This window comes from Dyella kyungheensis (genome assembly GCF_016905005.1).
Lineage (GTDB): Bacteria > Pseudomonadota > Gammaproteobacteria > Xanthomonadales > Rhodanobacteraceae > Dyella > Dyella kyungheensis.
Window position 1 is genome coordinate 56,264 of record NZ_JADIKC010000010.1, and the last position, 57,404, is coordinate 113,667.

51 protein-coding genes and 5 pseudogenes (2 of these 56 running past the window's edge) are annotated in these 57,404 nt (G+C 65.8%); 18 read left to right on the forward strand and 38 right to left on the reverse strand.

Going from position 1 to position 57,404, the window contains the following annotated elements; all coding sequences use genetic code 11:
• The 3 genes from ISP20_RS18920 to ISP20_RS18930 all read right to left on the reverse strand — a co-directional run.
• On the reverse strand, nt 1–1,566 hold the 5' portion of the coding sequence (locus tag ISP20_RS18920; RefSeq protein ID WP_204637694.1) for a chemotaxis protein CheA. Its footprint begins 414 nt before the window's first position; 1,566 of the gene's 1,980 nt are visible here — the first part of the coding sequence; its start codon is at nt 1,564–1,566; its stop codon lies off the left edge, out of view.
• A gap of 77 nt (nt 1,567–1,643) precedes the next feature.
• Nucleotides 1,644–2,006 carry a response regulator gene (locus tag ISP20_RS18925; RefSeq protein WP_204637695.1) on the reverse strand — a complete coding sequence of 121 codons (363 nt, stop codon included), beginning with the start codon at nt 2,004–2,006 and terminating at the stop codon, nt 1,644–1,646.
• Nucleotides 2,007–2,020: 14 nt separating this feature from the next.
• Entirely contained in the window at nt 2,021–2,335 is a 315-nt protein-coding gene (locus ISP20_RS18930) for an STAS domain-containing protein (RefSeq protein WP_204637696.1), read from the reverse strand.
• Between the two features lie 192 nt (nt 2,336–2,527).
• On the opposite strand from ISP20_RS18930, the gene fliK reads away from it, so the two are divergent.
• The 3 genes from fliK (at nt 2,528) to ISP20_RS18945 (ending at nt 5,256) form a co-directional block, all read left to right on the forward strand.
• On the forward strand, nt 2,528–3,670 hold the full coding sequence (gene fliK / locus ISP20_RS18935; RefSeq protein WP_204637697.1) for a flagellar hook-length control protein FliK: 1,143 nt from the start codon (nt 2,528–2,530) through the stop codon (nt 3,668–3,670).
• Entirely contained in the window at nt 3,667–3,942 is a 276-nt protein-coding gene (locus ISP20_RS18940; protein WP_204637698.1) for an EscU/YscU/HrcU family type III secretion system export apparatus switch protein, read from the forward strand. Before fliK ends, ISP20_RS18940 begins: the two co-directional genes overlap by 4 nt.
• A 105-nt stretch (nt 3,943–4,047) precedes the next feature.
• On the forward strand, nt 4,048–5,256 hold the full coding sequence (locus ISP20_RS18945; protein ID WP_204637699.1) for a DUF2252 family protein: 1,209 nt from the start codon (nt 4,048–4,050) through the stop codon (nt 5,254–5,256).
• A gap of 9 nt (nt 5,257–5,265) precedes the next feature.
• On the opposite strand, the gene ISP20_RS18950 is transcribed toward ISP20_RS18945, so the two are convergent.
• From ISP20_RS18950 to ISP20_RS19075, 28 genes and pseudogenes are all read right to left on the reverse strand, one after another.
• Nucleotides 5,266–6,210 carry a SphA family protein gene (locus ISP20_RS18950; protein ID WP_204637700.1) on the reverse strand — a complete coding sequence of 315 codons (945 nt, stop codon included), beginning with the start codon at nt 6,208–6,210 and terminating at the stop codon, nt 5,266–5,268.
• A gap of 215 nt (nt 6,211–6,425) precedes the next feature.
• Nucleotides 6,426–8,381: an AI-2E family transporter gene (locus tag ISP20_RS18955; RefSeq protein WP_204637701.1), complete on the reverse strand. Its 1,956-nt coding sequence runs from the start codon at nt 8,379–8,381 to the stop codon at nt 6,426–6,428.
• Nucleotides 8,382–8,464: 83 nt separating this feature from the next.
• Nucleotides 8,465–8,926, reverse strand: a complete 462-nt coding sequence (locus tag ISP20_RS18960) for a chemotaxis protein CheW (RefSeq protein WP_204637702.1) — start codon at nt 8,924–8,926, stop codon at nt 8,465–8,467.
• A gap of 49 nt (nt 8,927–8,975) precedes the next feature.
• Nucleotides 8,976–10,118, reverse strand: a complete 1,143-nt coding sequence (gene motD, locus ISP20_RS18965; protein ID WP_204637703.1) for a flagellar motor protein MotD — start codon at nt 10,116–10,118, stop codon at nt 8,976–8,978.
• 14 nt (nt 10,119–10,132) lie between these two features.
• The gene (locus ISP20_RS18970) at nt 10,133–10,873 is read right to left on the reverse strand and encodes a flagellar motor protein (protein WP_204637704.1); all 741 of its coding nucleotides are present in this window, start codon (nt 10,871–10,873) and stop codon (nt 10,133–10,135) included.
• A 1-nt stretch (nt 10,874) separates the two neighbouring features.
• A complete protein-coding gene (locus ISP20_RS18975) occupies nt 10,875–12,830 on the reverse strand; it encodes a chemotaxis protein CheA (protein ID WP_204637705.1) in 1,956 nt (651 codons plus the stop codon).
• 15 nt (nt 12,831–12,845) lie between these two features.
• Nucleotides 12,846–13,484 (reverse strand): protein phosphatase CheZ, encoded by a 639-nt coding sequence (locus tag ISP20_RS18980; RefSeq protein WP_204637706.1) that lies wholly within the window; start codon nt 13,482–13,484, stop codon nt 12,846–12,848.
• 265 nt (nt 13,485–13,749) lie between these two features.
• Nucleotides 13,750–14,157 carry a chemotaxis response regulator CheY gene (gene cheY / locus ISP20_RS18985; RefSeq protein ID WP_204637707.1) on the reverse strand — a complete coding sequence of 136 codons (408 nt, stop codon included), beginning with the start codon at nt 14,155–14,157 and terminating at the stop codon, nt 13,750–13,752.
• A gap of 111 nt (nt 14,158–14,268) precedes the next feature.
• Nucleotides 14,269–15,042: an RNA polymerase sigma factor FliA gene (locus ISP20_RS18990; protein WP_204637708.1), complete on the reverse strand. Its 774-nt coding sequence runs from the start codon at nt 15,040–15,042 to the stop codon at nt 14,269–14,271.
• A 1-nt stretch (nt 15,043) separates the two neighbouring features.
• Nucleotides 15,044–15,967, reverse strand: a complete 924-nt coding sequence (locus ISP20_RS18995; protein ID WP_204637807.1) for a nucleotide-binding protein — start codon at nt 15,965–15,967, stop codon at nt 15,044–15,046.
• Between the two features lie 14 nt (nt 15,968–15,981).
• Complete coding sequence (gene flhF, locus ISP20_RS19000) at nt 15,982–17,397, reverse strand: flagellar biosynthesis GTPase FlhF (protein WP_204637709.1); 1,416 nt, start codon at nt 17,395–17,397, stop codon at nt 15,982–15,984.
• A 221-nt stretch (nt 17,398–17,618) separates the two neighbouring features.
• On the reverse strand, nt 17,619–19,709 hold the full coding sequence (gene flhA / locus ISP20_RS19005) for a flagellar biosynthesis protein FlhA (RefSeq protein ID WP_204637710.1): 2,091 nt from the start codon (nt 19,707–19,709) through the stop codon (nt 17,619–17,621).
• A gap of 10 nt (nt 19,710–19,719) precedes the next feature.
• A complete protein-coding gene (gene flhB / locus ISP20_RS19010) occupies nt 19,720–20,856 on the reverse strand; it encodes a flagellar biosynthesis protein FlhB (protein ID WP_204637711.1) in 1,137 nt (378 codons plus the stop codon).
• Nucleotides 20,857–20,866: 10 nt separating this feature from the next.
• Nucleotides 20,867–21,637, reverse strand: a complete 771-nt coding sequence (gene fliR, locus ISP20_RS19015; protein WP_204637712.1) for a flagellar biosynthetic protein FliR — start codon at nt 21,635–21,637, stop codon at nt 20,867–20,869.
• On the reverse strand, nt 21,634–21,903 hold the full coding sequence (gene fliQ, locus ISP20_RS19020; protein ID WP_204637713.1) for a flagellar biosynthesis protein FliQ: 270 nt from the start codon (nt 21,901–21,903) through the stop codon (nt 21,634–21,636). Before fliQ ends, fliR begins: the two co-directional genes overlap by 4 nt.
• Nucleotides 21,900–22,691 (reverse strand): flagellar type III secretion system pore protein FliP, encoded by a 792-nt coding sequence (gene fliP, locus ISP20_RS19025; RefSeq protein WP_275586825.1) that lies wholly within the window; start codon nt 22,689–22,691, stop codon nt 21,900–21,902. Before fliP ends, fliQ begins: the two co-directional genes overlap by 4 nt.
• On the reverse strand, nt 22,691–23,062 hold the full coding sequence (gene fliO, locus ISP20_RS19030; RefSeq protein ID WP_239536160.1) for a flagellar biosynthetic protein FliO: 372 nt from the start codon (nt 23,060–23,062) through the stop codon (nt 22,691–22,693). The genes fliP and fliO overlap by 1 nt, the downstream gene beginning before the upstream one ends.
• Nucleotides 23,063–23,067: 5 nt before the next feature.
• Entirely contained in the window at nt 23,068–23,409 is a 342-nt protein-coding gene (gene fliN / locus ISP20_RS19035) for a flagellar motor switch protein FliN (RefSeq protein WP_204637714.1), read from the reverse strand.
• Nucleotides 23,406–24,422, reverse strand: coding sequence for a flagellar motor switch protein FliM (fliM, locus tag ISP20_RS19040; protein ID WP_204637715.1), 1,017 nt, complete (start codon nt 24,420–24,422; stop codon nt 23,406–23,408). Before fliM ends, fliN begins: the two co-directional genes overlap by 4 nt.
• 13 nt (nt 24,423–24,435) lie before the next feature.
• Entirely contained in the window at nt 24,436–24,939 is a 504-nt protein-coding gene (locus tag ISP20_RS19045) for a flagellar basal body-associated FliL family protein (RefSeq protein ID WP_204637716.1), read from the reverse strand.
• A 572-nt stretch (nt 24,940–25,511) separates the two neighbouring features.
• Nucleotides 25,512–25,811, reverse strand: a pseudogene (locus ISP20_RS19050) (IS30 family transposase); the annotation flags it as partial.
• A gap of 56 nt (nt 25,812–25,867) precedes the next feature.
• A pseudogene (locus ISP20_RS21660) lies at nt 25,868–26,212 on the reverse strand (IS30 family transposase); the annotation flags it as partial.
• Nucleotides 26,112–26,564, reverse strand: a pseudogene (locus tag ISP20_RS19055) (IS30 family transposase); the annotation flags it as partial. The pseudogenes ISP20_RS21660 and ISP20_RS19055, both read right to left, overlap by 101 nt.
• Before the next feature lie 74 nt (nt 26,565–26,638).
• Nucleotides 26,639–27,094: pseudogene (locus ISP20_RS21665) on the reverse strand (IS30 family transposase); the annotation flags it as partial.
• Nucleotides 27,079–27,696 (reverse strand): annotated as a pseudogene (locus ISP20_RS21865) (IS30 family transposase); the annotation flags it as partial. The pseudogenes ISP20_RS21865 and ISP20_RS21665, both read right to left, overlap by 16 nt.
• Nucleotides 27,697–27,954: 258 nt before the next feature.
• The gene (locus ISP20_RS19065; RefSeq protein WP_239536164.1) at nt 27,955–28,401 is read right to left on the reverse strand and encodes a DUF6491 family protein; all 447 of its coding nucleotides are present in this window, start codon (nt 28,399–28,401) and stop codon (nt 27,955–27,957) included.
• Nucleotides 28,402–28,459: 58 nt separating this feature from the next.
• Nucleotides 28,460–29,188, reverse strand: coding sequence for a hypothetical protein (locus tag ISP20_RS19070; protein WP_204637719.1), 729 nt, complete (start codon nt 29,186–29,188; stop codon nt 28,460–28,462).
• 118 nt (nt 29,189–29,306) lie between these two features.
• On the reverse strand, nt 29,307–30,197 hold the full coding sequence (locus tag ISP20_RS19075) for a LytTR family DNA-binding domain-containing protein (protein WP_204637720.1): 891 nt from the start codon (nt 30,195–30,197) through the stop codon (nt 29,307–29,309).
• Nucleotides 30,198–30,352: 155 nt separating this feature from the next.
• Between ISP20_RS19075 and ISP20_RS19080 the strand changes: the two genes are divergently transcribed.
• From ISP20_RS19080 to ISP20_RS19100, 5 genes are all read left to right on the forward strand, one after another.
• Nucleotides 30,353–31,570, forward strand: a complete 1,218-nt coding sequence (locus ISP20_RS19080) for an acyltransferase family protein (protein WP_204637721.1) — start codon at nt 30,353–30,355, stop codon at nt 31,568–31,570.
• A 149-nt stretch (nt 31,571–31,719) separates the two neighbouring features.
• Entirely contained in the window at nt 31,720–32,988 is a 1,269-nt protein-coding gene (locus ISP20_RS19085; RefSeq protein WP_204637722.1) for an MFS transporter, read from the forward strand.
• A 103-nt stretch (nt 32,989–33,091) separates the two neighbouring features.
• Complete coding sequence (locus tag ISP20_RS19090) at nt 33,092–33,670, forward strand: hypothetical protein (RefSeq protein ID WP_204637723.1); 579 nt, start codon at nt 33,092–33,094, stop codon at nt 33,668–33,670.
• A gap of 95 nt (nt 33,671–33,765) precedes the next feature.
• Nucleotides 33,766–34,968 (forward strand): 5-demethoxyubiquinol-8 5-hydroxylase UbiM, encoded by a 1,203-nt coding sequence (ubiM, locus tag ISP20_RS19095; RefSeq protein WP_204637724.1) that lies wholly within the window; start codon nt 33,766–33,768, stop codon nt 34,966–34,968.
• Between the two features lie 75 nt (nt 34,969–35,043).
• Entirely contained in the window at nt 35,044–35,364 is a 321-nt protein-coding gene (locus tag ISP20_RS19100; RefSeq protein WP_204637725.1) for a hypothetical protein, read from the forward strand.
• A 201-nt stretch (nt 35,365–35,565) separates the two neighbouring features.
• On the opposite strand, the gene aceE is transcribed toward ISP20_RS19100, so the two are convergent.
• The 4 genes from aceE to rsgA form a co-directional block, all read right to left on the reverse strand.
• Nucleotides 35,566–38,259 (reverse strand): pyruvate dehydrogenase (acetyl-transferring), homodimeric type, encoded by a 2,694-nt coding sequence (aceE, locus tag ISP20_RS19105; RefSeq protein WP_204637726.1) that lies wholly within the window; start codon nt 38,257–38,259, stop codon nt 35,566–35,568.
• 1,123 nt (nt 38,260–39,382) lie between these two features.
• Nucleotides 39,383–41,674, reverse strand: a complete 2,292-nt coding sequence (locus ISP20_RS19110; protein ID WP_204637727.1) for an NADP-dependent malic enzyme — start codon at nt 41,672–41,674, stop codon at nt 39,383–39,385.
• A 221-nt stretch (nt 41,675–41,895) separates the two neighbouring features.
• On the reverse strand, nt 41,896–43,170 hold the full coding sequence (locus ISP20_RS19115; protein WP_204637728.1) for a peptidase MATCAP family protein: 1,275 nt from the start codon (nt 43,168–43,170) through the stop codon (nt 41,896–41,898).
• Between the two features lie 184 nt (nt 43,171–43,354).
• The gene (rsgA, locus tag ISP20_RS19120) at nt 43,355–44,410 is read right to left on the reverse strand and encodes a ribosome small subunit-dependent GTPase A (protein WP_204637729.1); all 1,056 of its coding nucleotides are present in this window, start codon (nt 44,408–44,410) and stop codon (nt 43,355–43,357) included.
• A gap of 208 nt (nt 44,411–44,618) precedes the next feature.
• Here rsgA and ISP20_RS19125 point away from each other — a divergent pair, with 208 nt between their 5' ends.
• The 7 genes from ISP20_RS19125 to ISP20_RS19155 all read left to right on the forward strand — a co-directional run bounded on the left by ISP20_RS19125 (nt 44,619) and on the right by ISP20_RS19155 (nt 52,405).
• On the forward strand, nt 44,619–45,863 hold the full coding sequence (locus tag ISP20_RS19125) for an aminotransferase class I/II-fold pyridoxal phosphate-dependent enzyme (RefSeq protein ID WP_204637730.1): 1,245 nt from the start codon (nt 44,619–44,621) through the stop codon (nt 45,861–45,863).
• A gap of 2 nt (nt 45,864–45,865) precedes the next feature.
• Entirely contained in the window at nt 45,866–46,462 is a 597-nt protein-coding gene (locus tag ISP20_RS19130; protein WP_204637731.1) for an SGNH/GDSL hydrolase family protein, read from the forward strand.
• Nucleotides 46,463–46,714: 252 nt separating this feature from the next.
• Nucleotides 46,715–47,572 (forward strand): UDP-2,3-diacylglucosamine diphosphatase, encoded by an 858-nt coding sequence (locus ISP20_RS19135; RefSeq protein WP_204637732.1) that lies wholly within the window; start codon nt 46,715–46,717, stop codon nt 47,570–47,572.
• Nucleotides 47,573–47,651: 79 nt separating this feature from the next.
• Nucleotides 47,652–48,575, forward strand: a complete 924-nt coding sequence (grxD, locus tag ISP20_RS19140; RefSeq protein WP_204637733.1) for a Grx4 family monothiol glutaredoxin — start codon at nt 47,652–47,654, stop codon at nt 48,573–48,575.
• Between the two features lie 153 nt (nt 48,576–48,728).
• Entirely contained in the window at nt 48,729–49,394 is a 666-nt protein-coding gene (locus ISP20_RS19145; protein WP_204637734.1) for a response regulator, read from the forward strand.
• A gap of 131 nt (nt 49,395–49,525) precedes the next feature.
• A complete protein-coding gene (locus ISP20_RS19150; protein WP_204637735.1) occupies nt 49,526–50,926 on the forward strand; it encodes an ATP-binding protein in 1,401 nt (466 codons plus the stop codon).
• A gap of 111 nt (nt 50,927–51,037) precedes the next feature.
• Nucleotides 51,038–52,405, forward strand: coding sequence for a glutamate--cysteine ligase (locus ISP20_RS19155; protein ID WP_204637736.1), 1,368 nt, complete (start codon nt 51,038–51,040; stop codon nt 52,403–52,405).
• Between the two features lie 70 nt (nt 52,406–52,475).
• Here the strand turns inward: ISP20_RS19155 and ISP20_RS19160 are convergent, their stop codons facing one another.
• Nucleotides 52,476–52,889 carry a hypothetical protein gene (locus tag ISP20_RS19160; RefSeq protein ID WP_204637737.1) on the reverse strand — a complete coding sequence of 138 codons (414 nt, stop codon included), beginning with the start codon at nt 52,887–52,889 and terminating at the stop codon, nt 52,476–52,478.
• A 204-nt stretch (nt 52,890–53,093) separates the two neighbouring features.
• Here ISP20_RS19160 and ISP20_RS19165 point away from each other — a divergent pair, with 204 nt between their 5' ends.
• Entirely contained in the window at nt 53,094–54,209 is a 1,116-nt protein-coding gene (locus ISP20_RS19165) for a sensor histidine kinase (protein ID WP_204637738.1), read from the forward strand.
• Nucleotides 54,206–54,994, forward strand: a complete 789-nt coding sequence (locus ISP20_RS19170) for a LytR/AlgR family response regulator transcription factor (protein WP_204637739.1) — start codon at nt 54,206–54,208, stop codon at nt 54,992–54,994. The genes ISP20_RS19165 and ISP20_RS19170 overlap by 4 nt, the downstream gene beginning before the upstream one ends.
• 6 nt (nt 54,995–55,000) lie before the next feature.
• Here ISP20_RS19170 and ISP20_RS19175 read toward each other — a convergent pair whose 3' ends face one another.
• The gene (locus tag ISP20_RS19175) at nt 55,001–55,660 is read right to left on the reverse strand and encodes a hypothetical protein (RefSeq protein WP_204637740.1); all 660 of its coding nucleotides are present in this window, start codon (nt 55,658–55,660) and stop codon (nt 55,001–55,003) included.
• A 157-nt stretch (nt 55,661–55,817) separates the two neighbouring features.
• Nucleotides 55,818–56,876: a hypothetical protein gene (locus ISP20_RS19180; RefSeq protein ID WP_204637741.1), complete on the reverse strand. Its 1,059-nt coding sequence runs from the start codon at nt 56,874–56,876 to the stop codon at nt 55,818–55,820.
• Here ISP20_RS19180 and ISP20_RS19185 point away from each other — a divergent pair.
• Nucleotides 56,875–57,404, forward strand: the 5' portion of a protein-coding gene (locus tag ISP20_RS19185; RefSeq protein ID WP_204637742.1) for a TolB-like translocation protein. It continues 457 nt past the right edge of the window; the window shows 530 of its 987 coding nt (coding positions 1–530); its start codon is at nt 56,875–56,877; its stop codon lies beyond the right edge, outside the window. The two genes, ISP20_RS19180 and ISP20_RS19185, sit on opposite strands and share 2 nt — an antisense overlap.

Consider the following 57,404-nt stretch of genomic DNA (forward strand, 5'->3'; position numbering starts at 1 on the left):
GTCGATGATCGCCAGGGTCAGCGGCAAGGTGATGGTGAACACGCTGCCCTTGCCCTGGGTGCTGCGGATGGTGACGGTGCCGCCGAGATCGGAGACGTTGCGGCGAACCACGTCCATGCCCACGCCACGGCCGGACAGATCGGTGGTGACGGCGGCGGTGGAGAAGCCCGGCTGGAAGATCAGTTCCGCCACGGCGTCGTCGCTCATGCCTTCGCCGCTGCTGATGATGCCGCGCTGGATCGCCTTGGCCACGATGGCATCGCGGTTGAGGCCGGCGCCGTCGTCGGACACTTCCACCACCACGTTGCCGCCGCGATGCGAGGCCTGCAGGGTGAGCGTGCCGGTGTCGCCCTTGCCCGAGGCGCGGCGCTTGTCCGGTGTTTCGAGGCCATGGTCGATGGCGTTGCGCACCAGGTGCACCATCGGATCGCCGATCTTCTCCAGCACCGTCTTGTCCAGCTCGGTCTGTTCGCCGACCAGCTCCAGCTTGACCTGCTTGCCCAGCTTCTGGCTGATGTCGCGCACCATGCGCGGAAAGCGGTTGAACACCGAGGCGATCGGCAGCATGCGAATGCCCATCACGCTTTCCTGCAGCTCGCGCGTGTGGCGCGCCAGCTGGCCCAGCCCGTGTTCGAGCATGGCCAGCCGCTCGGCATCGATATCGCCTTCGCGGAAGGTGTCGAGCATCGACTGGGTAATCACCAGCTCGCCCACCAGGTTGATCAGTCCGTCGATCTTGTCGATCGACACGCGCACCGAGCTGGACTCGGTGCTGGCCTCACGCTGCGCACGCGCGGCGCCCGCATCGGCAACGGCCGGTGCTGCAACCGGCGTTGGCGCCGGCGCGGCGACTTCGGCGACGACGTGCTTCGCTTCAATGGTGAGATCGCATTCGTCTTCGACCCAATCGAACACGCCGGTGATATCGGCGCGCTTGACCGGACCGCTCAGTTCGATGGTCCAGCCGACGTGGCACTCGGTCGGTTCCAGCGCGGCGAATGCCGGCAGGCGGTCGAATTCGGGCGTGACCTGCAGCTTGCCGAGGGCGGCCAGCTCGCGGATCAGGCGCAGCGGTTCGTTGCCGCTGGCGAGCATGCCGGCATGCGGGCGGAAGCGGATGCTCCAGGCATCGGCCTGGTCCGCATCGCGTCGCGCCTGCAAGGCAGTGGCCGGCACGCCGCGTCTCATCGCTGCGGCCAGCTCGTTGCGCAGCCCTTCGGCCACCGCATCGTTGAGCGGCTCGCCGGCCTGGGCGCGGGCAAACATGCCGCGCAGGCAATCCACCGTGCGCAGCAGCAGTTCGATGATGGCGCCGTCGATGGCGCGCTTGCCGCTGCGCACTTCATCGAGCAGCGACTCGGCTTCGTGGGTGAACGAGGACATCTCCGGAAAACCGAAGGTGGCCGCACCGCCCTTGATCGAGTGCGCCGCGCGGAAGATGGTGTGCACCAGCTCCCCGTCGCCGCCTTCGTCCAGCGCAAGCAGCGACGACTCCATCGTGTCGAGTCCTTCCAGACTCTCTTCGATGAACACCTGTTGGAACTGCGCCAGACCAGCCTTGCTCATGGGGACACTTCTCTAAGAGATTACGGACGCACGTTCACCGCCGTCATGCCGGCGTTGCCGGCACGACGCAGTTGTCTTCAACCCAGCACGCGCTTGACGGTGGCCAGCAGCTGTTCGGGATCGAACGGCTTGACCAGCCAACCGGTGGCGCCGGCGGCCTTGCCTTCCATCTTCTTGTCGGTGTGCGACTCGGTGGTCAGCATCAGGATCGGCACGCCCTTGTATGCCGGCAGCGTGCGCAGCTCGCGCACCATGCTGAGGCCGTCCATCACCGGCATGTTCACGTCCGCCAGCACCAGGTCGAAGCTGCTGCCCTTGGCCGCGTCGAGCGCCAGCTGGCCGTTTTCCGCCTCGCTCACATCGTGGCCGGCGTTGCGCAGGGTGAAGGCCACCATGCCGCGCATCGAAGCCGAATCGTCAACTGCAAGAATCTTCGCCATCTTCCACCTCAGTTTCAGGCCGGCATCGGTGCCGGCAGTTCCAAAGCCTGTGCGAGGCCGAGCACGCCGGCCGCGTCACGCATCACTTCGCTCACACCCAGCCACGCGGGCGACTGGCCACGCGCCGTCGCCTCGCGGCGGAACGCCACCAGCAGCTGCAGCGCGGCGGTATCCACGCGCTCCACGCCGGCGCCGTCCAACTGGGCGGCGGCGGCATCGAACGCTTCGATCAGTTCGGCCTTTACCTGCGCCACGCTGCCGAGGCGGAAATCGGCGGGCAGCGCGATCACGCGCGCCGCAGCCTTTGCCTCACCCGTCGTCTTGCCCATGGTGTGATCCTGTGCCTGCCCTTAGGGCGTCTACGGGTGGTTTATCGGCCATGCCGTTGTTCGCTTTAGCGATCTTTGTCCCGATCGAGTGCCGCCGATCCGCGCAAAATGGCCTCTCAAGTTTTTCCGAAGGCCGCCGATGCCTAGGGCACGGACGGGCGCGCATGCCGCTTCGTTCGCAAGGAGCTACGATTGATCATCCAACCCACCAGTCTCGCAGCCCTCGCCTGGGCCGGCGCTGCCTCCGGCAGTGCCGCCGAGAGTTGGCGTATCGGCACCGTGCTGTCGGCGCGACCGCTGGGGATCAATCAGGACGGCATGATGGTGCTGCAGATTGGCGCGCTGGCGGTGGAAACCGAGGCGCCGAGCGGCCAGCAGCTGCCTTCGCAATTCCAGGTGCGCGTGCTGACGCTGGGCGCGCAGCCGCAGCTGGAAGTGATCATGCCGCACATGCCCGAGCCGACCGTGCAGCTGGCCATGCGCGAGCGCCTGCCGCAGCAGAACGGCTACGCGCCATTGCTTGCCACGCTCGATGCGCTCGCCCAGCGCCCGGCGCTGCGCCAATTGCCGGCGTATCTGCGGCCCGCGCTGGCATTGCTGGAACACGTGGTGCGCACGCCGGCCGAGATCACCCGCGGCGAGGGACTGGAAGAAGCGATCAAGCGCAGCGGCCTTTTCCTGGAGGCCCAACTGGCCGAACCCAATCTCGATATGGCCGGCGTGAGCCAGGAAGACTGGAAGGCCGCCTTGCTGCGCCTGGCCAGCCTGCTCGACGACTACCTGCCCGCGCGTCGCTCCACCAGTGCTTCCAGCGAGACGCCTCCGCCGCTGCAACAGCGTGGCCTGCAGGCGCAACCGCGCGCCATGCTGCCGCTGTCGCTGCTCGACGACGATGTCGACGCCCTGCTCAGCCAGTTGCATGGCGAAGTGCGCGCTGCGTTGGCCCGGGTGGAAGTGGCGCAGTTGGAAGCGACCACCGCTTCCGCGTGGATGATCGAGATTCCGCTGCAAGGCGAGGACGGCCGCGACATCCTGCAGGTGCAGTTGCAGCAGAACACCGAGAGCGACACCGGTTCGTCGTGGACGTTCGGCTTCGCCATCGACCTGCCCGCGCTGGGACCGATCCAGGGCGAACTGCAACTGCGCGATCTGCGCCTGGCCGTGCGCCTGTGGGCGGAACGCGCCGATACCGTGCATCGCCTGGAGCAACAGTTCGGCCCGTTGCGGCAAACGCTGTCGGCGGCAGGTCTGATCCTTGATCAGCTGTCGTGCCAGCAGGGTCTGCCGCAATCGAGCCACGCGCACAGTGCGATCCTGCTGAGGACCACGGCATGAGCAACGCACTGCCTCCCGCGCGCCGCCGCGTCACCCTGCGTCTCTCCGGCGGCTCGAACCATGCTGCCGCGACGCCGGTCAGCCTGCCGCCCGAATCGCTGGAAACACTGCTGGCCCGCGCTCGCGCACTGGGCATTCCGTTGCACCAGGATCCGCAGATGGCCGCACTGCTCGCCTCGCTGCGCCTGCGCCAGGAAGTGCCCGCCACGCTGTACGCAGCCGCCGCTGCAGTGATGGCCTGCATCTACGACGCGGCCGACGCGCAGCACTGAGCGCACGTTCTTGCGAAGCGTGCGTGCGCACGCGATGTGCGTGGAAACACGACACACCCTTCATGTTTTGTCCGCAACAGTGATCCTGCACACACAGGATCGCTCATGGCCCGTTCCGGAAACTCCGCCGTTCCACCTGCAAAACGACAACGCGCACTGATCGAACGCCGCAACACCAAGATGGCGCGTTCCGCCCACGCCTACGTGCGTGGCAACACGGCGCAGTTCTACGAATGGCTGGACTCGTCGGCGGCACCGCCTCTTCCCGCCGGTCCGGCGATCTGGATCTGCGGCGACTGCCACATCGGCAACATCGGCCCGGTCGCGGACGACCAGGGCAAGCTGCACATCCAGATTCGCGATTTCGATCAGAGCGTGATCGGCAATCCCGCGCACGACCTGGTGCGGTTGGCGCTTTCGCTCGCCATGGCAGCGCGCGGCTCGGACCTGCCCGGCATCACCACCGCCAACATGATGGAGGCGATGCTCGACGGCTACGAATCCGCGTTTCCGGAAACCGACGATCCGGAACCGTGCATGCCCGGCACCATCAAACTGGTGATGCGGCAAGCCGCACGGCGCAGCTGGAAATCGCTCGCTGACGAACGCACGAACGGTGATGGGCTCGAGCTGCCGCTGGGCAAGCAGTTCTGGCCCATCCTCGCGAAGGAGCGCAAGGCCATCCAGGCGATCTTCCGCCAGCCCGAACTGGATGCGCTGGCCAAGCAGTTGCGGCGCCGCGATCCCAAGGGCGAGGTGAACGTGCTGGATGCCGCGTACTGGCGCAAAGGGTGCAGTTCGCTGGGCAAGCTGCGCTACGCCGCACTGCTGGACGTGGATGGCGAAGCGGTGGAAGGCGACGACCTCTGCCTGATCGACATCAAGCAGGCGGCCGCATCCATCGCACCGCACGCAAGCCGCGCCCGCATGCCGCGCGACCCGGCGCAGCGCGCGGTGCTAGCCGCGCAACACCTGTCGCCTGCGTTGGGCAACCGCATGCGTCCCACCCAGCTGCTGGACAAGCCCGTGTTCGTTCGCGAGCTGATGCCGCAGGACCTGAAGATCGACATCGCACGATTGCGGCGCAAGCAGGCGCGCCGCGTTGCCGCCTTTCTCGCCCATGTGGTCGGGCATGCGCACGCTCGCCAGATGGACGCCGCCACACGTCGATCGTGGTGCCGTGAATTGCGGCGCAATCATTCGCGCACGCTCGATGCGCCGTCGTGGTTGTGGACGGCGGTGACCGGCTTGCTGTCGATGCACGAGCGCGATTATCTCGACCACTGCCGGCGCTACGTGGGCGGCAAGGCGTGAAGCATTCGATCAAAGCGTGATGGTCGCCGACAGCATCGCCGGATTGCCCTTCAGGCGATTGGTGACGTCGAACTCGTGCAGCCAGCGGAACGAGAATTCGGCCTGGCCGCCCTGCCACTTCTTGAGGTAGTTGACCATCGGGCCGACGCCCAGGGAATGGCCCTTGAAGCCATTGAGTTGATCGGCGATCGGACCGGTGTCGTCTTCCAGCTGATAGATCCAGCCACCGACTGCGCCAAGGCCCCAACCCGAAGGAAAGCGCTTCATCAACAAGGTATCCAAGCGATAGACCGCACCGTTCTGGTAATCGGTCGCCTTGTCCTTGGTGTAGAAGTCCACGGCCGTGGTGGCACTCCATTCCAGCGAGCCTTGGTCGAACAACGCGGTGTAGCCCACGGTAGGCGAGAAGGTCCAGGTGTTGAGGCTCGCATTGGCCAGGCGGCCATCCTTGTAGTCGCCCGTCGGTGCGTAGAGATACAGCGAGAACGAGATGTGCTGCGTCTGACTGAAATGATGACTGGCGATGACCGGTGCAAAGAACAAGTCGTACGGGGCCAGCACGTGGGACGAGCGACTGGTATTGAAACTGCCCAGCCGCGCGTTCACGTTGGCGTCGACGTAAGCGAACGGCAGCGTCATCATCGAAGCGAAATTCCACGACGAGGGTTGCGTCTTCCAGATGTACAGGCCGGTGAAGGTGGCCAGTTGGAACTCCGCCTTGAGTCCAAGCGCCGCGCCGCCACCCGCAATCGGCACCTGTTTGGAGGCGCTGATCGAGCCGTCGTAATAGGCGTAGCCGTACTGCCAGGTGAGGCCGGGCGTCGGCGGGATCAATCCCGAGTACGAACTCGCCTGCAGGCCGGTGATGGAGCGTCCCACACCGGTTTCCGTGGCATGCAGCGGCAAGGCAAGCAGCGTAGCCAGCAGGGCGGAATACAGCGCAACTCGTTTCATGGCAGCTCCGGACCCCTGGGCAGATACGCAACGGCATGCGCCTTCCGCGTGGCAAACGAATTCCCGCGCACCGCCTCAGCCTCTACGGATCAGGGGCGTCAAACAAGCGAAAATCCACCTATGGGTTCTAGGTAGAACTACGGAATAAACGGCGTAGCCGGCGCATCAGGAAATGGCCTGGCGCGCTGCGCTCCATGCGCCGACGGCGTGCCGCTTCAGATCGCGGCGTTGTGCTGCGCGGGTTTCGCGCCGCCATCCGGAAAACGTGCGATCGCCTGCTGCGCCGCCTGCTCCAGCGAGGTCACGAATTCGTTGACGTCGGTGTTCGGCGGTGGCGCCACCTCGGCCGCCGCCAGCGGCTCGGGGAACATCACGCCCACGATGCAGGCGTGCGCGATGCGGGCGTGCACCAGCGACACGGTATCGTCGAAGGTGTCGCGCTCCTTGATCGGGCTGGTGCTGACGATGTAGACCATCGACACCGCGTTGGGCGTCAGCTCCGGATGCGCCTGCGCGTCGAAGGCCTGGAAATCCGGGATGGAGATATGCCGCGCGTCGATATGCAGGTCGCGCAGGATGCGCGTCAGCAACTCGGTGGACAGGTCGTCCGCCATCGAACCCAGGCCCATGCACAGCACCAACGATCCGGGCGGCACGGCCAGCGGCCCCTGGAACCGGCCCATGGCATCTTCGCGATGCTGGCGCAGGCTCTGCCCGATGGTCATGCTTTCCAGCACCGAGGTGCGGCGACGCCAGCGCGTCCAGCGACTTTCCTGGCTGTCGAGCGACTCGACCACCGTGACGATGGCCTGCTTCACGGACAGCTGCTGCGATCCGCTGATCGCCCCGTTGGCCAGGTCGATGCGCGCCAGTTGCAACGCCGGCAGCAGCACGGCATCGCAGTAGGCGGCGAAACTCTTGCGCTTGAGGAAGTCGCGCGCCTCGCTGATGATCTCGCCTGCGTCGCCGGACAGGGCACGCTGGTACACGCGTTGCGGCAAGGTGAGCGCCGGCGTGTCGCCGAGCAGGATATTGAGCAGGTCCAGGGCCTGCACGTGACGCCCCGCCACCACCAGGCACAGCGTCAGCGGCGTCGACATCAGCAGGCCTACCGGACCCCACAGGCCGCTCCAGAAAATCGCCGCGACCACCACGGCCAACGGAGTAAGACCGGTGGTATGGCCGTAGAGGAACGGCTCGATCAGCTGCGACACGATGATCTCGACCGCCAGGTAGAGCAGCAAGGTCATCAACAACACCGACCAGCCCGGCGCCACCGCCGCGGCGAACAGCGCCACCAGCGCCGCCACCAGCCATACGCCGATATAGGGCACGAAGCGCAGCGCCGCCGTCAGCAGTCCCCACAGCAGCGCGCTGGGCACGCCGATCAGCGTCAGACCGAGCCAGATCGCCACGCCCACGCCGAGGTTCACCGAAAACGTCGAGATGAAGAATCGCGACAAACGTTCGCCCGCGTCGTTGATCGCGGCCGTGGTGGCACGCAGATCCGCACCGCCGGCCAGGCGGATGAAGCGATCGCGCAAGGATTCGTGTTCCAGCAGCACGAAGATCAACACCACCAGCACGATACCTGCCGTTTCCACCGGCACCCATGCCGTGGTCAACACGCGAGTGAGCAGCCCCACCGGCTCGGACGGCGGCTTGGTCGCTTGTGGCGAAGGCTTCGCCGACGGAGCGGTGTTGGTGAGATAAGGCGGCGCCAGGAACGACGGCGCCGTGCTTCCACTCGCCGCGGGCGCGCTGCCCTGGCCTGAATCGTCGATCACCTTGCCCAGTTCGCCGCGCACCACGTCAAGCCGGCCGAGCGTTTCCTCGCGCAGCGACTTCACCTTGCTGCGGATGGTCACCTCGTACTGCGGCAGACTGCGCGCCACGTGCACTACCTGCGTGCCCATGATGGCGGTCACGCCGGTCACGATGACCACCAGCGCGACCACCGCGATCAGCACCGATGCCGTGTGGCCGAATCCGATGCGCCGGTAGATGCGCACCCAGGGCGCCATCAGCAGGCTGAGGAACAGCGCCAGGATGATCGGCACCAGCACTTCGCGCCCGAAATACAACAGCGCCAGCACGCAGGCCAGCGCGATGATGACCACGGCACGCTGACTCGCCGTCGCGGCGGTTGGCACGGGCACTGGCGACGACATGGGCTTCTCCTTTCCACTGCGGTTCGCCGGGATCGGTGTCCCGGCGTGCCGCAAGGATAGCCGTGCTCAGCGTATCGAGTACGTCAGGCCGCTTCGTGCTCCAACGGCAGGCGGCAAAGGCGGCGCACATCGAGCAAGGCCACGAAGCCGCCCTGCGAGGGCAATACACCGTGCACGGGATCGTCGTCTCGATCCGTGCCGCCGGGCAGCGGCGGTGCGATGTCGGCGGCGCTGGCTTCCAGCAAATCGCCGATGGCGTCCACCCGGATGCCGACCAGATGCGGACCGTGCGAGAGCATCACCTGGCGTACCTGGAAGGGGTCCATGCGTTTTTCGTCGGACAGCCCCAGCCGACGGCGGCCGTCGAGCACCGGCACGATGCGGCCGCGCAGGTGGCGGATGCCCAATACCTCGGGCGCCGAGCCCGGCACGGGGGTCAACTCGCCATCGCGAAGCACTTCGCTCACCTGCGTCAGCGGCGCGGCGTAGGACTGCCCGCCGATGCGGAACGACAGCCAGTGCTCGGTGTTCTTCACGTGTTTCATGGCAGCGACTCCCCTGCGTTGACTTTGCCTGGTACGACGGTCTTGCAAATCACGGGCCATGCTCCGGAGCGGCTACATGGGCCGATCCCACGGTGATGGCGCCCGCGGCGACGTTGGGCAGGCTGGCGCGCGGCGTCACTTCCGGCCCGGATTCGCCCTCCTTCGGCTCCGCGCGCTGCGGCCTGGCGAGGATGACCTTGTTCACCGGCACGTCGTCGGCCTGCCGGGATGCCACCACTTCCATGGTGGGCAGGGCTGTCGCGGGCTTGTTGGCAACCACGGGGGCTGCGGGCGCAACGCTAGTGGCAGGTGCCGGCGCTCCCTGGGTGCCCGCGGTGAGCTGGCCGGTGCCCGGCGCCACGTTCTCGATGCGCTGGGGCTCGCCCTCTTCGCTGAGCACCACGATCAGCACGCGGCGGTTGCGGTTGCGTCCGTCCTCCGTCGCATTGTCGGCATTGGGGTGGTATTCGCCCCAGCCCATGATGCCCAGCCGCGTGGGGTCCACGCCCTGCTCGGTGAACAGGCGCGCCACGCTGGCCGCACGGGCGGCAGACAGCTCCCAGTTGGAGGGATACAGCGCGGTGTTGATCGGACGATCGTCGGTGTAGCCCTCGATGCGCACCGTATTCGGGAACGGCTTGAGGATCGAGGCCATGCTGTTGAGCACTTCGTTGGCTTCCGGCGAGAGTTTCGCCACGCCACTGGGGAACAGGATGTCGGTGCGCAGCTCCACTTCCAGCCAGGAGGTGGTCTTGCGCACGATCACCATCTGCTTGTCGATCAAGGGCTGCAGCGCGCGCACCACCTGGTCGCGGATCATGTCCAGGTTGCGCTTCTCGCTCGCCGGCGCAGCGGCGCGCGAGTCCACCGCGCGCACCATCTGCGGACGCCCGGGAATGGGCACGCTCACCGGAATGGTCGCCGCGCCCGGCTGGCTCGCCGGCGAGGCGATCGCCGGATCGACGTTGTGCGGCTGCGCACGCGTCTGCGGCATCGGCGCAATCACATGGCTGGAGCCGTTGAATGCCTCGATGATCGAATTGGACATCACGCGGTACTTGCCTTCGTTCACCACCGACACCGCGTACATCACCACGAAGAAGGCGAGCAGCAACGTCATCAGGTCGGCATAGGGGATCGCCCATGCTTCGTGGTTGACGTGATCCTCGTGGTGTTTTTTCTTCCTGGCCACAACGCTGCGCTCCGTTACCCCAGGTAGCCCTGGAGCTTCGATTCGATCTGGCGCGGATTGGCGCCCTCGGCAATGGCGACGAGTCCTTCGATCAGGATTTCGCGCATCTGCGTCTGCTTGTGGATCAGCGCCTTCAGCCGGGCCGACATCGGCAGCATCCACAGGTTGGCCAGCGCCACGCCGTAGATGGTGGCGACGAACGCCGCGGCGATGCCGTGGCCGAGCTTGCTGGGGTCGGCGAGGTTCTGCATCACCGCCATCAGGCCCATCACGGCACCGATGATGCCCATGGTCGGCGAGAAGATGCCGGCCTGCTCGAACACTTTCGCGCCGGCCAGATCGTGGTGTTCGCGCGCGCCCACCTCCACTTCCAGCACGCCGCGGATCGCTTCGGGCTCGCTGCCGTCCACCAGCAGCTGCAGGCCCTTGCGCACGAAGGTGTCGCTTTCCGAATCGATCTGCGGTTCCAGACCCAGCAGGCCCTGGCGGCGCGAAATTTCGCTCCAGCCCACGATGCGGCTGATCAGGTCGGAGGGTTGGTGCTGCGGCGGCTTGTACACCAGCGGGAACAGCGCCATCGCGTGCTTGAGCACCTTGCCGGAGTTCTGCACCAGCAGCGCCGCAATGGTGCCCATGAACACGATCACGAACGCGGCCGGATTCCACAGCGCTTCCACGCTGGAACCCTTGAGGATGGTCCCGACGATCACGACCACGAAGGCCAGGATCGTGCCGATGAGACTTACCAGATCCATGTCAGCCGCTCATCCTGATGGAGGAAAGAAGTTGGCCGTCGTGGTCGGACAGGCCGGCCAGATCCATCACCAACGCCAGGCGGCCGTCGCCGGTGACGGTGGCGCCCGCCACCGCAGGCACGCCCTGGAACAAGGGACCGAGCGGTTTCACCATCACGTCTTCGCGCCCGAGCACTTCGTGCACCAGGCAGCCCAGCCGCATGTGGCCGATGTGCAGCACCACCACGTGGCGACCCGCCAGTCCATCCACGCCGACCCAGCCGCCGAGATCGGCCAGCACCAGTGCACGGCCGCGATGCGATGCCACCACGCGACCGTCGAGCTGTTGCTGCTGTCCCGGTGCCAGTTCGAATACTTCATCCACATTGCTCAGCGGCAGCGCGAGCAGACGCGCGCCCACGCGCACCATCAGCACGCGCTGGATCGCCATCGTCAGCGGCACCGCCAGCTCCAGCGTGCTGCCCTTGCCCAGCTGCGAGCGCACCGACAAGGTGCCGCCCAGTTCCACCACGCGCGTCTTCACCACGTCCATGCCCACGCCGCGACCGGAGATGTCGGAGACGGTGGCGGCGGTGCTGAAGCCGGGGCGGAAAATGATTTCGTAGCATTCGTTTTCGGTGAGTCGCGATGCCTGCGCCTCGTCCATCAAACCCTTCTCCACCGCCTTGCGGCGCAGGACTTCAGGGTTCATGCCGCGCCCGTCGTCGGACACGGTGATCACGATGCGCTCGCCGCGCTGGCTTGCGCCCAGCGTGACCTTGCCCTTGCGCGGCTTGCCGGCGCGTTCGCGTTCGTCCGGCATTTCCAGGCCGTGGTCGAGCGCGTTGCGAATCAGGTGCACCATCGGATCGGCGAGTGCCTCGACCAGGCTGCGGTCGAGATCGGTGCCCTCGCCTTCCTGCACCAGTTCCACTTCCTTGCCTAGCTGGCGCGAGAGATCGCGCACGATGCGCGGGAAGCGCTGGAACAGACGGCCCACCGGCTGCATGCGCATGCCCAGCACGGCGTTCTGCAGCGCGTCGGCCACGCGATCGAGTTCGGTGGCGGCCAGCTCGAGCGTTTCATCGCCCGTCTTCGCCGCGAGGCTCAGCAGGCGATTGCGTACCAGCACCAGTTCACCGGCGCGATGCACCAGCGCGTCGAGGCGGGCGGTGTCCACGCGCACGGTGTTTTCCGGTGCGGGCGCCGCTTGTTTGGCCGGCGCGGCGACGGATGCAGATGCAGCGACAGGTGGGGGGGCCGGCGCGTTCGCGCCTGGCAGGCCGCCCTTGCCGTGAAGATTGTCGAGCAGCGATTCGAACTCGTCGTCGGAGATCGTGCCTGCCGTCGACGATGCGACGGGCGCGGTCGTCGTGGCGCCAGGCTGGCCGCCCTTGCCATGCAGGTTGTCCAGCAGGGCTTCGAATTCGTCGTCGGAAATGCTGCCCGAGTCGGCCGCCGCTAAGGGCGCACCCGGTGCGCCGCTGCTGCCATAGAGGCTGTCGAGCAGGGCTTCGAATTCGGAATCGTCGATCGTGCCGTCGCTCGGCGGCGGCGCCACCGGCTTGGGCGCCGGTGCGGGTGCAGGCGCGGCGGCCTTGCCCGGCGTCAGGCGTTGCAGCAGGCCGGCGGGCGGCATCGCCATCGCGCTGCCGCTGGCCAGTGCCGCCATCATGTCGTTGAGTAGGTCCAGCGCTTCCAGCAGCGCATCCATGCGGCTGGCATCGAGCAGCAACTGCCCGTTGCGCGCCACGTTGAGCAAGTCCTCGGCGTGATGGCACAGCTGCACCATCGGCTCGATGGCGAGGAAGCCCGCGCCGCCCTTGACCGTGTGGAACGCGCGGAACACCGCGTTCAACAGTTCGGCATCGCGCGGCGAGGCCTCCAGCCCGATCAGCTGATCGCCCAGGCGCTGCACCAGTTCCCCGGCTTCCACCAGGAAATCATTGCGCAGCTCGCTGTCCAACGTGGGATCCATGCGGCGGTCCGTCCTTTAGAAACCGAATTCGCTGAGCAGGCGATCCGCTTCGTCCTGACTGGTGACCTTGACCGGACCGGTGGCGGCTTCGCCCGAGGCCAGCGCGCCGGTGAGGCTCACCAGTTCCAGCAGCGAGTTCTCCACGCTGCCGATGAAGTTCACCACTTTCTTGATGCGCTGGCCCGAGAGGTCCTGCCACGACTGGGCGACCACGAAATCGGCGAGGCCGTCGCGGCATGCGTTGGCGAACGCCTGCGACTGCTTCGCCAGCACGTGCGCGACATCGCCTTCGGCGGTGCCGTCGATCACCGCGTCGGCGTTTTCGGCGAGCGCTTCGGCCTGCGGACGCATGCGCTCGACGAAATCGAGCGAGCGATGGGCCGCCTGCGAGCTCATCTCGAGCACATCTTCCAGGTGCTGGCGCGCATCGGCGACGCTGCCCGGCACGCCTTCCTGCGCCAGGTCGCCGCCGAGGCGGCGCACGGCATCGTGCAGGTCGCGGGCAAGCAGGCCCAGCGCGCGGAACACACGCTGTTCGCGCTCGCGGACCAGCACATCGAGGGCCTGCTCGAAGGCGGCGCCATCGGCGCTGTTCAGCAGGTCGTGGAGTTCCTTCGGCATCGACTCGCCGGCCATCAGGGAGCCTGCATTCATACGCCAAGTACCTCGCGCCGGGAGCTGTTTGCCCGCAGGGCAAGGAAGAACGAAGAAGTGTATGTCGATACACGACTGAGTGATGACGCAGCCTTGCGGGCAAACAGACCCGGCCCGAAGGGTTGCGCTTGAGCGGCCGCCAGGCGGCAGCGCGCGGCTTGACCTGCCAGCCAGGCAGGCGCAGCGCCACGCGCTACCACCTGACAGCCGCTCAAGCGCAACGCGAGGTACTTGGCGTATGAATGCAGGCTCCGAACTTGTGCGTTCATGCGCCGGCTCCCGCTGCAGCAAGGCGTTCGAAGATCTTGCTCAGCTTTTCCTGCAGGGTGACGGCGGTGAACGGCTTGACGATGTAGCCGTTCACGCCGGCCTGGGCGGCGGCAATGATCTGGTCGCGGTTGTTCTCGGCGGTGACCATGAGCACCGGCAGGCCTTTCAGCGCGGGCTCGGCGCGGATCGCGCGCAGCAGGTCGATGCCCGTCATGTTGGGCATGTTCCAGTCGGTCACGACCATGTCGAAGGCGTTGTTGCGCAACATGGTAAGCGCGTTCTCGCCATCGTCGGCTTCCTGGATCAGGCCGTTGCTGAAACCCAGCTCGACCAGCAGGTTGCGCACGATACGCCGCATGGTGGAGAAGTCGTCCACCACGAGGATCTTCATATTCTTGTCCAAACGCTTTCTCCGCTGCGCGTGTTACTTGGAAACCCAGGGGATGGGCGATGGGTCATGGGCGCGCGACGATCACACTCCACAGCACACGTGGGCCATTGGACTCGCGCCCCACTACCTGCCCCTCGATCCCTTACGTTGCTTGCCTTCCTTCTCCTGCCCCTCGTGCCAACCCGACATCCGCGCTCGCAAGCGCACGATGGCCTGGCCGTGGATCTGGCACACGCGCGATTCCGTCACGCCGAGCACCGCACCAATCTCCTTGAGGTTCAGTTCTTCCTCGTAGTACAGGGACATCACCAGCTGCTCGCGTTCGGGCAGGCCGCCGATGGCTTCCACCAGGGCTTCGCGCATGCCTTCGTGCTCGACGCTGTCCGCCGGGCTCAGGCTGTCGCCGTCGGCCACGTCGAACGCTGCGCCGCCGTCCGCGTCATCCGGTGCGGAGAGGCTGAGCAGGCGAGCACTCGCCGCGTCGGCCAGCACCTGGTGATATTCCTCGGCACCCATGCCCAGTCGCCGCATCACTTCGGCGTCATCGGCATCGGAACCGGTTTCTATTTCAATCTGACGAACGACCTCCGCCATTTCGCGCACTTTTCGATGCACCGACCGTGGGGTCCAGTCGGTGCGCCGCAATTCGTCGAGCATCGCGCCACGGATGCGGATACCCGCAAACGTCTCGAAGCTCGCATTCTTGCCGGTGGTGAAATTGCGCGAGGCCTCCAGCAAACCGATCATGCCGGCCTGAATCAGGTCGCTCACGTCCACGCTGGGCGGCAATCGGCCCATCAGGTGATAGGCGATACGTCGCACCAGGGGAGCGTGCTGGCGAACCAGTTCGTCGGCACTCTGCCGCTGCAGCTGCAGATATTCGGAAGCCACACTCATGTCACCACCCCGTTGCTACTGCGGCCTGCCTGCTGAAAAAGGCGATGCGATCCAGGCCCAGTCGCTCGGGTTCACCCCATGTATCGACCGCACCCGCCAATTGCTTGAATGCCAATCCCGACCGGCTCGACGGCCACAGATCCACCACCGCGCTCTGGCGGCGGATGGCCTGCTTGAGTCGTTCGTCATGCGGGACATGGCCCATGAATTCCAACGCCACATCGAGGAAGCGATCGCAAACTCGTGCGAGTTTCTGATGCAGCTGCCTGGCTTCGCCCACGTTGCGCACCATGTTCGCCACCATGCGGAAGCGGCGCACGCCGAAGTCGCGGCTGAGCACCTTGAGCAGGGCGTAGGCATCGGTGAGCGAGGCGGGCTCGTCGCAGACCACCACCACCACGTCGTCCGCAGCCGCGGCGAACATCGCCACGTTGTCGGAAAGTCCTGCGGCGGTATCCACCACCAGGTAATCCGGCGGCGCCACCAGATCGTCGAACGCGCGGATCACCGCCGCGTGCTCGCCGGCGCCCAGCTGCGAGAGGCGGCGCGTGCCCGAACCGGCCGGCACCACCTTGAGGCCGTGCGGCGCGGTCATCAGCAAGTCTTCGATCGAGCAGACGCCGTCGAGCAGGTGGCCGATGTGGCGCGTGGGCGTGAGGCCGAGCAGCACGTCGATGTTGGCCAGGCTCATGTCCGCATCGAGCAGGATCACCTGATGGCCCTCGATGGCCAGCGCCATGCCGAGGTTCACGGAGACGGTGGTCTTGCCCACGCCGCCTTTGCCGCCAGCCACCGCAATGGCACGGCAACGTTTGCGCGGCGCGGTGCCGCTCAAGCCATAGGCCTGGTCCTGCACCGGCGCCTGCCGGGTATGTCGTTCGGTCAGCGCACGCAGCATGCTTTCCAATCCCATCGCCTGATTCATTGCGAAGACGCCACTCATGCGCTTGCCACCGCTAGTCCAAAGCGATCCGCCATCACCACGTCGTCGGCCGGCGCGCTGCCCTTGAGCACCTGCGCGGCGCGGCATACCAGCACCCGCGCATCGGCTGTGGCGATGTCCTCGGGCACGCGCTGTCCATCGGTGACGTAGTCGAGCGCGAGCCGGTGACGGATCAGCACCGACAGCGCGCCGCCGAGGCTGGGAGCCTCGTCGAGTTTGGTGAGAATGCAGGCGTGCGGCTTGACCGGCAGGTAGGCGCGCACGGCTTCGTCCAGCGACGACGCATGCGCGTTCGCCGCCATCACCAGGCAGGCGCGCAGGTCGCCGCCGTTGCCCAGCACTTCCAGTTGTTCGGCCAGCCGCGGATCGCCGCCGGCCAGCCCCGCGGTGTCCACCAGCACGGTGTGGTGGCCGCGCAGCAGTTCAAGCACATGGCGCAGGCTGTCGGCGTCGTAGGCGGGATACACGCGCACGCCGAGCAGGCGACCGTAGTGTTCCAGCTGCGCCGCGGCGCCGATGCGGTAATGATCGGTGCTGACCAGCGCGACCTGCGATGCGCCGTTGCGCATCACTGCACGGGCCGCCAGCTTGGCGATGGTGGTGGTCTTGCCCACGCCGGTGGGACCGACCAGTGCGGTGACGCCACGACGCTCCGAGTGATCGCGCGGGCTGATCGACAGGCTCCGGCTGAGCACGCCCAGCGGCAGATAACGGGCCTGTTCGGCGTTGATTTCCACCGGCAGCTCGCCGACCAGCTGGCGCGCGACATCCGGTTCGATACCGAGCCGGGTCATTTCGCGCAGTACGCGGGCACGCATCGGCTGACGGCGTTCCAGGTCGTTCCAGATCAGGCTCGACAGCTGCGTTTCCAACAGGTCGCGCAGGCTGCCCAGTTCGGCACGCACGCGCGCGGTGTCCTGCATGGCGCGTTCGAGCAATGGATGGAGGGACGCAGCTTCGGCGGAGGCACCGTTCGGCGCGGTTTCCAGCGGCGCCGTAATTTCTTCCAGCGCCTTGGCCAGCGTGGCGGCCTGCGCCTGCGGCATGCGCGCGGCGGGCGCCTCGATCACCGGCTCCACGCGCGGCGACGTGGCACGACGCGAGAGCGACACGGAGACGCCGTCGTCATCGCGACGGTTCGTCGGCGGCAGCGGCGGCGGCGCGGCCTCGCTGCGACGCGCGGCAGCGTTCGGCGCGGAGGCGGCAGCCGGTGCGCGGTTTTCCACTTCCAGCGGCGCACCGTGGCGCGCGGCTTCGCGTACCAGCGCTTCGTCGAAATCGACCGCGGCGATGATCTCGATGCCGTCGTCCATCCGGCGCGTGGACAGGATCACCGCATCCGGCCCCTGGTCCTCGCGCACTTCACGCATGGCCTGACGCATATCCGGGGCCACGAAACGCTTGATCTTCACTTGCTCGCTCCGCTCGCGTGAATGGTGAATGGTGAATGGTGAATAGGAACAGCCCACGCTGATGCAGGGTTCCGTTGAATGGTTTGTGCGTGGCGCATGTCTGATCTTTCCCGACTCATTCGTTCCATTAGAAATGGTGAGCAAGCAACAGCGCGCATCGTCAAAACCTCTCGCGCCCGGCTCTCCCTATTCACCATTCACCACTTACCCTTTACCGCCTCTCAGCGACCCAATGCCTGCACCAAACGCACTCGGCGGTTGTCCGGCACCTCGTTGTAAGCGAGTACGTGCAGGTTCTGTGCCACATGGCGAGTGAAGCGCGCGAGCCACGGACGGAGCTGCGGCGCGACCAGCAAGACGGCCGGTTCGCCGCTCATTTCCTGCTTGCGCGCGGCGTCGGCGACGCCTTGTTGCAGGCGGTCGGCAAGGCCCGGTTCCACCGCGGCGCCCGCTACGCCGCCATTTGCCAGCGATCCCAGCAGGATCTGCTCCAGTTCCGGCGCCAGCGTGATGACGGGGATCTCGGTACCGAGGCCGGAGATCTCCTGCACGATCTGGCGACCCAGCGCCACGCGCACGGCGGCACTGAGGGCGCCGGGATCCTGACTCTGGTTGGCGTGCTCCGCCAAGGATTCGACGATGGAACGCATGTTGCGGATCGGCACCCGCTCGGCCAGCAGGTTTTGCATGACCTTGACCACCACGCCCAGCGACAGGCGCTTGGGCACCAGGTCTTCCACCAGCTTGGGCGTGGTCTGGGCGAGGCGATCGAGCAGCTGCTGCACGTCCTGGTGGCCGAGCAGTTCGTGCGCATGGCTCTGCAGGATGTGCGACAGATGCGTGGCGACCACGGTGGCCGGATCGACCACGGTGTAGCCAAGACTCTGCGCCATTTCGCGCTGGCCCGGTTCGATCCACAGCGCTTCCAACCCGAATGCCGGATCGCGCGTGGCGATGCCCTGCAGGCCTTCCTGCACGCGGCCGGGATTGATCGCCAGCAGGCGATCGTTGTGCACTTCCGATTCGCCCATCGGCACGCCCATCAGGCTGATGCGATAGGTGTTGGGGCCCAGATCCAGGTTGTCGCGGATGTGCACCGGCGGCACCAGGAAGCCCAGCTCCTGCGAGAGCTTGCGGCGCACCGACTTGATCCGGCCCATCAGCTCGCCGCCCTGATGCGTATCCACCAACGGAATCAGCCGGTAGCCGACTTCCAGGCCCAGCGGATCGACGCTGGCGACGTCTTCCCAACCCAGTTCGAGACGTTCCGCCGGCGCGGCCGGCGGCGGTACCTCGGCAGCCGCTTTGGCCACCCGCTCGACCGCCTCGCGGTCGCGCTTGATCATCAGCCACGCCGCGCCGCCACAGGTGCCGCCCAGCAGCAGGAACGCGATGTTCGGCATGCCCGGGATCAACCCCATTACGCCCAGCACCACGCCCGCTACGGCGAGCGCGCGCGGCTGGCCGAACAGCTGGCCGACCAGCTGCTTGCCCATGTCGGTGGACTTGGACACGCGTGTCACGATCACGGCGGTGGCGATCGACAGCATCAGCGAGGGCACCTGCGCCACCAGGCCGTCGCCGATGGTGAGCAGCGTATAGGTCTTGGCGGCTTCGCCGGCGGAAAGCCCGTGCTGGAAGATGCCGACGAAGAAGCCGCCGACGATGTTGATGATCAGGATCAAGATGCCGGCGGTGGCATCGCCGCGCACGAACTTGGAGGCACCGTCCATCGAGCCGTAGAAGTCCGCTTCCTCGCGCACTTCCTGGCGGCGGTCGCGCGCCTGTTCCTGGTTGAGCAGGCCGGCGTTGAGATCGGCGTCGATCGCCATCTGCTTGCCGGGCATGGCATCGAGGGTGAAGCGCGCGGTCACTTCGGACACGCGCGTGGCGCCCTTGGTCACCACCACGAAGTTGATGATGGTAAGGATGGCGAACACCACCAGGCCCACCGCGAAATTGCCGCCGATGACGAATTCGCCGAACGCTTCGATCACCTTGCCGGCGGCGCCGGGGCCGTCATGGCCGTGCAGCAACACCACGCGGGTGGAAGCAATGTTCAAGGCCAGGCGCAGCAGCGTGGCCATCAGCACCACGGTCGGAAACGCGGCGAATTCCAGCGGCCGCATCACGTAGATCACCGCCAGCAGGATCACCAGCGACAGCGCGATGTTGAAGCTGAACAACATGTCCAGCAGGAACGGCGGCAGCGGCAACATCATCATCGCCAGCGCGGCGAGCATGATCACCGGCGCGCCGAGGCCGCGGCGGCCGAGCGTCTTCAGATTGCCTAGGGCGGTAGCGTTGGCCATCACTGTTCCATCAGAACTGGTAGGGACCCATCAGGTCCGGATCGACGTCGGGTTGCGGTGCCTTCGGCGGCGCATCGCCGCGCGACACCGCCTGCTTGAGCTGGAACACATACGCGAGCACCTGCGCCACGGCGACGTACAGCGCCGAGGGGATCTCGCGATCGATCTGGGTGGTGGCGTAGAGCGCACGCGCCAGCGGCGGCGCCTCCACGGTGGGAATGCGATGACTGGAAGCGACCATGCGTATCTGCAGCGCCAGTTCGTCCATACCCTTGGCGATCACGCGCGGCGCGCCCATGCGGCCTTCGTCGTAGCGCAAGGCCACGGCGAAGTGCGACGGGTTGGTGATCAGCACGTCCGCCTTGGGCAGCTCCTGCATCATGCGCTTGCGCGCCATCTGGAACTGCAGCTGGCGAATGCGTCCCTTGAGTTCCGGGTTGCCGTCGCTTTCCTTCGATTCGTCCTTCAGCTCCTGCCGCGTCATGCGCAGGCGCTTGGTGTGGTCGAACTTCTGGTACAGCGCATCGGCGCCACCGATCAGGGCGAGAATCGAGCCGAACAGCAGCGCGCCGTGGCCAAGCAGGCTCATCGCCTTGAAGGTGCCGGCACCCACTTCGCCGTGGCCGGTGGCCATCAGGTCGTCCTGCCAGTTCTTCAGCACCATCACCAGCACGGCGCCGATCAGCAGCAGCTTGAGCAGCGACTTGCCCAGTTCCACTAGGCCGCGCATGGCGAAGATGCGACCGAGGCCCGCGATGGGATCGAGCCGTTCGAACTTCGGCTGCAGCGCCTCGGCGCTGAAATTGAGCCCGCCCAGCAGCAACGGCCCTGCCAGCGCAGCCAGCATCGTGGCCAGCGCGACCGGGGCGAACAGCGACATCGCCTCGTGCATGGCCAGCGAGAGCACGCGACTGGGCAGCTGATCGGAAAACAATGCGTCGCGGCCATAGCTCAGGCCAAAGCCGTAGATGTGGCGCACATGCATCATCGCCGCCTGGCCGCCGCTCATCAGCGCGGATACGCCGGCCAGCACCACCACCGCGCCCGACAGGTCGCGCGAACGGGGAACGTCGCCTTTCTCGCGCGATTCGCGCAGGCGTTTTTCGGAAGGTTGTTCTGTGCGTTCCTGGTCGTCGTTCTCGGCCATCGTACGCTCCTCAACCGCCGGCCAGTTCGCGCATCAGCGTCCATGCGCTGTTCTGCAACGATTCGAAGGCACCCGGCACGCTGCGCAGCGACAGCCACAGCGCGACGAAACCCAGGGTCACCGTGATCGGAAACCCCACCGCGAACAGATTCATCGACGGTGCCGCGCGGCTGATCGCGGCGAAGCCGATGTTCACCATCAGCAGCGAGGTCATCGCCGGCAAGGCCACGCGCACGGCGCCGCCGAACAGATGCGTGGCGAAGCCCACCACGGCGTACAGGCCATTGAGGCCGATCACCGGTTGACCGGGCGGCAAGTTGCGGAAGCTGTCGGCCAGCAACGAAATCAATTGCAGATGGCCGTTCATGGCCAGGAACAGCAGGGTCACCATCAGCAGATAGAACTGGCTGAGCACCGGCGAACTGCCGCCACCGCGCGGGTCCACCGTTTCGGCAAAACCCAGGCTCATGCTCTGCCCCACCAACTGGCCGCCCAGCGACACGGCCTCGAACGCAAGCTTGAGCACGAAGCCGATGGCAGCGCCCATCAGCACCTGGCTGACCATGGTGGCGATGCCTTCAGCCGACATCAGGTTGATGGTGGTCGGCGCCAACGGTGCCAGCACGAACGCGAGCATCAGCATCAGCCCGAGGCGAACGCGCTGCGGCACCACCGCATCGCCGAACACCGGCGCGGTCAGACACAAGCCGCCGACGCGGGCCATCGCCCACAGCAGCGAGCCGATCAGACCCTGCACCTGGGCGAGCTGCACGACGGTCATTTCACCGCACCGGGCAGGCTCTCGATCAACTGGCGCGTGAACTGCACCAGCGTGCGCAGCATCCACGGGCCGGCGACCAGGGCCACCACCGCCATGGCGATCACTTTCGGGATGAAGCTCAGGGTCATTTCGTTGATCTGCGTGGCCGCCTGCACCACGCCAATGACCAGGCCCACCAGCAGCGCGGTGAGCAGCAGCGGCGCAGCCACCATCATGGCGACGTAGAGCGCGTGCTGGCCGAATTCGATGACCGATTCAGGCGTCATGTGTAGAAGCTCCCGGCCAGCGTGCCGAGCAGCAACGTCCAGCCATCCACCAGCACGAACAACATGATCTTGAACGGCAGCGAGATGATGGTGGGCGACACCATCATCATGCCCATCGACATCAACACGCTGGCGACCACCAGGTCGATGATGAGAAAAGGAATGAACAGCAGGAAGCCCATCTGGAAGGCGGTCTTCAGCTCGCTGGTGACGAAGGCCGGCATCGCCACGCGGAACGGCACGTCGTCCTTGCTCGCATACGGCTGTTCATTGGCCAGGCGCGTGAACAGCTGCAGATCCGCGTCGCGCGTCTGGTCCAGCATGAAACGCTTGAATGGCGCAGCGGCAGCGGGAACGGCCTGCTCGGCGCTCATCTGGCCGTCCATATAAGGCTTCACGCCATCGGCATAGGCGTGGTTGAGCACCGGCGACATCACGAACAGCGTGAGGAACAGCGAAAGGCCCAGCAGGATCTGGTTCGACGGCGTGGAGGACGTGCCCAGCGCCTGACGCAGGAAGCTCAGCACGATCATGATGCGCGTGAACGACGTCATCATCAGCAGCACGGCCGGCAGCACAGTCAGCACCGTCATCAGCGCCAGCAGTTGCAGCGACAGCGTCCAGTTCTGTGCGCCGCCCGGCGCGTTCTGCACGGTCAGCACGGGAATGCCGGCCGGCGAGGCGGGCATCTGCGGCATGGCGGGCATCGCCGGCATGGCTGCCGCGGCCCACGTCAGCATCGGGCAGGCCAGCAGCAGGATCAGCAGCATCCAACGGAACGACTTCATCACTTGCGCTTCCAGCGGGCCAGCACATCGCCGAACGGCGCGACCGGCAATGACGGACCGGGTTCGGGCGCAGGCGCTGTCCCTTCGTAGACGTGCAGCGTGCGCATGCCGCCCTGCCCCATGCCGATCAACAGGCGCTTGCCGTCCGCATCGACCAGCATCAGGCGATCGCGCGCACCCACCGCCATGGTTTCCACGCAGCGCAGGCGGCGGCCGCCGGGCGTGGTGCGCGCCTGCAAGCGGCGACTGAGCCAGCCGGCGACGAAGATCAGCGCCACGATGGCGATCAGGCTCAGCAACACACGCACCAGTTCGCCGCCCACGTTGATCTCGGGCGCAGCAGCGACGGGAAGGGCAAGTGCAAACATCATCGAACTCACCGCAGCTTGCGCACGCGTTCGGCCGGGCTGATCACGTCGGTCAGGCGGATACCGAAGCGCTCGTTGATCACCACCACTTCGCCGTGCGCAACCAGCGTGCCGTTGACGAACACATCCAGCGGTTCGCCGGCGGAACGGTCGAGTTCCACCACGGAACCCTGGTTGAGCTGGAGCAGATTGCGGATGCTGATGCGCGTACGGCCCACTTCCATGGCAAGCGTGACCGGTACATCGAGGATCATGTCGAGATTGACTTCGGAGCCGTCGCCCACCGGGGCGCCGAGCTGATCGAACTCGACGCGCTGGGTGGCGCTGGCGGTGTCATTGGGCGGGGTCATGCGAGGTCAATCTCCAGGGTGGTTTCGGTCGACAGGCGGATTTCGCGGCGACCTGTCTGGGCATGGAAGCGGACGGCGTTGCGGCCGTTGTTCTGGCCGTAGCGGCCGCGGAACACGGGCACGTCTTCGGCAAACACGGTGCTGAATTCGGGCAACTGGATCGGAATCACGTCGCCGGGACGCAGGCGCAGGAATTCGCCGATGCTCAGGCGCGTTTCCAGCAGCAGCGAGCTGAGTTCCACTTCGGCGTCCAGCACTTCGTCCTGCAGCGTTTCGGCCCAGCGGTGATCGCGGTCGACGCGGTCGCTCTGCACGCCCGCATCGAGCAGGGTGCGGATCGGCTCGACCATCGCGTACGGCAAGGTCAGGTGCACTTCGCCGCCACCGCCATCGAGTTCGATGTGGAACTTGGACACCACCACCGTTTCGGTGGGACTCACGATGTTGGCGAACTGCGGATTGATTTCGGAATTGAGGTATTCGAAGTTCAACGGCAGCACCGGCGCCCACGCTTCCACCATCGAGGCGAACAGCTCGGTCAGCATGATCTGGATGACGCGGTTCTCGGTGGGCGTGAAATCGCGTCCTTCGATGCGCGCGTGAAAGCGGCCATCGCCACCGAAGAAGTTGTCGATCACGGTGAACACCAGGCGCGGCTCCATCACCACCAGCGCGGTGCCGCGCAACGGCTTGATGCGCACCAGGTTGAGGTTGCTCGGCACCGCCAGCCCGTGCACGTACTCGGCGAACTTGATCATTTTCACACCCAGCACCGACACCTCGCAGGTCTTGCGCAGCACGCCGAACACGGCGGTGCGGAAGAAACGCGCGAAGCGGTCGTTGACCATTTCCAGGGTCGGCAGGCGGCCGCGCACGATGCGGTCCTGCTGGGTGAAGTCATAGGAGATCACCGCATCGGGCGGCAGCGGTTCGTCGTTGCCCGTTTCGACCGCGCCGCCTTCCACGCCGTCGAGCAGGGCGTCGATTTCTTCCTGTGAAAGCAGGTCGCTCATCGCTGCCGTCCCGTCACTGCATCACGAAACTGGTGAAGTACAGCGCTTCCACGCCCGGGCGGCCCAGGCGCTTCTCGATGATCTTGCGCACGGCGTCCAGCGCCTGCGCCTGCAGCTTCTGCTTGCCGGCGGCGTCGCTGAGGATGGAGTAATCCTGGCTGCTGAACAGCATGACCAGCGCGTTGCGGATCACCGGATCGGCATCCTTGGCGGTGGCCAACGCGGCGGCATCGTGCGACATCAGGCTCACGCCCACCTGCAGGAAGCGCATCGACTGGTCGTCCTTGAAATTGACCACGAACGGCGGATCCAGCGTGAGGTACTGCTCCTGCTTGGACATCGCCACCTTGGGCTCTTCCGTTGCATCGACGCCATGCGCACTGCTGCGCGCGCCCATCACCAGATAGCCGGTCACACCCGCCATGGCGAGCAAGGCCACGCCCATGATCATCACGACTTTGTTGGAGCCCTTCTTCGGCGCCGCTGCCGCGCTTTCTGCTTGCTCGTTCTGAGCCATGCGAATTTCAATCCCTATGGTGTCTAGTCATCGGCCACCCGCCCACGGGCAGCACATGCCCGTTGTTTGCAAACGGCATGCCATCGATGGAAGACGTTGGTATGACTGGGTTTGACAGGTGTCGCGACGGAACCGCGGCGCTTTCTTGACGCGTGTCGGGGATTGCGCGTGACGGGGCGGTGGCGGTTGTCGGAAGGTTGTCGCGGGTTTGGTTGGTGCGATCCCACAAGCTGACCGCCTGCGCGGATTCCCCGCTTTTCTGTGGGAGCGCACTTGTGCGCGACAGGCACGCTGGGGTGTACCGCTCCGTCGGCTTGTCGCGCACAAGTGCGCTCCCACAGTAGATCTGCAGCTCTTGGCTCTTGGCTCCGGCTCCTGGCTCTCAGGGGACCCCGTATGACGCGGCGGGTGGGTGGAGGAAAGCCCGCAGGGTGGCCCGCATGGATGCGGGCCAGTTTTTCGCCAGGGCGGGATGCCCTGTCGAAAAACCCCGCAACCCACCCGCGCACCTGGAGGGCCAAAGGCCCGGAAGGCGCGTCATCCGGGGGGCCCTTTCTTTTGGTTAGGCGGTGTCAATCTAGAAGTGCATCATCGATCGCTTGGGCGAGGTCATCGCGCCCCAGCGCACGCATGAACATCTCCGCCGGACAGTGGTAGTCCAGGGTAGCCCGCGGCCTCAGGTTCATCTCCCGCGCGATCGCATCGAGTTTGCGTTGGCTATGCACCGACAGGTCGGTGCCTTTGGGGAGGTACTGACGCAGCAAACCGTTGGTGTTCTCGCAGATGCCGCGCTGCCAGGGACTGTGTGGATCGGCGAAGTAAATCGCCAGCCCCGTGCGTTTGGAGAGGGTCTTGTACAGCGCCATCNATCTAGAAGTGCATCATCGATCGCTTGGGCGAGGTCATCGCGCCCCAGCGCACGCATGAACATCTCCGCCGGACAGTGGTAGTCGAGGGTGGCCCGCGGTCGCAGATTCATCTCCCGCGCAATCGCATCGAGTTTGCGTTGGCTATGCACCGACAGGTCGGTGCCTTTGGGTAGGTACTGACGCAGCAAACCGTTGGTGTTCTCGCAGATGCCGCGCTGCCAGGGACTGTGTGGATCGGCGAAGTAAATCGCCAGCCCCGTGCGTTTGGAGAGGGTCTTGTACAGCGCCATCTCCTTGCCCTGGTCATAGGTCAGCGTTTGACGCAGCGTCGCCGGTAACGGACCGAACGCCCGGCTGAAGCCCTTGAGCGCATCCTCGGCCGCGCACCCTTCCATCTTCACCAGNCTCCGCCGGACAGTGGTAGTCGAGGGTGGCCCGCGGTCGCAGATTCATCTCCCGCGCAATCGCATCGAGTTTGCGTTGGCTATGCACCGACAGGTCGGTGCCTTTGGGGAGGTACTGACGCAGCAAACCGTTGGTGTTCTCGCAGATGCCGCGCTGCCAGGGACTGTGTGGATCGGCGAAGTAAATCGCCAGCCCCGTGCGTCTGGAGAGGGTCTTGTACAGCGCCATCTCCTTGCCCTGGTCATAGGTCAGCGTTTGACGCAGCGTCGCCGGTAACGGACCGAACGCCCGGCTGAAGCCCTTGAGCGCATCCTCGGCCGCGCACCCTTCCATCTTCACCAGTTTCAGGAACAACGTGCGCCGATCCACCAGTACGCCCACCGACGACTGATTGCGCGCGCCTTTGAGGAAGTCGCCTTCCCANCCGTGCGTTTGGAGAGGGTCTTGTACAGCGCCATCTCCTTGCCCTGGTCATAGGTCAGCGTTTGACGCAGCGTCGCCGGTAACGGACCGAACGCCCGGCTGAAGCCCTTGAGCGCATCCTCGGCCGCGCACCCTTCCATCTTCACCAGCTTCAGAAACAACGTGCGTCGATCCACCAGCACGCCTACCGACGACTGATTGCGCGCGCCTTTGAGGAAGTCGCCTTCCCAATGGCCCGGCAACAAGCGTTCATTGGCCTCCGGCGGTCGATCATGAATACTCGGCAGATCGTGCATGCGGCCGCGCCGATTGGCGCCTTGGCCGCGCGGGCGGCGCGCGCACTTGTGCTGGCGCAACAGTGCCACCAGCCCTCGCCGCAGCTCCCCGCGGGGAGCTGCATAGATCGCGGTGTAAATCGTCTCGTGAGACACGTGCTTGGCCGGCTCGTCGGGANGCGCGCGCCTTTGAGGAAGTCGCCTTCCCAATGGCCCGGCAACAAGCGTTCATTGGCCTCCGGCGGGCGATCATGAATACTCGGCAGATCGTGCATGCGGCCACGCCGATTGGCGCCTTGGCCGCGTGGGCGACGCGCGCACTTGTGCTGGCGCAACAGCGCCACCAGCCCTCGCCGCAGTTCGCCGCGCGGAGCGGCATAGATCGCGGTGTAAATCGTCTCGTGGGACACGTGCTTGGCCGGTTCCTCAGGATGCTGTCGGCGCAGTGTGCGGCTCACCTCTTGCGGTGACCAGCGGCGAGCCAACAGGTAGCGCACCAGACGCCACAAGGCACTCTCACGATGCAACTTACTCGGCCGACGCGCCTGATGGGCCAAGCGTCGGGCCCGATGGCCGGCGCGACGCGCGTCATAGCCGAGCGTCGGGCGCCCCAGACGAGGGCTGCCCGACGGCTCGCGGTGCCCGTTACGCGCCAGCTCCCGTGAGATCGTACTGGGCGACCGGCCCAGCAGCATCGCCAGCTGCCGGGCGCTGTCCCCGCGTGCCTTGCCCACCATGATCGCGCCTCGCTCTTCGGCGCTTAGATGGTTGTAGTGCTGACCCATGCATCACCTCCAGAGGGGTGTTGCACTTGATATTAGAGACCGCCGTTACTTTCTCTTGGGCAAGCAAGAGAAAGTAACCCGGCCTCCGGCAGGAGGACGGAAGCCCGCGGCAGGCGAGCCAGGTCGCGTCAACGCGACAACCGAAGACTGACGAAACTGGATCCCGGCCTGCGCCGGGATGACGAGCAAAAAACGTCTGCGGCTACTTGAACGCTTCCGCTTCACGCATCCAAATGCATCAACCAAACCACAACAACCTCACTTCGCCGGCCGCGCCGCCTCCTCAATCTCCCGCGGCTTCCCCTCCTGCGGCGAGTTGAGCTTCTTGATGTCCACCGGCCGAATCTGCTTGATGAAGCAAGGCGCATCCGCGCCGCCAGTAATCACACGGTCGAACTTCGCCGACACTTCGCTGGCGCTCGAGGTCAATGCGATGTGGTTGGTGAATTCCAGGTTGCGGCACTTGCCGTCGAGGTCGAGCAGCCACGCCTCGTTCGCCCGCGTATAGATGGCCAGCTCGCTGTCGCTCAGCGGCTCCCACGACCACAGGCTGAAGTAGCGGAAGCTGCTCACCGGTTCGCCCGCCGCAGCGGCATAGGCTTGCTGGCGCGCTTCCATGCGGGAGGTGTAATCCTTGCCGACGCGGGTGCAGGCGCTCAGCGCAGCGACCACGGCGAGTGCGGTAAGTAGGGTTTTGGCTGCCATGACTTTCATCTCCATCAATGCTGGCCATGCAAACGCATGAGGTCCATGTGGGTGGACGTTACTTCTTCTTGGCCGAAGACTTGCTGACCGTCTGCCACTTGGCCGGATCGAAGCCGCCCGTCTCGAACACCAGCGTCACTTTCTTCTCGCCGTCCTGCAGGGTCACGTCCATGGTGATCTTCTTGGCCTTTTCCAGCTGGGCGATGAAGCCCTTGTCGTCCTTGAACAGCAGGGCCGGCTCGCCGGTGGTCGGGGCGAACGCGCTGATGCTGCCGGGCTTGCCGTCGAAGGTGGCCTTGATCGAGCACACGCCCTTGCAGACGAAGCCGTGCGGACCGCCGTTGAACAGGAACGCGTTCTGCCCCCACTCGGTGTGACGGCGCAGCACCAGCCGCACGCGGTCTTCGCCGGCGGGCTGGCTGGTGTAGATGGTGGCGGTGGACTGCGTGCCACCCTGCATCGGCGAGACCTGGTACAGCCACAAGCCGGCGAGACGATTCTTCTCGCTGTTTTCCTTGTAGCGCTGTTCGATCGCCGGCAGGCTCTGCTGCACTTCCTTGGCAGCCTCGGTGTTGGGATAGCGCTTGAGGATCTCGTTGCCCATCGTCACGGCCATCTCGTCGTTGCCGATCCGCTGCAGCTGGCGATAGGTATCGAGCTTGCCCGCGGAATCGTCGGCCGGTGCCTGCGCTTGCGGCGCCGGTGCCTGGTCGCCCGACTGGGAGCAGCCGGCAAGCAGGAGCACGGTGCCGAAGGCGGTGGCGGCAAAACGGAGGCGCTGGTTCATGGGCGAGGTCCTGTTGCGGGTAGGCGCTTAGAGTGGAACGAGGCTGAGTGGCGGTGCAAGCGTGGTGGCATTGGCATTGTGAGTCGCGCTCAGGGTGCGCTCCCACAGGTGTGGGGTCTCAGGCACCGACCGGCGTGTCGCCGAAGCGCTCGCGCAGCTGGGTGCGGAAGCGGCGGCTGCACGGCACGGTGGCGCCATCGCGCATGGTCAGGCGGGCGTCGCCGGTTTCCAGCGGTTCCATCTCGGTCAGGTAGTCGAGGTTCACCAGGTAGCTGCGATGCACGCGCACGAAGCGCGTGGGATCGAGTCTTTCCTCGATGCCGGCCATGGTGGCGCGCAACGGATAGTCGCGGCCGCGCACATGCAGGTTCACGTAGTTGCCCGAGGCCTGCAGCCATTCGATCTCACGGGCGGCCACCAGGAATTCCCTGCCGAGCTTGCGCACCAGGAAACGTTCGGGCCGATCCACCGGCTCGACCGGCGGACCTTCGTCCGGCTCGGCCAGCAACGAGGCCTCGCCCTGCAGGCGGCGCACGATGAAGCCGTAGCCGGTGATCAGCGCCACGAACAGGAAATAGGTGCGGATGTCCTTGAGGTATTCGTAGCCCAGCTCCAACGGCCAGTCGTCGCCGAAGTGGTAGCGCGAACCCATGGCGGCATAGGCCAGCATGCGCAGCACGATCATCAGCCCCACGTGCACCAGGCAGAACGGCACGCTCAGCGCCAGATGCACCTTCAGGTTGCGGGCCCAGGTATCGAAGCGCATCGGCCATTGACGCGTGGCCAGCACCACCAGCGGCACCATCGCCAGGATCACCAGGCTGCTGCTGGCCTCCCAGATCCACGGCTCGATGCTGCTGGCCCGATGGGTGCGATAGACCGCGTCGAACCAGGCAACCGTGCCATTGAAGATCGTATTGGCCATCACGGTGACGACCCAGAAGCCGACCTCGAACGGCCGGCGCCAGCGCTGGAAACGGGAGTAGTCGAAGGCCGGCGTCGTGGTCATGCCCGGGATTCTACGTGGACCGGCGCGTTCGCCGGCTCATTTCGTCCCTCAGCGGGCACCGCTCGTCCCCACGGGCGGTCGATCAATCACTTAGCGGGGGACGGGAGCCGTCGCCGCGCGGAGCATGCGGGCATCCCGACCATGGAGTTGCGCTCATGAACCGCCGCCACGACATCGACGCCCTGCGCGTTCTGGCTTTCGGCCTGCTGATCCTCTACCACCTGGGCATGCTGTATGTCGGCCCGGCCGACGACTGGAAGTTCCATCTCAAGAGCAGCTACATCGCCGACTGGCTGGAACAGCCCATGCTGGCGTCCAGCTTCTGGCGCATGGACCTGCTGTTCCTGATCTCCGGGATGGCGGTGCACTTCCTGCGCGGTCGGCTGAGCCTGCCGCGGCTGGCCTGGAAGCGCACGGTGCGCCTGCTGGTGCCCCTGTTGTTCGGCATGGCCGTGGCGATCCCGATCCAGCCCTATGTGCAGGGCGTGGACAACGGGCTGGTGGCGCCGGGCTTCGGCCATTTCCTGCTGCGTTACTGGAGCGGCGGTCCGTGGCCGGCGGGCGCCTTCGATGGCTGGCAGTTCGGCGTGACCTGGAACCATTTGTGGTACCTGCCGTACGTCTGGGTCTACACCCTGCTCTTGCTGGCCTTGCTGCCCGCGCTGGAATCGCCAGTGGGACAGCGCGCCATCGCTGCGGTGCATCGCCTGCGCGGCTGGCCGCTGCTGGTGCTGCCAGCCCTGCCGCTGTTCGCCTATAACCTGCTGCTGGCCGCGCGCTTTCCGCAGAACCATGCCTTGATCGGCGACTGGTATGCCCATGCGGGCTACGCCACGATGTTCTTCTACGGCTATGCCATCGGTACGCATCCGGCCCTGTGGAGCGAACTGGCGCGGCTGCGTCACCGTTCGCTCGGTCTGGCGGTGTGCTTGTTCACCGCTCATCTGCTGCTGGGCCGGATGGAGGTCTTCGCCGGCACGTGGCCTGCATCGGCCTTCGCCATCGAACGGCTGGGCATGCGCGCCCTGCATGTCTTCTACGCCTGGAGCGCCATCGCCGCCGTGCTGGGCTGGGGACATCAGTACCTCAACCGCCCGTTCCGCTGGCTGCCGTATGCGCGTGAAGCGGTGTTCCCCTGGTACATCCTGCATCAGAGCGTGCTGCTGGCGATGGCGTACTGGCTGATCCCGCTGAAGCTCGGCGCGGTGTGGGAACCCACGCTGGTGTTGCTGGGCACGGTGGGCGGTTGCGCCGCCCTGCACGAGCTGGTGATACGCCGCACGCGCTGGCTGCGCCCGCTGTTCGGCCTGGATGCCAAGCCGCGCGCTGTGCGGATCGAGACCGCAGCCGTCGCACAGACGCAGGCTGCGTGATGGCAGGGGCAGCGGGACCCATGTCCTGCTGCCCTGTCCGAATCGCTGCGTGGACACCAACCGGCCACGCAGCGCGGATCCATGCGTCACAGCGCTTTGCCTCAGCGCGTCAGCTACTGATAATAGCCGCGCTCCCGCAAGGATCCCCCATGCCCCCTTCTCCCGCGCAAGCTTCGACGGAATCGTTGCGCTCGCATCCCGCATTCGTGCAGTTCTGGTTCGCCCGCATCTGTTCGGGCTTTGGTTTTCAGATGTTGTCGGTGGCCGTGGGTTGGCAGATCTATGCCATCACCGGCCGCGCGCTGGATCTGGGCCTGATCGGCCTGGTGCAGTTCTTTCCCTCGGTGATGCTGGCGCTGCCGGCGGGCCATGTCGCCGACCAGTTCGAGCGACGCCGCATCGTGATGCTGGGACAGATCGTGGACATGCTGGCGATCGTCGCGCTCGCCGTGATCAGCCTGATGCATCTGGCGCACGAGGCGACGATCCTCGTGCTGGTGTTCGTCATCGGCGTCGCAAAAGCCTTCGAATTTCCCGCGCTGCAATCGATGCTGCCGGCGCTGGTGCCGTCGAGCGTGCTGTCCCGCGCCATGGCGGCAAGCCAGTCGGCGGGACAGGCCGCGATGATCATGGGGCCCGCGGTAGGCGGCCTGCTCTATGTGGCGGGTGCCGGCGTGGTCTACAGCGTCTGCGCGGTGCTCTATCTGATTGCCGTACTGTTGATGGCGCGCATGCGCTACGAGCAGGCGCAACCCAAACGCGAGCCGGCCACGCTGAAGACGCTGTTTGCCGGCGTGCATTTCATCCGTCGCCGCCCGGATGTGCTGGGCGTGATCTCGCTGGACCTGTTCGCCGTGTTGCTCGGTGGCGCCACGGCGCTGCTGCCGATCTTCGCCAAGGACATCCTGCATACCGGCCCGTGGGGCCTGGGCCTGCTGCGTGCCGCGCCCGCCGTCGGCGCACTGCTGATGTCGCTGTGGCTGGCGCGCCACACGATGGAACGCCGCGTGGGTCCGATCATGTTTGCCTCGGTCGCCGGCTTCGGGGTGGCCACGCTGGTGTTCGCACTCTCCAAGGTGCTGTGGCTTTCGATCATCGCGCTATTTGCACTGGGCGCGTTCGACATGGTGAGCATGGTGATACGCGGCGCACTGGTGCAGCTGGACACGCCCGACGACATGCGTGGCCGCGTGAGTGCGGTCAATGCGATCTTCATCAATACCTCCAACCAGCTCGGCGAGTTCGAGTCGGGCATGCTGGCGGCCTGGCTGGGCGCCGTGAATGCCACCGTGATCGGCGGCATCGGCACGCTGGTGGTGGTGGGATTGTGGATGGCCATGTTCCCCACCCTGCGTCGCCGGCAAAGTTTGCGCGTGGAGCAACCCGTGCCCGAGCCGGTCGGTACGGAGACGATCTGACCCGCGTTTCCCGCTGGAGGGAGCGCGGGTATAGTCGCGACGCCGACGCTCTCGAGCGGCCACTCATCAGGGGAAAGGCATGACGACGACGCCGGTTCGGTCCATGTTCGTGACAGTACTGAGCTGGGCCTTCATCGGGCTCGGCGCGATCGGGGCCTGCTTCTTCGCGCTGTTCTCACTCGTTTCGACCGCGACGCAGCACCTGGCGCTCGCCGGCAACGCTCCCATCCATCATCAGATGTTGAGCATCAGCCAGGCCATGCAAGGATTGCCGCCGCCGTGGCCATGGATCTATGCGCACGAGTCCCAGTTGTTGCTGCTGGGATCGGCCGTGGCGCTGTTGCATCTGGCCTGCGCGCTGGGAATGCTGTGGCGTCGCCGCTGGGCACGCGTGGGTTTCATCGCGCTGATGTTGCTCGACATACTGCTCCAGCTCGCGATGATCCCTTATGCGTACGTCGTGCAACCTGCGCTGACCAGGGCGGTGCAGGCCGATATGCCTGCAGGCCTGCCGCCGGCATTCGCCGCATGGATGGAGCGCGTGATGGCGTTCCAGCACATCGAGGCGATGGTGCGGCCGGTGCTGCTGATCGGGCTGTTCGCATGGATCGCATGGCGACTGCACCGTGCGTCCGTCCGGCAGGAGTTCGCCGGACAGCGTTCCGCCGGAAACGGTGCCTGACCTGCGGCTGGCGAGCGCGGCCGACTGATCCACGTCAAGGGAAGGCGATGACTGCCCGATAGCATGGGCAACCTTCTTCGCACGCATGCCATGCCATGAACGTCGATATCGCCGTCGTCGGTGCCGGACCCGCCGGGCTTTGCCTTGCGCGCTCTCTCGCGCGCACAGGGCTGAGTGTCCTGGTGATCGAACAGCAATCACTGGATGCGCTGCGCGAACCACCGTTCGATGGACGCGAGATCGCGCTCACGATGCGGTCTGTGCGCATTCTGCAAGAGCTGGGTCTCTGGCAGCGCCTTGAGCCCGCGAGTATCTCGCCACTTCGAAGCGCACGCGTACTGAACGGACGGTCGCCGCACGGATTGCACGTCACGCCGTCGTCCGCAGCGGATTCGCAGCTGGGTTTTCTTGTGCCCAACCACTGCATTCGTCGCGCCGCCTACGCGAGCATCGAGCACGAACCGAACATCTCCCTGGCATGCGGCGTCTCCGTCGAAAGCATCGCATCGAACGATGCGGCAGCGCGATTGCGCCTGTCCGATGGCGCCGAGGTCGGCGCCCGCCTCGTCGTCGCTGCCGACAGCCGCTATTCGCGCCTTCGCCGCGACGCGGGCATTGCGGCCGACATGCATGATTTCGGCAAGACCATGCTGGTCTGTCGCATGGCCCTGGAGCGGCCGCATCACGAGGAGGCGCTGGAATGGTTCGGCCACGCGCAGACGCTGGCCGCGCTGCCTTTGAATGGCGGCGAAGTATCCGTCGTGCTGACCTTGACGCCGCGCGAGATGCAACGCGTGATGGAGATGAGCGAGGCGGATTTCGAGATGGAAATGCGTCGTCGCTTCGACGGCCGCTTCGGCGCTATGCGGCTCACTTCCACGCGTCATGCGTATCCGCTGGTGGGCGTGTACGCACGCCGGTTCGTGGCCCACCGCCTGGCGTTGATCGGCGACGCCGCGGTGGGAATGCATCCCGTCACCGCGCACGGCTTCAATCTGGGCTTGCAGGGTGTGCAGACATTGGGTTCGTTGCTGGCAAGCGCCGCCGCCGGCGGCCACGACATCGCCTCGCCGGAGCTGCTGCGCCGCTACCAGCGCATGCATCGCCGCGCCACGTGGCCGCTCTACGCCGCCACCATGGCGGTGGTCACCCTGTATACCGATGATCGCCGCATTCCGCGGCTCGCCCGGTCCGCCCTGCTCCGCGCAAGCCAGACCTTGCCGCCCGTGCGGCAAGGCATCGCGCACCTGCTTGCGTCGCGCCGCAGTCCCTTCGCCATGGGCCGACATCGCAGCTGAACAAGCGCCGCCATTATTTACGCACCGCTCACACCGGCGCTGGCAACGTGAACAAACTTATTGCAGGAGGACGCCATGAGCCGTCACCACGACCTCGAAAACACTGTCAACGGCGTCCGTGAACGCGTGCGCCACTACGCCGGCGAAGCCGCCGGGCGGGCCGACGAACTGGTGGAGCGCGGCCGCGAGGCCAGCCGCCGCTTCGGCCGCAACCGCAGCACCTACGCGCGCCGCTTCGGTCACGCTGCGGAAGATTTCGCCGACGAAGCCAATTACCAGTATCGCCGTCTGCGGCGCCATGTGACGCGCCATCCGGTCGCGACCACGGCGATCATCGCCGGCACGGTGGGCGCCTTCTTCCTGCTGCGACATCTGTTCCGCGGCGACGACGAATAAGCGTTGTGGTCCGATCGCAAAAACCCGCCGAAAGGCGGGTTTTCATTTGGACGGCCATCTTCGACTGTAGGAGCGCACCCTGTGCGCGACCGCTACGGTAGCGCGGCCGTGCCGCACGCCGGTCGCGCACAGGGTGCGTTCCTACAGAGAAAAAAACGCCGCGATTGATCGCGGCGTTTTTCGTCAAGGCCAAGCTCTATCTCAGACCGTTTCAGGATTCGGCTTGTCCGGATCCAGCTTGTAGGTCTTGATGGCGCGGGCCACGTCCTTCGCGTTGACCTTGCCGTCCTTCGCCAACGCGGCCAGGGCGGCGTGGGCGATCCAGTAGCGGTCGACTTCGAAGAAACCACGCAGGTTGGCGCGCGTGTCCGAACGACCGTAGCCGTCCGTACCCAGCACCGTGTAGCGCATGCCATCGGGCATGAAGGCACGGATCTGGTCGGAGTACTCGCGCACGTAGTCGGTGGCGGCGATGGCCGGACCCTGGCGGCCCTGCAGCAGGCCCGTCACGTACGGCACGCGCTGCTCGGCTTCCGGATGCAGGCGGTTCCAGCGCTCGGCGTCGAAACCGTCGCGACGCAGTTCGCTGTAGCTCGGGCAGGACCAGATGTCGGCGGTGACGCCGAAATCCTTCTCCAGCAGTTCCGCCGCCGCGATGACTTCGCGCAGGATCGTGCCTGATCCCAGCAGCTGCACGCGCGTCTCGCCCTTCTTCGGCTTGCCGGCGTCCTTGAACAGGTACATGCCCTTGATGATGCCTTCCTCGGCGCCCGCGGGCATGTCCGGGTGGCTGTAGTTCTCGTTCATCACGGTCAGGTAGTAGTACACGTCCTGCTGTTCCTGCAGCATGCGGCGCGTGCCGTCCTGCAGGATCACTGCGACTTCGTAGGAGAACGTCGGGTCGTACGACTTCACGCTCGGGATCGCACCGGACAGCAGGTGCGAATGGCCGTCTTCGTGCTGCAGGCCTTCACCGTTGATGGTGGTACGGCCGGCGGTGCCGCCGATCAGGAAGCCGCGCGCGCGCATGTCGCCAGCCGCCCAGGCCAGGTCGCCGATGCGCTGGAAGCCGAACATCGAGTAGTACACGAAGAACGGCAGCATCGGCTGGTTGCTGATGCTGTAGCTGGTCGCCGCTGCCATCCATGCCGCCATGCCGCCGGCCTCGGAAATGCCTTCCTGCAGCACCTGGCCCTTCTGGTCTTCGCGGTAGTACAGCAGCTGGTCGGCATCCTGCGGACGGTACTTCTGGCCGAACGGCGCGTAGATGCCGATCTGGCGGAACATGCCTTCCATGCCGAAGGTGCGCGCTTCGTCGGCGACGATCGGCACGATGCGCTCACCGATCTGCTTGTCGCGCAGCATCAGGTTCATGCCGCGCACCAGCGCCATGGTGGTGGAGATTTCGCGCTCGCCGCTGCCCTTGGTGATCTGCTCGAACGCCGACAGTTCCGGCGCCTTGAGCTTCACGTCGGAGGTGCGACGACGCTGCGGCAGCGAACCGCCGAGCTGGCGACGACGCTCCAGCATGTACTGCACTTCCGGCGAATCCTTGCCCGGATGGAAGTACGGCACGTCGGCCAGCTTGTCGTCCGCCACCGGGATGTTGAAACGGTCGCGGAAGTGGCGCACGGCCTCGGCGTCCAGCTTCTTCTGCTGGTGCGTCGGGTTCTGCGATTCGCCGGCCGCGCCCATGCCGTAACCCTTCACCGTCTTGGCGAGGATCACGGTCGGCATGCCCTTGGTCTTCACGGCCTGGTCGTAGGCTGCGTAGACCTTGTGCGGATCATGGCCGCCGCGGTTGAGGCGCCAGATGTCGTCGTCCGACAGGTTGGCCACCATCTCGCGCGTTTCGGGGTACTTGTTGAAGAAGTGCTCGCGCGTGTACGCGCCACCGAAGGCCTTGCACGCCTGGTATTCGCCGTCGACGGTTTCCATCATCAGCTTGCGCAGCACGCCCTTGGTGTCGCGCGCGAGGAGCGGATCCCAATAGGAACCCCACACCACCTTGATGGCATTCCAGCCGGCGCCACGGAACACGCCTTCCAGTTCCTGGATGATCTTGCCGTTGCCGCGCACCGGACCGTCCAGGCGCTGCAGGTTGCAGTTGATCACGAACACCAGGTTGTCCAGGCCTTCGCGGCCGGCCAGCGAGATGGCGCCGAGCGATTCGGGCTCGTCGGTTTCGCCGTCGCCCAGGAAGCACCAGATCTTGCGATCGGTCTTGGGCATCAGGCCGCGGTGTTCCAGGTACTTCCAGAACTGCGCCTGGTAGATCGCCTGGATCGGACCCAGACCCATCGACACCGTCGGCACCTGCCAGTAGTCCGGCATCAGCCACGGATGCGGGTACGAAGACAGGCCGTGACCCTTGCCGGCCACTTCCATGCGGAACAGGTCGAGCTGTTCCTCGGAAATGCGGCCTTCCAGGAACGAACGCGCATACACGCCCGGGCTGGAGTGGCCCTGGTGGAACACCAGGTCGCCCGGATGATCGGCGCTCGGTGCGCGCCAGAAATGGTTGAAGCCCACGTCGTACAGCGTGGCCGACGAGGCGAAGCTGGCGATGTGACCGCCCAGTTCGCCCGGCTTGCGGTTGGCACGCACCACCATCGCCATCGCGTTCCAGCGGATCAGCGTACGGATGCGCCACTCCATCGCGGCGTCGCCCGGCATCTTGGCTTCATTGGCCGGCGAGATGGTGTTGACGTACTCGGTGGTCGGGTTGAACGGCAGGTAGCCGCCCGCCCGACGCGTCGAATCGACCATCTTCTCCAGTAGGTAATGCGCACGCTCGGTGCCGTCGTGATTGATGACCGCGTTGAGCGATTCGACCCATTCCTGGGTTTCGGTGGGGTCGAGGTCTTGCTGGAGGATGTCGTCGAGCTGATCCATGGGGAGCTTCTCTCCGCGGCGCCGGGGAGGTGGCGCGGCTGTAGGTGGACGTCTCCGCGGGGGAGACGGGGAACCTTCCGAGTTTAGCTCCGACGGGGTTTTTCGCCAATTGGATCGAGACAATACGGGGGCGAATGGGGGTGCAGGCGGGGTTCGACTTTAGTCGGGCCGGGACGGCAGGGTTTTGCTTTTGCTCGTCATTTCGGCGGGGGCCGGAATCCAGGGCCTCGGTGTTTAGTTGTCGCGTTTCCGCGACCGGGCCGCTTACGCAGCGGGCGTTTCGACTGCCTGCCGGCAGCCGAGTCACTTTTCTTTGCTGGCCCAAAGAAAAGTAACCCAAAGAAATGGCCCTTAAAGCTGGCAGCATCGTGTTGAATCCAAGCGCGAACGCTCGCGGCACGTCCCACCGGATCTCCATGGGAGGCCACCCCAGGGGTACCTCAATGCGCTACGCAACGCGCCCAACTCGCTGAGGACTTAAAGCGGAGCCTCGCTTCGCATCGCCCTTTGCGATGCACGCCACTTCTCCCTCTCCCCTCCGGGGAGAGGGCCGGGGTGAGGGGCGGGTGATCGCGAAAACGCAACTAAGACGAGCTTAGCCCTTGGCCCTTGGGGGACCCCGTATGACGCGGCGGGTGGGTGGAGGAAAGCCCGCAGGGTGGCCCGCAGGGATGCGGGCCAGTTTTTCGCCAGGGCAGGATGCCCTGTCGAAAAACCCCGCAACCCACCCGCGCACCTGGAGGGCCGCTAGGCCCGGAAGGCGCGTCATCCGGGGGGCCCTTCTCTTTGGTTACTTTCTCTTGGGCAAGCAAGAGAAAGTGACCCGGGCCGCGGCAGCGGCACGGAAGCCCGCGGCAGGCGAGCCCGGTCGCGGTAGCGCAACAACCGAAGACTGACGAAACTGGATGACCAGCCTTCGGCTGTTGAAAAGCGCCTCCGGCCTGCGCCGGGATGACGAGCAAAACAGGACAGTGACGTGTCCACACAATGAGGCTAGGTTGGCCCCTCACCCCCAACCCTCTCCCCGGAGGGAAGAGGGAGAAAGAGCTGCGTCTCGTTGCAACTCAAAAAGAAAACGGAGCCCAAGGCTCCGTTCCCAAACACTTAACTACAAACCCAAACCTCAGCTGCGCCGCTCACCCTGCGCCTGACGAATCTGCGCATCCACCGCCGCAATCGCCGTCATGTTCACCACGCGACGCGGCGTCGCCGCCGGCGTGAGGATGTGCGCGGGCTTGTTGATGCCCATCAGGATCGGACCGATCGCCACGCCATCCGTCATCACGCGCACCATGTTGTAGGTGATGTTGGCCGCGTCGAGGTTCGGCATCACGAACAGGTTCGCGCGGCCGCTCAGCGTGGTGTTCGGGAACATGCGCAGGCGCAGTGCCTCGTCCCATGCCGTATCCGCCTGCATCTCGCCGTCCATGTCGAGCTTGGGATTACGCTGGACCAGGATCTCGCGCACCTTGCGCATCTTTGCCGCGCTGGCGTTCTCATGGCTGCCGAAGTTGGAATGCGACAGCAACGCGATCTTCGGCTCGATGCCGAACAGCTTCAGGCGATAGCTGGCCTGCAGCGTCGCTTCGGCAATCTGCTCGGCGGTGGGATCGCACTGCACGTGCGTATCGAGGAAGAACCACGCGCCCTGGTCGTTGATCACGCCGGTCATCGCCGAGGTGCACGACACGCCCGGATCGAGGCCGAACACGCTGCGCATATAGCCCAGCTTCTTGTGGAAACGACCGACCAGGCCGCAGATCATCGCATCGGCTTCGCCGCGCTCGACCATGATCGAGGCGATCAGCGTGGGACGCGAACGCAGCAGGTTCTTCGCTGCCGCCGGCGACACGCCACGGCGCTCGGTCAACGCGTGGTACTGCTGCCAGTACTCGTTGAAGCGCGGATCGTCATCGATATTGGTGAGTTCGAAGTCCACGCCCTCACGCATGCGCAGGCCAAGGCGCTCGATGCGCGTCTCGATCACGCTGGGGCGGCCGATCAGGATCGGGAACGCGAGGCGCTCATCGATCACCGTCTGCACCGCGCGCAATACGGTCTCTTCCTCGCCCTCGGCGTACACCACGCGCTTGCGGTCGGCACGCGCGCGCTCGTACACCGGCTTCATCAGCAGGCCGGTGCGATAGATGAACTGGCCGAGCTTTTCCTTGTACGCGTCCATGTCCGCGATGGGACGCGTGGCCACGCCCGAATCCATCGCCGCCTGCGCCACGGCCGGCGCCAGCATCACCAGCAGGCGGGGATCGAACGGACGCGGAATCAGATAGTCGGGGCCAAAGGTCGGCACGTCGCCACCGTAGGCGCTGGCCAGATCGCCGGCTTCCATGCGGGCCAGCTCGGCGATGGCGCGCACGCAGGCGGTCTTCATCGATTCGTTGATGACGGTGGCGCCCACGTCGAGCGCGCCGCGGAAGATGTACGGGAAGCACAGCGCGTTGTTGACCTGGTTCGGATAGTCCGAACGGCCGGTCGCGATGATGCAGTCCGGGCGCTCCATCTTGGCGTCTTCCGGCGAAATCTCCGGATTGGGATTGGCCAGCGCCAGGATGATCGGCCGCGCATTCATGGTGGCGACCATTTCCGGACGCAGGATGCCGCCGGCCGAGAGGCCGAGGAACACGTCGGTGCCGGCGACGATATCCGCCAGCGTGCGCTTCTCGGTGTCGCGCGCGTAGCGCTGCTTGTCCGGGTCCATGTTGTCGCGGCCGGTGTAGAGCACGCCGTCGCGATCGAACGCCAGGATGTTCTCAGGCTTCAGGCCCAGCGCGACCAGCATGTCCAGGCAGGCGATGCCCGCCGCGCCCACGCCGGTGGTGGCGAGCTTGACGTCCTCGATCTTCTTGCCGACCACTTCCAGCGCATTGACGATGGCCGCGCCGACAATGATGGCGGTGCCGTGCTGGTCGTCGTGGAACACCGGAATCTTCATGCGCTCGCGCAGCTTGCGCTCGACGATGAAGCACTCCGGCGCCTTGATGTCTTCGAGGTTGATGCCGCCGAAGGTGGGCTCGAGCGAGGCGATGATGTCGACCAGCTTGTCCGGGTCGCGCTCGTTGATCTCGATGTCGAACACATCGATGCCGGCGAACTTCTGGAACAGCACGCCCTTGCCTTCCATCACCGGCTTGCCGGCGAGCGGGCCGATGTCGCCCAGGCCCAGCACCGCGGTGCCGTTGGTAATCACCGCGACGAGGTTGCCGCGCGCGGTCATTTCGCTGGCGGCGTTCGGATCCTCGACGATGGCCTCGCAGGCATAAGCGACGCCGGGCGAGTAAGCGAGCGCGAGATCGCGCTGCGTCACCATCGGCTTGGTCGCGCTCACCTTGATCTTGCCGGGGCGCGGAAGGCGGTGGTACTCGAGAGCGGCGAGGCGCAATTCTTCGGGAAGGGCCATGGGAATGAGATCGAATGTGATGGGGAGGCGGGGCCGCGAGGCGGCATCACCGAATGGTATCACCGCCGGCCACCCTTCCCCGACGATGCGCTGCAGCATGGTGACGCGATGGTTCACACAACTGGTATGCAACGGCATGGTGCTTTTTGTGGGAACGCACTTGAGCGCGACGGAGGAACACCGAGCGCTTGTCGCGCACAAGTGCGCTTCCACAGAGAGCTTTAAAGACTCAGCGAAAGCGCTTCCGCCTGCACCTTGCCCATATGTATGCGATTGACGAACAACGAGAATGCGAGTTTCCCCGCCAGCCCGTGCGCGTGCTGCATCCACGGCGGCAGCCAGCGCGGCGGGGCGATCGCGCCGGAGGCGAAATACGGTTGCAGGCTGATGACATCGTGCAAGGCCAGCTTGCCGGCGAAAAGATTCCGCAGCATATCCATGCGCCGCTGCTTCAGCGCCCAGCGAAAGAACGTGTGCACGGTGAGCAGGCCTGACAGGTAGACATTGTCCTTCGCAAACGCCGCACCGCCGGTCAGCGGCACGCCGCGGAACACGCGCTGCGCCGAGTGGAAGCTGTCGGCAGGGCTCTGTCCGCACTCGCTGAAGAAACGGTAGACCTCGACGAAATCCGCGCCGCTCAAGGCCATGTCGATGGCCAGGATGCGCAAGCTGATGCGCTTCAATCGCGAGATATCGATGGCGCCGGACATCAGCTCGGCGAAGACCGCCAGGCCTTCCTGCGTCGCCGTGACGCGCGGCGAGGTGCGGCCCAGCGAGGCGAGCAGCGGCTGTGCGCGGCCATTCAAGGCGGTAAGCGAATGCACCAACGCTTCGTGCGCGAGCAGCTGGTGGCGGTCGTAATCGGTGAAGCGCGTGCCGCCGCGCAGGCGGATGCGGGTGGCGCCGGCCGCCGCCTTGGCGGTGAGTTCCGGGTCCACCTCCACGGAAATCAGCGGCTCGCCGAAGAACTCGTCCAGCGTTCTGCTCAGGTCCGCGCGCAGGTCGTCGGCGGAGATGGCCACGAGCACGTCGTCGGCGATCAGGTCCGAACCCAGCTCGTCAGAGAGTTCCACGAAATAGCGCGCGGCGTCGAGGTTGCTGCGCTCGCTGCCGGGAATCTTATCGCCGGGGCGACCGTACAACACGATCGAGGGCGCGGTGACCTGATCGGTGCCTACCGCTTCGAGCATTTCGGCGGCGATGCGCCACGACTCGGCGGTGCGGCACAGGTACTCGCCCAGCGGATCGTCATAGCCAGCCTCGCGCTCGATGGCGGCCAGCTCCGCACGCTCGGCGGATAGATCCGGCACGGTGTACTGCACGTCGGGCAGCGAGAACTGTCCCTTCGCATAGGCCGCGATCATGCGGTCTTCCAGCGAGGCGGGCCATGCCACGGTGGGCAGGATACGGATGCCGCGCACGGCCATCAGCAGGCGTTTGTCCAGATCGGCGTAGCGCTGGAGCTCAGGCGAGAAAGCGACGCCCGGGGTATTCATGCGGGCCTCCTTCGATCCACCGAAGGGACACCGGGCTTGAACGCCGGAAGCCCGAAGCCGAAGGCGGGAAACTCCCGCTCAAAGAACAACGTCGAACGCGACGACAGCCGCTGCATGCCCGCTTCCCTAACCAAGACGGCCCGATAGTAGTGCACCCGCCGCGCCACGACAGCGCAGCGCTCGACTAATCCCGATCACGCGAATGCCGATTCGTGTGGGGCTTGGTCGCCGGACGCCCGCCGCGCTGGCGGCGCAGCTTGGCTTCCAGGGTGGTGGCCTGTTCTTCGCGCTCGTCGCGCAATTTCAGGTAGTTGCGCCAGCGCTCGGCGGACAGGTCGCCGCTGTCCAGCGCCGCCTGCACCGCGCAGCCAGGCTCGCTGCCGTGGCCGCAGTCGGCGAAGCGGCACTGTTCGGCCAGCGCATCGATGTCGGCGAACAGGTCGAGGTTTTCTTCGCCGGTAAGCTTGAGTTCGCGCATGCCGGGCGTGTCGATCAGGCAGCCGCCGCTGGGCAACTGCAACAGCGCGCGATACGTCGTGGTGTGCCGACCGCGACTGTCGTGGCCGCGCACGGCGCTGGTGGCCATGCGCTCGCTGCCCAGCAACGTATTGGTGAGCGTGGACTTCCCTGCGCCGGACGAACCCACCAGCACGGCGCTGTCCCCCGGCTGCAGATACGGCAGCAGCAAGTCGATGCTGGCCGGATCCTTGCCGTTGATGGCATGGATCGGCGTGCCATTGGGCAGGCGCTCGCGCAGCGCGGCCAGCAACTGGGGCGCGTCCTCGCGCGTGTCGAGCTTGCTCAGCAGCACCACCGGTTGTGCGCCGGAGCCTTCGGTCAGCGACAGGTAACGCTCGATGCGCGCCGGATTGAAGTCGCCGTCCAGGCCGGTCAGCACCAGCACGTAATCGATATTGGTGGCGATGATCTGGCGCTCGTAGCGTTCGCCGGCCGCTGCGCGCGACAGCACGGTGCGTCTTGGCTGCACCTGCACGATATGCGGTGGCTTGCCCGACTCGATTTCAACGAAATCGCCCACCGACGGACGGTCGGCCGGATCCAGGCTGCGCTTGAGGAAATGACCCGCCGGCTGGGCGCCGAACAGGTGCTCGCCATCGTGCAGTTCGTAGCCGGCGCGATGCTGCGCCACTACGCGGGCCAACTGCCTGCCTTCGGCGGGCAGGGTCTCCCCACGCCAGCCGATACGGCGCAGTCGCTCGATGATTTCGGGGTGCGTCATGGGTGGCCATTATGCCCTGCCCGGCGGCAAGGGATGCTCTGATCCATCGGGCCATGCTGCCCACGCGGCATGGACCAGAGCATCGTTGCCTGGAAAAAGCCCGAAATACCTTGATTTTCGGCTCCCCAAGCGCGCCGGGACGCTGCTAGCATGCAGTTGGCGGGCAGGTTCTTGCGCCGCAACAACACCAAGACGAAGGACGCTTGCGTTGGCCTCGATCAAACCCAGTGCGCACCTGGCGGACGTGCGCTATGAAATCCGTGGCGCGCTCACCCGGCGATCCCGTGAGCTGGAGGCGGCTGGCCTGCCGATCATCAAGCTCAACATCGGCAATCCCGGCCGCTACGGCTTCGAAACGCCGGCCCATTTGCGCGAAGCAATCGCACGTCACCTACACGACAGCGAGGCCTACGGCCACGAACAGGGACTGGAAGAAGCCCGCGACGCCATCGCCGCCCAGCAGCGCCATCGCGGCGCGCACGGCGTGGAAGTGGAGCGCATCTTCATCGGCAACGGCGTGAGCGAACTGATCGACCTGAGCCTGCGCGCCCTGCTGCAACCCGGCGACGAAGTACTGCTGCCCAGCCCCGACTACCCGCTGTGGAGTGCCGCCACCATCCTCAACGACGGCAAGCCGCGCTATTACCGCTGCCTGGCGGAAAACGGCCACCTGCCCGATCCCGAGGAAATCGAATCGCTGATCACGCCGCGCACCCGCGCGCTGGTGCTGATCAATCCGAACAATCCGACCGGCGCCGTGTATCCGCGCGAACTGCTGGCACGCATGGTCGAGATCGCCGCCAAGCATCGTCTGTTGCTGCTCAGCGACGAGATCTACGACGAGATCCTCTACGACGACGCCCCCTTCCAGCCGCTCGCCGCGGTGGCGGGCGAGGTGCCATGCGTGAGTTTCGGCGGCCTGAGCAAGGTGCATCGCGCCTGCGGCTACCGCGTGGGCTGGATGAGCCTGTCGGGCGATCCCGCGCGCACCGCCGACTATCGCGATGCCCTGCAACTGCTGGCCGCGCTGCGCCTGTGCGCCAACGTCACCGCGCAATGGGCCGTGCGTCCCGCGCTGGAATCCGCACCGACCATCAGCACGCTCACCGCACCGGGCGGCCGCCTGCATGAAGCGCGCCGCGCCGTGCTCGAAGGTGTGGCGGCCAGCCAGTTCCTCGATCTGGTGTCACCGGCCGGTGCGCTGTATGCCTTCCCGCGCGTTCGCGCCGATCGCCTCGCCGACTTCGACGACAACGCCTTCGCACTGCGCCTGCTGGAAGAAGAATCCGTGCTGGTGGTGCCGGGCAGCAGCTTCAACGTGCCGCACAGCCGTCACCTGCGCCTGACCCTGCTGCCGCCGCCGGAGCAGTTGCGCGAGGTGTTCGAACGCATCGAGCGCGTGCTGACCGGCATGGCCGCCTCGCAGAAGCCGCGCACGGCTGCCGTTGCCTAGGGATGCGTTATCTCGCATTGGGTGACTCCTATTCCATCGGCGAAGGCGTGCCCGACGCGGGGCGCTGGCCGGTGCAGCTGGCGGTGCGGCTGCGCCGTGAGGGTGTGGCGCTGGACGATCCCACCATCATCGCCACCACCGGCTGGACCACCGACGAACTGTCGGCCGCGATGGACGCGTTCGCGTTCGAGCCGCCTTACGACCTGGTGAGTTTGCTGATCGGTGTGAACAACCAGTACCGCGGGCGCAGCGCGGACGACTACCGCAGCGAGTTCCGCGGGCTGCTCGAACGCGCCGTGGCGCTGGCGGGCGGGCGCAGCGAGCGCGTGCTGGTGCTGTCGATTCCCGACTGGGGCGTCACCCCGTTCGCGCATGGCAGCGGTCGCGACGTGCTGCAGATTGCCGGTGAATTGGACGTCTATAACGCCATCGCGCAAGAGGAAGCCGGGCGGCGAGGCGCGCAATTCGTGGACATTACCGGCATCTCGCGCTTGCATCCGGCCCTGCTTGCCGATGACGGGCTGCATCCGTCAGCCGCGCAATATGCGCTGTGGACGGAGGCGGCAGTGCCGGCGGCCGTGGCGATGCTTTCCGCCTGACCCAGCAGCAGCCACTGTAGGAGCGCACCCTGTGCGCGACCGCGGAGCTGAGGGTCGCCTCGGTATTTGTCCGGGCGATCCAGGCCCGGCGAACACCGACCAGAACCGCGTCACCGGTCGCGCACAGGGTGCGCTCCCGCCGTTTTATGTTTTGCTTCGCCTGGGCGGAAACCGCTCTGCAATCTCCCCGCCATCGTGCGGTGACGTAAACGCTGCAAGCTGGCGTCCCGGTAACCACCGGGAGAGACTGCCATGGCGACCTTCCACTGCCGCAGTGCCTTCATCTCCGACGTGCATCTGGGCACGCCTGACTGCAAGGCAGGCTATCTGCTCGATTTCCTGCGCAAATTGCGTTGCGAGAAGCTGTACCTGGTCGGCGACATCATCGACATGGAAGCACTGGCGCGCCGAACCTGGTGGCACCCCGACCATGGCGCGGTGATCGCCGAAGTGCTCGATCTGGCGCGACGCGGCGTCGAGGTCGTCTATATCCCCGGCAACCACGACGCGCCCGTGCGCGGCCTGGCCGGGCAAAGTTTTGGCGGCGTGAAGATCGAGCTGGACGCGGTGCATGAAGGCGCCGATGGCCGCCGATATCACGTGAGCCACGGCGACGAATTCGATCCGGAGCAGGTCGGGCGCACATGGATGGTGCACCTGGGGGAAGTGATGCATCGCTTCATCTGCTGGACCAACCGCCGGGTCCACGCGATGCGTCGCCGCCTGGAGTTGCCGTACCTGCCGCTGTCCATCATCGTCAAATCGCATATCGGCAAGGCGCTGGCCTATATCCGCGCCTACGAAGAGCGCGTGGCCAGCGACGCCCGCGAGCGCGGTTTCGACGGGCATATCTGCGGTCACATCCATTTCGGCCATGTGCGCGAGATGGACGGCGTGCTGTATCTCAACGACGGCGACTGGGTGGAGCACTGCACGGTGCTGGTAGAAGACCACACCGGCGCGATGGAGCTGATCCACTGGAGCGAGCAGGCCGCCCCGCTGGGCCGGGCCAGCCGCGAACTGGTGCTGCCCTCGCCCGCCGCCGCGCTGGCGCTGGCGCCGCTGACGCGGGCGAAGCTGGATCTGGCGGAATTGCGACCGGCGGCGTGAAGCCCCCTTGCATCCCCGAAATCCGCCGGCATATCCACAGGCGCTACAATTCGCCCTCTTTGCCGGAGCTCCCGCCCCCATGTCCCTCGACAGCGCCACCCGCGAACGTATCGAATCCCTGCTCCAGAACCACCGCGTGGTGTTGTTCATGAAGGGCACCCGCCAGCAGCCGATGTGCGGCTTCTCGTCCGCGGCCACCAACACGCTCAATGAGCTGCTGCCGGACTACCACACGGTGAACGTGCTGGAAGACCCGGAAATCCGCGAGGGCATCAAGGCCTACGGCGACTGGCCGACGATCCCCCAGCTGTACGTGGGCGGCGAACTGGTCGGCGGCGCCGACATCATTCGCCAGATGTATGCCTCGGGCGAGCTGCACCAGCTGTTCGGTGCCTCCGCTCCGGATCGCACCCCGCCTGAGATCACGATTACCGACAAGGCCGCCGAGGCCATCCGCCAGGGCACCGCCAATGCCCAGGGTCTGGCCCTGCATCTGGAAATCGGCCCGGACCACAGCGCCGGTTTCCAGCTGGCGCCGGGCAGCGACCACGACATCGTGGTCAGCGCCAATGGCATCGAAGTGCATTTCGACCCGGGTAGCGCCCAGCGCGCCAAGGGCATCGTGATCGACTGGGTCTCCACCGTGCAGGGCGAAGGCCTGAGCCTGAAGTTCCCGGGCGCGACGGAGATCGGCACGCTCACCGTGCAGCAGCTGAAGGAACGCCTGGCCGCCGGCGACATCACCCTGGTGGACGTGCGTCCGGCCCATGGCCGCGCCGCCGCTGCGCCGCTGCCGCAGGCCCGCGTGCTGGACGAGGAAGGCTACGACGCGCTGGCCAACCTGCCCAAGGACACGGCCATTGCCTTCATCTGCCACCACGGCGTGTCCAGCCGCGGCGTGGCCGAGCGCTTTGCCGCGCACGGCTTCACCAAGATCTACAACGTCGAAGGCGGCATGGATGCGTGGGCCCGGGAGATCGATCCCACGGTGCCTCTTTACTGAGAGCCCGGCCCCGTTGCACGACGGACCCAAGGCGCCTGCCATCCGCAGGCGCCTTTTTTTGTGGGTGAGCCTTCCGCCGGCAGGGGCGCCAGACGACGGCGAGATGAAAGGCGTGCCTGTTAACATGTGACGACCATCTCACTGTCGTGCCCTATGCGCATCCTGCTCGTCGAAGATGATTCCCTCGTATCCGATGCCATTTCCCGTGGCCTGGTCGGCTCGGGTTATGTCGTGGATGCGGTAGGCGATGCCGAATCCGTGGCCTCCCGCCTGGCCGACACCCACTACGACCTGGCCATCGTCGACCTGGGCCTGCCCGGCGAAGACGGCCTCTCGCTGGTGCGCCGACTGCGCCGGGACGGCAGCTCGCTGCCGCTGCTGATCGTGACGGCCCGCGACGGCCTGGACGACCGCATCAATGCGCTGGACCTGGGCGCCGACGACTACCTGGTCAAGCCGTTCGCGCTGCCGGAACTGGCCGCCCGCTGCCGCGCGCTGATCCGTCGCGCCACGGCGGCCGCCGCCAACGAGATCGTGATCGGCGGCCTGCGCATCGACCTGGCCGGCCGGCGCGCGCTCAACGAAAAGGGCGAAGTGCTCGAGCTGACCCGCCGCGAGTGGTCGATCCTGGAATGCCTGGCGCACCACAGCGGTCGCGTGGTGAGCAAGGAACGCCTGACCCAGGCCATCACCGGCTGGAGCGAGGACATCTCCGGCAACGCCATCGAAGTGCACGTCTCGCGCCTGCGCAGCAAGCTGGGCAGTTCGGCCACGGTGCGCGGCATCCGGGGCCTGGGCTATCGCCTCGAAGACGCCTGAGCGGCCGAATACTCCGATCCATTCCATGCCGATGGCATGATGTCCGGACCATCTGCGGGGTCGGCTGGCGCATGACCGCCTGAGCGATCCGACCCGCGCAGCTTCCGGACATCACCCGCGGGGCCGCTTCGGTGACATTCACCTCGAACAAATCAAAGCAGTCCCGGCGCCCTACCAGCGTCCACAAGCGGCTGCTCAGCTATCTGCTGGCGCCGCTGCTGTTGCTGCTGATTGCCGGCGTGGCGGTCGATCATCACGTGATCGTCAGTCCGATCCACAACGCGTTCGATCATTCGCTGTCGCGCTCCGCGCTGGCCATCGTCGCCCGTATCCACCCCGGCCCCGGCGGCCACCCCGATGTGGCGCTGCCTTCGCATCCGCCGCCGCCGCTGCGCGCGATGCCCGACGAGCACTTCTTCTACCGGGTCAGCCTGCCCGATGGCACCACCATCGCCGGCTCGCCGGAATTGCCGGTAGCGCCCGACAGCCAGTCGGACGACGGTTTCAGCTACGCGAACATCGACTTCCGCAACGAATCGTTCCGGCTGGCCAGCTATCGCACCAACGAAACCGGCGACCCGCTGGTGGTCACCGTGGCCGAAACTCCGGCCCGTCGCGACCGCGCGGTGCATCGGCTGGACGTGGCCTTCCTGATCAACGACACCGTGCAGATGGCCGCCGTGTTCGTCATCGCGCTGGTGGGCATACGCATCGCGCTGCGCCCGCTGCAGCGCCTGAGCCGCCAGATTGCCGGACGCCCGGCGGTGGCGCTCAATCAGCTGCCCACCGAGAACGTGCCCACCGAAGTATTGCCACTGGTGGTGTCGCTCAATTCGCTGCTGGGACGGGTGCGCGATTCGGTGCTGTCGCAACAGCATTTTCTTGCGAATGCCGCGCACCAGCTGCGCACGCCGCTGACCGGCCTGAAGGCCCAGCTCGAAGTGCTGAGCCGCGAATCCGCCGGCACGCCGGTGCAGGAACGCATTGCACTCCTGCAGGGTGGTGTCGACCGTCTGGCGCACACCGCCAACCAGTTGCTGACGCTGGCACGCGCCGAACCCTCGGCGCATCGCGCCAGCCATTTCACCGCCGTCGACCTGCCCCGCCTGATCGGCGAAGTGATCGACAGCTCGCTCGATCGCGCGCTCGCCCATGGCATCGACCTGGGTGCGGACAGCCGTCCCGTGCAGGTCACCGGCGTGTACTGGCTGCTGCACGAGGTGCTCAACAACCTGATCGACAACGCCATCCGGCATACGCCCTCGGGCGGCAACATCACCATCCGCTGTGGCGTGGCGAACCATCGCCCCTTCCTCGAAGTGGACGACAGCGGGACCGGCATTGCCCCGGAGGAACGGGAGAAGGTGCGCGAGCGCTTCTACCGCAGCGCGGGCAGCGGTGCCGACGGCTGTGGCCTGGGGCTGGCCATCGTGGACGAAGTGTCACGTGTGCACGGCGCCCAATTGAGTATCCTCGACGGCAGCTCCGGGCGGGGGGCGCGGATGCGCATCGATTTCCCCGCCGTCGCCTGAGGACGCGCTGATCCTGGTCAGGGCGCCCTAATTTCAAAAGTTCGGATAATCGGCACTTTGAATTAGGATGCGTCACCCCCAGAGTGGTGGCACCCCCGTAAGGAGTTCCCCGTGTCCATACCCAGTGCCGTCAAGAGCACGCCCATCGGCAGCCGTCAGCAACTCACCGACTATCTGGCCGCCGGTGAAAAACCGCGTGATGCCTGGCGCATCGGCACGGAGCACGAGAAATTCGGCTTCCTCACCGACACCCTGCGCCCGCCCACCTTCGACGGCGACCGCGGCATCCGCGTCCTGCTGGAAACGCTGGCCACGCGCTACGGCTGGGACGTGGCGCGCGAAGGCGACAACCCGGTGGCGCTGTCGCGCGACAAGGCGTCGATCACGCTGGAGCCGGCCGGCCAGTTGGAACTCTCGGGCGCGCCGCTGGAGACCATCCACGACACCTGCAGCGAGGTCAATTCGCACCTCAAGGAAGTCCGTTCGATCGCCGAAGATCTCGGCATCGGCTTCCTCGGCATGGGCTTCCAGCCCAAGTGGCGCCGCGACGAAATGCCGTGGATGCCCAAGGGCCGCTACAAGATCATGCGCGAGTACATGCCCAAGGTCGGCAACCTCGGCCTGGACATGATGACGCGCACCTGCACCGTGCAGGTGAACCTGGATTTCGCCAGCGAAGCGGACATGGTGCGCAAGTTCCGCACCAGCCTGGCGCTGCAGCCCATCGCCACCGCGCTGTTCGCCGATTCGCCGTTCACCGATGGACGTCCGAACGGTTATCTCTCCTACCGTTCGCATGTGTGGGAAGACACCGACCCCAACCGCACCGGCATGCTCGACTTCGTGTTCCAGGACGGCTTCGGTTATGAGCGCTACGTCGACTACATGCTCGACGTGCCGATGTACTTCAGCTACCAGAACGGCCAGTACATCGATCTCTCCGGGCAGGATTTCAAGCGTTTCATGGCGGGCGAACTGCCTGCCGTGCCGGGCGTGCACGCCACCATGAAGGACTGGGCCGACCACCTCACCACCGCCTTCCCGGAAGTGCGGCTCAAGCAGTACCTGGAAATGCGCGGTGCCGATGGCGGCCCGTGGAATCGCCTGTGCGCACTGCCTGCGCTGTGGGTGGGCCTGCTCTATGACGACGATGCACTCGACGCCGCATGGGACCTGGTCAAGGACTTCACCCGCGAAGAACGCCACGCGCTGCGCGACGACGTGCCGCGCCAGGCGCTGAAGCTGCCGTTCCGTTCGCACAGCGTGCGCGAGCTGGCCGCGGAAACGCTGAAGATCGCCTCGCACGGCCTCAAGCGTCGCGCCCGCCTCAACAAGAGCGGCGCCGACGAAAGCATCTTCCTGGAGCCGATGATCGAGATCGTCGAGGCCAACCAGACGCCGGCCGAACGCAAGCTCGAACTGTTCAACGGCCCCTGGAACGGCAGCGTGGATCCGGTGTTCCGCGAATTCGCCTATTGATCGGTTTCGAGCAGCACGACGCGCCCCTGCTCGTCATCCGGCGCAGGCCGGAATGACGAGCTAGACGCGGTTACGGCGAACCGGCGGCATCGAGACTTCCTTGCGGCCGCATCGAGCGCCCGCCACGCGCGCTGCCTGCAGCCAGGCGCAGGCCATCGTTGCGGCATACATCGAGGTTGGGATAAAGCAACGTACGCTCGCCATGGAAGGTCACGCGCACGTCGCGATGGCAGTCGCCCGCCGGCACGTTCACCATCACCGAGGCGAGGCCGCCAGGCAGCGGACGTTCCAGCGCTATGACGTGGAAATCCGTACTGCCGCTGGGCGCGATGGCGAGCGAGGTCACCCCGTCGAAGGTCGCGTTGACGATGCGCAGCGGGTGCATCGATTCGCGCGTCGTTCCTACCGGCGTGGCGCAGGCTGCCAAAGACACCAGCATGGCGGATGCGGTCAGAAGGAAGGCGGTAACACGGCTGGCATGCATGGCAGCTCTCCGGGGATGGATGGGCGCGGCCGCACACGAACGTGCGGCGAGCGGTGCCATCGGACGCCTTTGGCGCCTTTCCAAGGAAGCCATCCGTGACGAATCGTCGTAGCGCGATGACCAATCGTAGTGTCCGTGCGCTTTGCTTCTCACGGTCGAATCAGGCGCCTAAGATGGGTCGACGATCCACTCGGACATGCCACGATGAAGGTTCGCCTCGGTAACGCGAACATCGGCCTGCTGCACTACCTCGGTCTATGGACCGTTGTGGCGGCGGTCTTTGGCGCCCAGGAGTTGCTGCGCGACATCGTCGACGATCACCATGTCTGGTCGCTATGGGATTACACCCGCTGGGGCATGGTGCAGTGGTACACCTGGGCGGCGCTGGCGCCGTGGGTATTTCGCCTGGCCGAGCGCTACCCGATCCGCGCGCCGCTGCGCCTGCGCGGGCTAGGCAAGCAGCTGCCGCTGAGTCTTGGCATCACCATGCTGGCCATGGTGATCGGCGCCATGGTGTCCACCTTGTTCGAACCCAGCGACTTCATCCAGCAGCTGTGGTACTTCGTGGGCCAGCACTTCGCCACCGGCCTGCTCACCTACTGGGCGCTGTTCGCGATCCAGCAGGCGATGGCGTTCCATGAAGAGAAATCGCGGCGCGAACTCGAAGCGAGCCGGTTGACCGCCGAACTGGCGCAGTCGCGTCTGCGCGCGCTCAAATCGCAATTGCAGCCGCACTTCCTGTTCAACACGCTGCACGCCATCGCGACCCTGCTGGACGAAGACACCCTATCGGCCGAAGACATGCTGCTGCGCCTGAGCGATCTGCTGCGCGCCTTCCTGGAAGACTACGACGGCCAGGAAATCAGCCTGAAACGCGAGCTGGTGTTGCTCGATCTGTATCTCGGCATCCAGCGCACGCGCTTCAAGGATCGCCTCACCACGCAGATCTACGTGAGCCCGGACACGCTGCCCTGCGCCGTGCCCAGCCTGATCCTGCAGCCCATCGTGGAGAATGCCATCCGCCATGGCATCGGCGAACGCGTGGGCGCCGATTGCGTCGAAATCGAATGCCGGCGCGAGGGCGACAGCCTGTGCATCGACGTGCGCAATCGCAACAGCACGCTGGAAGCGGACACGTCGGCGAAGAAAGGCCATGGCATCGGCTTGTCGAATACGGCGCTGCGCTTGCGCGAACTGTATGGCGACGAAGCGCAGGTGCGGCTGGAGATGATCTGGCCGCAGGGCGTGATCTGCCGCCTGCGCCTGCCGTTCCGGGAAATCGAGGAGCCCGACGAGTCGCCCGAAGTGGTGATCGCATGAAGATCGCCGCACTGGTGGTCGACGACGAGCCGATTGCGCGCCGGGCCATCGTGCGCCTGCTGAAAGCCGACGCCGACATCGAACTGCTGGACGAATGCGGCGACGGCGAGTCGGCCGTACTGGCCATTCGCCAGCAAGCGCCGGACCTGGTGTTCCTGGATGTGCAGATGCCAGCCATCACCGGCATGGACGTGGTCGCCACCATCGGCGCCGCGCAGATGCCGGCCACGGTGTTCGTGACGGCCTACGAGCAATACGCCGTGCGCGCATTCGAAGCGAACGCGGTGGACTACCTGGTGAAACCCTTCAGCCGCGAACGCTTCGCCGAGACCCTGCTGCGGGTCAAGCAGCGGCTGGCCGCCCGGGAGAGATCGGGCGACCCCTCGATCGCCAGGATCATGCAGGCGCTCGACACGCTGAACCAACGCGAGAGTTACCTGCAGCGCCTGCCGGTGCGCATCGGCGAGCAGATCAGTTTCGTGGACGTCGACGACATCGTGTGGATCAAGGCCAGCGGCAATACGGTGTTGCTGCACCTGGCCGATCGCGTCCACGAAATGCGCGAAACCATGGCCACGCTGGCGGCGCGGCTCGATCCCCGGCATTTCGCCCGCGTGCATCGTTCGGCCATCATCAACACGCGTCGCGTGCAGGCCATCCATCCGTGGTTCAACGGCCACCATGTGGTGACCATGGATACCGGGCAGAAGCTGCGCATGAGCCGTTACCAGCACGAGGCGTTCCTGCGCCTGGTGTCGACGCGGGATGTGCGTCAGAACGACTGAGCGATCTCAGCGATGGGCGTCTTGGTCGTTATCGAGCGAGGCGTGGCTTCCCATCCCTCCCATCCCCGCGCCCATGCCTCCCATGCCACCGCCGGCACCCTTGCCGCCGCCCTCGCCTTTGCCTTCGCCCTTGCCCCGCGTTGCCGAGATGCGTGTCGGGCCTTGCTGCGGAATCGCGAGGTTGGCCGGCACCGCTTCCAGATCCAGCACCTTGCGAATGAAATCGCGCAACGACACCACCAACGCCGCCGTGTGCGTGGGCCGTCCCTCGGACAGCTCCGTGGCAGCGCGTGCCGCCAGGGCCACTTGTTCCTCGGTGCCCAGCAGGATGATGTCCGACAGCGCCGCCTCCACCGCATCGCGCATGCGGCGCGAACGGTCGGAACGCTGCGCGATGGTCTCGTGCGACTCGCCTTCCACGCGGCGCAGGTCGCGCAGATGGGTGGGGTCCACCGAGAGATCGCCGGTGAATGAGCCACCCAAGGTCTTATAGGCTGCAATCAAGGTACGCAGGCGCTCGTTGATCTGGCGGTTCTCGCGTTCGCGGCGCTTCTGCACGGTGTGCATCGCCAGCAGGCGAACGCCGACCATGATCAAGGTGATCAGTCCCAGACCGACCACGGTCGACAACAAGGCATGCCACGAACTGAAATCCAGGTTGCGCATGGACTGGCTCCGCTCCGACGGTCCGCTGCGCAAAGCTTATGACGGCAGGCGCGTGATAGCGGCGTCACCCTTCAGTCATGCCGTGTCCGGTGTCGACGCCGGAAGAATGATCCATCGGCCATCCGCGTCCCGTGCCCACCCGGCAGGTAGCCGCCATTCACGGCGTAGGCATGTCCAAACGCGTGTGTACGGGCAGCTCTTCGGTCTTCACCGGATGCGAAAGTGTCATTTGGGGCACGTAGTAATAGCCGTGCCAGGGCTGCGTGTCCCCATCGGGGAGAAGCACGATCTTTACCCCGCCCTTTTCCGGCGTCGCGAAGAAGGGGTGCGCGGCGCATTCGGGCGCACACCACCAGACCTGGCCTCCGCCCGCTTGCGCATTCAAGGAGAGCAAGCTCAAGCCAGCATTCGCCACATTGTGCGCAAACGGCTCGGTATCTTGTCCCTGCATGCGAATCATGCGTGCATGGGCGTTGCCAATGAGCACAAGTGCCCGCGTGGCACCGAACGACTTCATCGATTCGATCAGCAGTGACGCGCCGTCCACATCGATGGGCTGGCGCGCCAACGCCTCCAGGCGCAACGAACCTCGCGATTGCGCAGCAAGCTCGATGAGCTGGTGAACGAGGTTCAACATGGCCGCGCTGTGTCGACCATCTCTGAACTCATCCCAGAACACGTCCACACGCGCCCGTGACCACACGGTTTCTGTCGGTTCCACACCAATGGCGCTGAAGTACGCGTTGAACGACTCAGGCAATTCCAGGCCGATCACTCCCCGTTGCGCGCCCAGTTGCTGGGCGAACAAGCAGGCTGCCTGTCCAAACACGGCAGGCGACTGCACCGTGCCGTGCATGTCGCCGAAGACGACTACTTGCGCTTTTCTGGTGGCGTCGAAGCCTTCCAAGGGAAGGCAGCCGCGTGTGACGACGGGGCTGGCTTGCAGTGCCTGTATCGACAGTCCCAACCCGAGGACAGCGAGGAGCGATATGCGTAGCAGGAGGCGCATGAACATCCCTTTTTCAGCTGAGTTTGCGCCGCCTTCCCTGCTGGCCCCATGCACATCAGCCCATCCGTGCAACGCGTTACGAACGACATGGTGCCAGCCTCGCATGACTTCAAGCACGTCCTTTCTCCGGAATGCCAGCGCAAGAATGGCGCGGCTTTGGAACTGCCCAACCTGTTCGTCCCATTCCCAACTGAAGGATCGGTGCATGAAGCGTGTGATGAATGTGCTATGCGCAGCCTGTTGCGCGACCGGCATCGCGACCAGCGTGTATGCCGATGCCGTTGCATCCCATGCGCCGCAGGTGTTCGCGCCGGGCGTCGTTTCGGGTCCGGCCAACGAAGATTCCGCAGCCTTCACGCCCGATGGCGATACCGTGTTCTTCGATCGCATGCATTGGCCGAATGCCGCCATCATGGTGTCGCATCGCGTGCATGGGGTATGGAGCACGCCCACCGTGGCGCCGTTCTCCGGACAATGGCTGGATCATGACCCGGCCATGTCGCCGGACGGGTCGTTCCTGATCTTTACCTCGAACCGCCCCGATGTCGACGGCGGCAAGATGATCGATGCGGTGATGGCCGACGGTTCGGTGCACGCGGGTTTTGGCGGTCATCTGTGGCGCGTCGACCGCAAGGGCCATGACTGGGGAAAGCCGGTGCGCCTGCCGGATGCGGTGAACAGCAGTTCGCGCACCTATGCGCCCGCCGTGGTGACCGACGGCAGCGTGTATTTCCA

Bases quoted from the DNA above. Each gene is read 5' to 3' on its own strand.
- ISP20_RS18925 (WP_204637695.1), bottom strand. From the start codon at position 2,006: ATGGCGAAGATTCTTGCAGTTGACGATTCGGCTTCGATGCGCGGCATG.
- ISP20_RS18930 (WP_204637696.1), bottom strand. From the start codon at position 2,335: ATGGGCAAGACGACGGGTGAGGCAAAGGCTGCGGCGCGCGTGATCGCG.
- ISP20_RS18940 (WP_204637698.1), top strand. From the start codon at position 3,667: ATGAGCAACGCACTGCCTCCCGCGCGCCGCCGCGTCACCCTGCGTCTC.
- ISP20_RS18945 (WP_204637699.1), top strand. From the start codon at position 4,048: ATGGCCCGTTCCGGAAACTCCGCCGTTCCACCTGCAAAACGACAACGC.
- ISP20_RS18950 (WP_204637700.1), bottom strand. From the start codon at position 6,210: ATGAAACGAGTTGCGCTGTATTCCGCCCTGCTGGCTACGCTGCTTGCC.
- ISP20_RS18955 (WP_204637701.1), bottom strand. From the start codon at position 8,381: ATGTCGTCGCCAGTGCCCGTGCCAACCGCCGCGACGGCGAGTCAGCGT.
- ISP20_RS18960 (WP_204637702.1), bottom strand. From the start codon at position 8,926: ATGAAACACGTGAAGAACACCGAGCACTGGCTGTCGTTCCGCATCGGC.
- ISP20_RS18970 (WP_204637704.1), bottom strand. From the start codon at position 10,873: ATGGATCTGGTAAGTCTCATCGGCACGATCCTGGCCTTCGTGGTCGTG.
- ISP20_RS18975 (WP_204637705.1), bottom strand. From the start codon at position 12,830: ATGGATCCCACGTTGGACAGCGAGCTGCGCAATGATTTCCTGGTGGAA.
- ISP20_RS18980 (WP_204637706.1), bottom strand. From the start codon at position 13,484: ATGAATGCAGGCTCCCTGATGGCCGGCGAGTCGATGCCGAAGGAACTC.
- ISP20_RS18990 (WP_204637708.1), bottom strand. From the start codon at position 15,042: ATGAGTGTGGCTTCCGAATATCTGCAGCTGCAGCGGCAGAGTGCCGAC.
- ISP20_RS18995 (WP_204637807.1), bottom strand. From the start codon at position 15,967: ATGAATCAGGCGATGGGATTGGAAAGCATGCTGCGTGCGCTGACCGAA.
- flhA (WP_204637710.1), bottom strand. From the start codon at position 19,709: ATGGCCAACGCTACCGCCCTAGGCAATCTGAAGACGCTCGGCCGCCGC.
- flhB (WP_204637711.1), bottom strand. From the start codon at position 20,856: ATGGCCGAGAACGACGACCAGGAACGCACAGAACAACCTTCCGAAAAA.
- fliR (WP_204637712.1), bottom strand. From the start codon at position 21,637: ATGACCGTCGTGCAGCTCGCCCAGGTGCAGGGTCTGATCGGCTCGCTG.
- fliQ (WP_204637713.1), bottom strand. From the start codon at position 21,903: ATGACGCCTGAATCGGTCATCGAATTCGGCCAGCACGCGCTCTACGTC.
- fliP (WP_275586825.1), bottom strand. From the start codon at position 22,691: ATGAAGTCGTTCCGTTGGATGCTGCTGATCCTGCTGCTGGCCTGCCCG.
- fliO (WP_239536160.1), bottom strand. From the start codon at position 23,062: ATGATGTTTGCACTTGCCCTTCCCGTCGCTGCTGCGCCCGAGATCAAC.
- fliN (WP_204637714.1), bottom strand. From the start codon at position 23,409: ATGACCCCGCCCAATGACACCGCCAGCGCCACCCAGCGCGTCGAGTTC.
- fliM (WP_204637715.1), bottom strand. From the start codon at position 24,422: ATGAGCGACCTGCTTTCACAGGAAGAAATCGACGCCCTGCTCGACGGC.
- ISP20_RS19045 (WP_204637716.1), bottom strand. From the start codon at position 24,939: ATGGCTCAGAACGAGCAAGCAGAAAGCGCGGCAGCGGCGCCGAAGAAG.
- ISP20_RS19065 (WP_239536164.1), bottom strand. From the start codon at position 28,401: ATGGCAGCCAAAACCCTACTTACCGCACTCGCCGTGGTCGCTGCGCTG.
- ISP20_RS19070 (WP_204637719.1), bottom strand. From the start codon at position 29,188: ATGAACCAGCGCCTCCGTTTTGCCGCCACCGCCTTCGGCACCGTGCTC.
- ISP20_RS19075 (WP_204637720.1), bottom strand. From the start codon at position 30,197: ATGACCACGACGCCGGCCTTCGACTACTCCCGTTTCCAGCGCTGGCGC.
- ISP20_RS19080 (WP_204637721.1), top strand. From the start codon at position 30,353: ATGAACCGCCGCCACGACATCGACGCCCTGCGCGTTCTGGCTTTCGGC.
- ISP20_RS19085 (WP_204637722.1), top strand. From the start codon at position 31,720: ATGCCCCCTTCTCCCGCGCAAGCTTCGACGGAATCGTTGCGCTCGCAT.
- ISP20_RS19090 (WP_204637723.1), top strand. From the start codon at position 33,092: ATGTTCGTGACAGTACTGAGCTGGGCCTTCATCGGGCTCGGCGCGATC.
- ubiM (WP_204637724.1), top strand. From the start codon at position 33,766: ATGAACGTCGATATCGCCGTCGTCGGTGCCGGACCCGCCGGGCTTTGC.
- ISP20_RS19100 (WP_204637725.1), top strand. From the start codon at position 35,044: ATGAGCCGTCACCACGACCTCGAAAACACTGTCAACGGCGTCCGTGAA.
- aceE (WP_204637726.1), bottom strand. From the start codon at position 38,259: ATGGATCAGCTCGACGACATCCTCCAGCAAGACCTCGACCCCACCGAA.
- ISP20_RS19110 (WP_204637727.1), bottom strand. From the start codon at position 41,674: ATGGCCCTTCCCGAAGAATTGCGCCTCGCCGCTCTCGAGTACCACCGC.
- ISP20_RS19115 (WP_204637728.1), bottom strand. From the start codon at position 43,170: ATGAATACCCCGGGCGTCGCTTTCTCGCCTGAGCTCCAGCGCTACGCC.
- rsgA (WP_204637729.1), bottom strand. From the start codon at position 44,410: ATGACGCACCCCGAAATCATCGAGCGACTGCGCCGTATCGGCTGGCGT.
- ISP20_RS19130 (WP_204637731.1), top strand. From the start codon at position 45,866: ATGCGTTATCTCGCATTGGGTGACTCCTATTCCATCGGCGAAGGCGTG.
- ISP20_RS19135 (WP_204637732.1), top strand. From the start codon at position 46,715: ATGGCGACCTTCCACTGCCGCAGTGCCTTCATCTCCGACGTGCATCTG.
- grxD (WP_204637733.1), top strand. From the start codon at position 47,652: ATGTCCCTCGACAGCGCCACCCGCGAACGTATCGAATCCCTGCTCCAG.
- ISP20_RS19145 (WP_204637734.1), top strand. From the start codon at position 48,729: ATGCGCATCCTGCTCGTCGAAGATGATTCCCTCGTATCCGATGCCATT.
- ISP20_RS19160 (WP_204637737.1), bottom strand. From the start codon at position 52,889: ATGCATGCCAGCCGTGTTACCGCCTTCCTTCTGACCGCATCCGCCATG.
- ISP20_RS19165 (WP_204637738.1), top strand. From the start codon at position 53,094: ATGAAGGTTCGCCTCGGTAACGCGAACATCGGCCTGCTGCACTACCTC.
- ISP20_RS19170 (WP_204637739.1), top strand. From the start codon at position 54,206: ATGAAGATCGCCGCACTGGTGGTCGACGACGAGCCGATTGCGCGCCGG.
- ISP20_RS19175 (WP_204637740.1), bottom strand. From the start codon at position 55,660: ATGCGCAACCTGGATTTCAGTTCGTGGCATGCCTTGTTGTCGACCGTG.
- ISP20_RS19180 (WP_204637741.1), bottom strand. From the start codon at position 56,876: ATGCACCGATCCTTCAGTTGGGAATGGGACGAACAGGTTGGGCAGTTC.